At 40.8% G+C, this 56,228-nt stretch carries 63 protein-coding genes, 4 tRNA genes and 1 pseudogene (1 of these 68 running past the window's edge); 18 read left to right on the forward strand and 50 right to left on the reverse strand.

Annotated features, from left to right (window positions below):
- Window positions 1–331: 331 nt before the first annotated feature.
- Genes B9T23_RS14790 through B9T23_RS14800 form a run of 3 tightly spaced genes read right to left on the reverse strand, consistent with a single transcriptional unit; the run spans window position 332 to window position 3,175 of the window.
- The gene (locus tag B9T23_RS14790; RefSeq protein ID WP_086194634.1) at window positions 332–1,405 is read right to left on the reverse strand and encodes a DUF6670 family protein; all 1,074 of its coding nucleotides are present in this window, start codon (window positions 1,403–1,405) and stop codon (window positions 332–334) included.
- Between the two features lie 39 nt (window positions 1,406–1,444).
- Entirely contained in the window at window positions 1,445–2,272 is an 828-nt protein-coding gene (gene pssA, locus B9T23_RS14795; RefSeq protein ID WP_067723735.1) for a CDP-diacylglycerol--serine O-phosphatidyltransferase, read from the reverse strand.
- Between the two features lie 45 nt (window positions 2,273–2,317).
- Complete coding sequence (locus tag B9T23_RS14800; protein ID WP_067723736.1) at window positions 2,318–3,175, reverse strand: 23S rRNA (adenine(2030)-N(6))-methyltransferase RlmJ; 858 nt, start codon at window positions 3,173–3,175, stop codon at window positions 2,318–2,320.
- A gap of 116 nt (window positions 3,176–3,291) precedes the next feature.
- Here B9T23_RS14800 and B9T23_RS14805 point away from each other — a divergent pair, with 116 nt between their 5' ends.
- Both B9T23_RS14805 and B9T23_RS14810 read left to right on the forward strand, forming a co-directional pair.
- Complete coding sequence (locus B9T23_RS14805; RefSeq protein WP_086194635.1) at window positions 3,292–3,894, forward strand: 2OG-Fe(II) oxygenase; 603 nt, start codon at window positions 3,292–3,294, stop codon at window positions 3,892–3,894.
- Between the two features lie 91 nt (window positions 3,895–3,985).
- On the forward strand, window positions 3,986–4,513 hold the full coding sequence (locus B9T23_RS14810; RefSeq protein WP_086194636.1) for a hypothetical protein: 528 nt from the start codon (window positions 3,986–3,988) through the stop codon (window positions 4,511–4,513).
- A gap of 75 nt (window positions 4,514–4,588) precedes the next feature.
- On the opposite strand, the gene B9T23_RS14815 is transcribed toward B9T23_RS14810, so the two are convergent.
- From B9T23_RS14815 to B9T23_RS14835, 5 genes are all read right to left on the reverse strand, one after another.
- Window positions 4,589–4,843 carry a DUF2789 family protein gene (locus B9T23_RS14815; RefSeq protein ID WP_067723795.1) on the reverse strand — a complete coding sequence of 85 codons (255 nt, stop codon included), beginning with the start codon at window positions 4,841–4,843 and terminating at the stop codon, window positions 4,589–4,591.
- Between the two features lie 124 nt (window positions 4,844–4,967).
- Window positions 4,968–5,216: a DUF2789 family protein gene (locus B9T23_RS14820; RefSeq protein WP_086194637.1), complete on the reverse strand. Its 249-nt coding sequence runs from the start codon at window positions 5,214–5,216 to the stop codon at window positions 4,968–4,970.
- A 167-nt stretch (window positions 5,217–5,383) separates the two neighbouring features.
- Window positions 5,384–6,370 (reverse strand): malate dehydrogenase, encoded by a 987-nt coding sequence (locus B9T23_RS14825; RefSeq protein WP_067723740.1) that lies wholly within the window; start codon window positions 6,368–6,370, stop codon window positions 5,384–5,386.
- A 169-nt stretch (window positions 6,371–6,539) separates the two neighbouring features.
- Complete coding sequence (locus B9T23_RS14830; RefSeq protein ID WP_086194638.1) at window positions 6,540–7,196, reverse strand: ribonuclease T2 family protein; 657 nt, start codon at window positions 7,194–7,196, stop codon at window positions 6,540–6,542.
- 33 nt (window positions 7,197–7,229) lie between these two features.
- Entirely contained in the window at window positions 7,230–9,149 is a 1,920-nt protein-coding gene (locus B9T23_RS14835; protein WP_407640433.1) for a lytic transglycosylase domain-containing protein, read from the reverse strand.
- 407 nt (window positions 9,150–9,556) lie between these two features.
- Here B9T23_RS14835 and miaB point away from each other — a divergent pair, with 407 nt between their 5' ends.
- From miaB to B9T23_RS14855, 4 genes are all read left to right on the forward strand, one after another.
- The gene (gene miaB / locus B9T23_RS14840; RefSeq protein ID WP_086194640.1) at window positions 9,557–11,011 is read left to right on the forward strand and encodes a tRNA (N6-isopentenyl adenosine(37)-C2)-methylthiotransferase MiaB; all 1,455 of its coding nucleotides are present in this window, start codon (window positions 9,557–9,559) and stop codon (window positions 11,009–11,011) included.
- A 39-nt stretch (window positions 11,012–11,050) separates the two neighbouring features.
- Window positions 11,051–12,124, forward strand: a complete 1,074-nt coding sequence (locus B9T23_RS14845; RefSeq protein ID WP_086194641.1) for a PhoH family protein — start codon at window positions 11,051–11,053, stop codon at window positions 12,122–12,124.
- A gap of 19 nt (window positions 12,125–12,143) precedes the next feature.
- Window positions 12,144–12,626: an rRNA maturation RNase YbeY gene (gene ybeY, locus B9T23_RS14850; protein ID WP_067723745.1), complete on the forward strand. Its 483-nt coding sequence runs from the start codon at window positions 12,144–12,146 to the stop codon at window positions 12,624–12,626.
- A gap of 247 nt (window positions 12,627–12,873) precedes the next feature.
- Complete coding sequence (locus B9T23_RS14855) at window positions 12,874–13,176, forward strand: antibiotic biosynthesis monooxygenase family protein (RefSeq protein ID WP_067723746.1); 303 nt, start codon at window positions 12,874–12,876, stop codon at window positions 13,174–13,176.
- 144 nt (window positions 13,177–13,320) lie between these two features.
- Here the strand turns inward: B9T23_RS14855 and B9T23_RS14860 are convergent, their stop codons facing one another.
- On the reverse strand, window positions 13,321–14,199 hold the full coding sequence (locus tag B9T23_RS14860) for an energy transducer TonB (RefSeq protein ID WP_086194642.1): 879 nt from the start codon (window positions 14,197–14,199) through the stop codon (window positions 13,321–13,323).
- Between the two features lie 245 nt (window positions 14,200–14,444).
- Here B9T23_RS14860 and B9T23_RS14865 point away from each other — a divergent pair, with 245 nt between their 5' ends.
- The 3 genes from B9T23_RS14865 to B9T23_RS14875 all read left to right on the forward strand — a co-directional run bounded on the left by B9T23_RS14865 (window position 14,445) and on the right by B9T23_RS14875 (window position 16,668).
- Window positions 14,445–15,122 carry a hypothetical protein gene (locus tag B9T23_RS14865; RefSeq protein ID WP_067723748.1) on the forward strand — a complete coding sequence of 226 codons (678 nt, stop codon included), beginning with the start codon at window positions 14,445–14,447 and terminating at the stop codon, window positions 15,120–15,122.
- A 165-nt stretch (window positions 15,123–15,287) separates the two neighbouring features.
- Window positions 15,288–16,001: a DUF3108 domain-containing protein gene (locus B9T23_RS14870; protein WP_067723749.1), complete on the forward strand. Its 714-nt coding sequence runs from the start codon at window positions 15,288–15,290 to the stop codon at window positions 15,999–16,001.
- Window positions 16,002–16,092: 91 nt separating this feature from the next.
- On the forward strand, window positions 16,093–16,668 hold the full coding sequence (locus tag B9T23_RS14875) for a xanthine phosphoribosyltransferase (protein ID WP_067723750.1): 576 nt from the start codon (window positions 16,093–16,095) through the stop codon (window positions 16,666–16,668).
- A gap of 575 nt (window positions 16,669–17,243) precedes the next feature.
- On the opposite strand, the gene B9T23_RS14880 is transcribed toward B9T23_RS14875, so the two are convergent.
- The 3 genes from B9T23_RS14880 to B9T23_RS17080 form a co-directional block, all read right to left on the reverse strand.
- The gene (locus B9T23_RS14880) at window positions 17,244–17,858 is read right to left on the reverse strand and encodes a hypothetical protein (RefSeq protein ID WP_067723751.1); all 615 of its coding nucleotides are present in this window, start codon (window positions 17,856–17,858) and stop codon (window positions 17,244–17,246) included.
- A gap of 85 nt (window positions 17,859–17,943) precedes the next feature.
- Window positions 17,944–19,137 carry a CsgG/HfaB family protein gene (locus B9T23_RS14885; RefSeq protein ID WP_086194643.1) on the reverse strand — a complete coding sequence of 398 codons (1,194 nt, stop codon included), beginning with the start codon at window positions 19,135–19,137 and terminating at the stop codon, window positions 17,944–17,946.
- The gene (locus B9T23_RS17080) at window positions 19,131–19,511 is read right to left on the reverse strand and encodes a hypothetical protein (protein ID WP_067723753.1); all 381 of its coding nucleotides are present in this window, start codon (window positions 19,509–19,511) and stop codon (window positions 19,131–19,133) included. Before B9T23_RS17080 ends, B9T23_RS14885 begins: the two co-directional genes overlap by 7 nt.
- Window positions 19,512–20,357: 846 nt before the next feature.
- Here B9T23_RS17080 and B9T23_RS14895 point away from each other — a divergent pair.
- Window positions 20,358–20,717, forward strand: coding sequence for a hypothetical protein (locus tag B9T23_RS14895; RefSeq protein ID WP_086194644.1), 360 nt, complete (start codon window positions 20,358–20,360; stop codon window positions 20,715–20,717).
- A 134-nt stretch (window positions 20,718–20,851) separates the two neighbouring features.
- Here the strand turns inward: B9T23_RS14895 and wrbA are convergent, their stop codons facing one another.
- Window positions 20,852–21,451 carry an NAD(P)H:quinone oxidoreductase gene (gene wrbA / locus B9T23_RS14900; RefSeq protein WP_086194645.1) on the reverse strand — a complete coding sequence of 200 codons (600 nt, stop codon included), beginning with the start codon at window positions 21,449–21,451 and terminating at the stop codon, window positions 20,852–20,854.
- A gap of 115 nt (window positions 21,452–21,566) precedes the next feature.
- Here wrbA and B9T23_RS14905 point away from each other — a divergent pair, with 115 nt between their 5' ends.
- Complete coding sequence (locus B9T23_RS14905) at window positions 21,567–22,814, forward strand: YihY family inner membrane protein (protein WP_067723756.1); 1,248 nt, start codon at window positions 21,567–21,569, stop codon at window positions 22,812–22,814.
- 97 nt (window positions 22,815–22,911) lie between these two features.
- On the opposite strand, the gene yddG is transcribed toward B9T23_RS14905, so the two are convergent.
- The 4 genes from yddG to B9T23_RS14925 form a co-directional block, all read right to left on the reverse strand.
- Entirely contained in the window at window positions 22,912–23,793 is an 882-nt protein-coding gene (gene yddG, locus B9T23_RS14910; protein WP_067723757.1) for an aromatic amino acid DMT transporter YddG, read from the reverse strand.
- On the reverse strand, window positions 23,790–24,668 hold the full coding sequence (locus tag B9T23_RS14915) for a DMT family transporter (RefSeq protein WP_214645732.1): 879 nt from the start codon (window positions 24,666–24,668) through the stop codon (window positions 23,790–23,792). The genes yddG and B9T23_RS14915 overlap by 4 nt, the downstream gene beginning before the upstream one ends.
- A 197-nt stretch (window positions 24,669–24,865) precedes the next feature.
- A complete protein-coding gene (locus B9T23_RS14920) occupies window positions 24,866–25,507 on the reverse strand; it encodes a fumarylacetoacetate hydrolase family protein (RefSeq protein ID WP_086194646.1) in 642 nt (213 codons plus the stop codon).
- A gap of 41 nt (window positions 25,508–25,548) precedes the next feature.
- The gene (locus tag B9T23_RS14925) at window positions 25,549–26,046 is read right to left on the reverse strand and encodes a YcxB family protein (protein ID WP_067723760.1); all 498 of its coding nucleotides are present in this window, start codon (window positions 26,044–26,046) and stop codon (window positions 25,549–25,551) included.
- 219 nt (window positions 26,047–26,265) lie between these two features.
- Here B9T23_RS14925 and B9T23_RS14930 point away from each other — a divergent pair, with 219 nt between their 5' ends.
- On the forward strand, window positions 26,266–27,516 hold the full coding sequence (locus tag B9T23_RS14930) for an SRPBCC family protein (protein ID WP_407640434.1): 1,251 nt from the start codon (window positions 26,266–26,268) through the stop codon (window positions 27,514–27,516).
- A gap of 92 nt (window positions 27,517–27,608) precedes the next feature.
- Here the strand turns inward: B9T23_RS14930 and B9T23_RS14935 are convergent.
- From B9T23_RS14935 to B9T23_RS14960, 6 genes are all read right to left on the reverse strand, one after another.
- A tRNA-Arg gene (locus B9T23_RS14935) sits at window positions 27,609–27,685 on the reverse strand.
- A gap of 335 nt (window positions 27,686–28,020) precedes the next feature.
- The gene (locus B9T23_RS14940) at window positions 28,021–29,490 is read right to left on the reverse strand and encodes a patatin-like phospholipase family protein (RefSeq protein WP_086194648.1); all 1,470 of its coding nucleotides are present in this window, start codon (window positions 29,488–29,490) and stop codon (window positions 28,021–28,023) included.
- A 291-nt stretch (window positions 29,491–29,781) separates the two neighbouring features.
- Entirely contained in the window at window positions 29,782–30,381 is a 600-nt protein-coding gene (locus B9T23_RS14945) for a dihydrofolate reductase family protein (RefSeq protein ID WP_086194649.1), read from the reverse strand.
- A gap of 156 nt (window positions 30,382–30,537) precedes the next feature.
- Window positions 30,538–30,614 (reverse strand) — tRNA-Arg (locus B9T23_RS14950).
- Window positions 30,615–30,662: 48 nt separating this feature from the next.
- Window positions 30,663–30,739 (reverse strand) — tRNA-Arg (locus B9T23_RS14955).
- A 15-nt stretch (window positions 30,740–30,754) separates the two neighbouring features.
- Window positions 30,755–30,846, reverse strand: a tRNA-Ser gene (locus tag B9T23_RS14960).
- Window positions 30,847–31,113: 267 nt separating this feature from the next.
- On the opposite strand from B9T23_RS14960, the gene rnr reads away from it, so the two are divergent.
- The 5 genes from rnr to B9T23_RS14985 all read left to right on the forward strand — a co-directional run bounded on the left by rnr (window position 31,114) and on the right by B9T23_RS14985 (window position 37,950).
- Entirely contained in the window at window positions 31,114–33,540 is a 2,427-nt protein-coding gene (rnr, locus tag B9T23_RS14965) for a ribonuclease R (RefSeq protein WP_086194650.1), read from the forward strand.
- Between the two features lie 725 nt (window positions 33,541–34,265).
- Complete coding sequence (locus B9T23_RS14970; RefSeq protein WP_171263119.1) at window positions 34,266–36,320, forward strand: M3 family metallopeptidase; 2,055 nt, start codon at window positions 34,266–34,268, stop codon at window positions 36,318–36,320.
- Window positions 36,321–36,361: 41 nt separating this feature from the next.
- Window positions 36,362–36,571 (forward strand): YheV family putative zinc ribbon protein, encoded by a 210-nt coding sequence (locus B9T23_RS14975; protein WP_171255163.1) that lies wholly within the window; start codon window positions 36,362–36,364, stop codon window positions 36,569–36,571.
- Window positions 36,572–36,586: 15 nt separating this feature from the next.
- Window positions 36,587–37,018, forward strand: a complete 432-nt coding sequence (locus B9T23_RS14980; RefSeq protein WP_086194652.1) for a hypothetical protein — start codon at window positions 36,587–36,589, stop codon at window positions 37,016–37,018.
- Window positions 37,019–37,074: 56 nt separating this feature from the next.
- Window positions 37,075–37,950: a DMT family transporter gene (locus B9T23_RS14985; RefSeq protein ID WP_086194653.1), complete on the forward strand. Its 876-nt coding sequence runs from the start codon at window positions 37,075–37,077 to the stop codon at window positions 37,948–37,950.
- Window positions 37,951–38,010: 60 nt separating this feature from the next.
- On the opposite strand, the gene B9T23_RS14990 is transcribed toward B9T23_RS14985, so the two are convergent.
- The 5 genes from B9T23_RS14990 to B9T23_RS15010 form a co-directional block, all read right to left on the reverse strand.
- The gene (locus B9T23_RS14990) at window positions 38,011–40,209 is read right to left on the reverse strand and encodes a TRAP transporter large permease subunit (protein ID WP_086194654.1); all 2,199 of its coding nucleotides are present in this window, start codon (window positions 40,207–40,209) and stop codon (window positions 38,011–38,013) included.
- A gap of 186 nt (window positions 40,210–40,395) precedes the next feature.
- Window positions 40,396–40,965, reverse strand: a complete 570-nt coding sequence (gene rrtA / locus B9T23_RS14995; protein ID WP_086194655.1) for a rhombosortase — start codon at window positions 40,963–40,965, stop codon at window positions 40,396–40,398.
- Between the two features lie 86 nt (window positions 40,966–41,051).
- On the reverse strand, window positions 41,052–42,104 hold the full coding sequence (locus tag B9T23_RS15000; protein ID WP_086194656.1) for a hypothetical protein: 1,053 nt from the start codon (window positions 42,102–42,104) through the stop codon (window positions 41,052–41,054).
- Between the two features lie 517 nt (window positions 42,105–42,621).
- The gene (locus tag B9T23_RS15005; RefSeq protein ID WP_086194657.1) at window positions 42,622–43,008 is read right to left on the reverse strand and encodes a hypothetical protein; all 387 of its coding nucleotides are present in this window, start codon (window positions 43,006–43,008) and stop codon (window positions 42,622–42,624) included.
- Window positions 43,001–43,258 carry an FAD assembly factor SdhE gene (locus tag B9T23_RS15010; RefSeq protein ID WP_086194658.1) on the reverse strand — a complete coding sequence of 86 codons (258 nt, stop codon included), beginning with the start codon at window positions 43,256–43,258 and terminating at the stop codon, window positions 43,001–43,003. Before B9T23_RS15010 ends, B9T23_RS15005 begins: the two co-directional genes overlap by 8 nt.
- A gap of 186 nt (window positions 43,259–43,444) precedes the next feature.
- Here B9T23_RS15010 and B9T23_RS15015 point away from each other — a divergent pair, with 186 nt between their 5' ends.
- Window positions 43,445–44,617: an acyl-CoA dehydrogenase family protein gene (locus tag B9T23_RS15015; RefSeq protein ID WP_086194659.1), complete on the forward strand. Its 1,173-nt coding sequence runs from the start codon at window positions 43,445–43,447 to the stop codon at window positions 44,615–44,617.
- 47 nt (window positions 44,618–44,664) lie between these two features.
- On the opposite strand, the gene B9T23_RS15020 is transcribed toward B9T23_RS15015, so the two are convergent.
- The 22 genes and pseudogenes from B9T23_RS15020 to rpsC form a co-directional block, all read right to left on the reverse strand.
- On the reverse strand, window positions 44,665–46,155 hold the full coding sequence (locus B9T23_RS15020) for a flavin-containing monooxygenase (protein WP_086194660.1): 1,491 nt from the start codon (window positions 46,153–46,155) through the stop codon (window positions 44,665–44,667).
- A 203-nt stretch (window positions 46,156–46,358) separates the two neighbouring features.
- Entirely contained in the window at window positions 46,359–46,724 is a 366-nt protein-coding gene (gene rplQ / locus B9T23_RS15025) for a 50S ribosomal protein L17 (protein ID WP_067726622.1), read from the reverse strand.
- An 18-nt stretch (window positions 46,725–46,742) separates the two neighbouring features.
- Window positions 46,743–47,750 (reverse strand): DNA-directed RNA polymerase subunit alpha, encoded by a 1,008-nt coding sequence (locus tag B9T23_RS15030; RefSeq protein WP_004650465.1) that lies wholly within the window; start codon window positions 47,748–47,750, stop codon window positions 46,743–46,745.
- A gap of 18 nt (window positions 47,751–47,768) precedes the next feature.
- The gene (gene rpsD, locus B9T23_RS15035; RefSeq protein ID WP_067726624.1) at window positions 47,769–48,392 is read right to left on the reverse strand and encodes a 30S ribosomal protein S4; all 624 of its coding nucleotides are present in this window, start codon (window positions 48,390–48,392) and stop codon (window positions 47,769–47,771) included.
- Between the two features lie 12 nt (window positions 48,393–48,404).
- On the reverse strand, window positions 48,405–48,791 hold the full coding sequence (gene rpsK / locus B9T23_RS15040; RefSeq protein ID WP_001040166.1) for a 30S ribosomal protein S11: 387 nt from the start codon (window positions 48,789–48,791) through the stop codon (window positions 48,405–48,407).
- 19 nt (window positions 48,792–48,810) lie between these two features.
- Entirely contained in the window at window positions 48,811–49,167 is a 357-nt protein-coding gene (gene rpsM / locus B9T23_RS15045; protein WP_067726626.1) for a 30S ribosomal protein S13, read from the reverse strand.
- A 106-nt stretch (window positions 49,168–49,273) separates the two neighbouring features.
- Window positions 49,274–49,390: a 50S ribosomal protein L36 gene (gene rpmJ / locus B9T23_RS15050; protein ID WP_000867907.1), complete on the reverse strand. Its 117-nt coding sequence runs from the start codon at window positions 49,388–49,390 to the stop codon at window positions 49,274–49,276.
- A gap of 19 nt (window positions 49,391–49,409) precedes the next feature.
- Window positions 49,410–50,729: a preprotein translocase subunit SecY gene (secY, locus tag B9T23_RS15055; RefSeq protein ID WP_171255236.1), complete on the reverse strand. Its 1,320-nt coding sequence runs from the start codon at window positions 50,727–50,729 to the stop codon at window positions 49,410–49,412.
- Window positions 50,730–50,774: 45 nt separating this feature from the next.
- Window positions 50,775–51,215, reverse strand: coding sequence for a 50S ribosomal protein L15 (gene rplO, locus B9T23_RS15060; RefSeq protein ID WP_067726631.1), 441 nt, complete (start codon window positions 51,213–51,215; stop codon window positions 50,775–50,777).
- A 3-nt stretch (window positions 51,216–51,218) separates the two neighbouring features.
- Entirely contained in the window at window positions 51,219–51,395 is a 177-nt protein-coding gene (rpmD, locus tag B9T23_RS15065) for a 50S ribosomal protein L30 (protein ID WP_067726633.1), read from the reverse strand.
- Window positions 51,396–51,401: 6 nt separating this feature from the next.
- Window positions 51,402–51,899 (reverse strand): 30S ribosomal protein S5, encoded by a 498-nt coding sequence (rpsE, locus tag B9T23_RS15070; RefSeq protein ID WP_067726635.1) that lies wholly within the window; start codon window positions 51,897–51,899, stop codon window positions 51,402–51,404.
- Window positions 51,900–51,901: 2 nt separating this feature from the next.
- Window positions 51,902–52,252, reverse strand: coding sequence for a 50S ribosomal protein L18 (gene rplR, locus B9T23_RS15075; protein WP_004281497.1), 351 nt, complete (start codon window positions 52,250–52,252; stop codon window positions 51,902–51,904).
- A gap of 14 nt (window positions 52,253–52,266) precedes the next feature.
- Window positions 52,267–52,800 (reverse strand): 50S ribosomal protein L6, encoded by a 534-nt coding sequence (gene rplF, locus B9T23_RS15080; protein WP_067726637.1) that lies wholly within the window; start codon window positions 52,798–52,800, stop codon window positions 52,267–52,269.
- 13 nt (window positions 52,801–52,813) lie between these two features.
- On the reverse strand, window positions 52,814–53,209 hold the full coding sequence (rpsH, locus tag B9T23_RS15085; RefSeq protein ID WP_067726639.1) for a 30S ribosomal protein S8: 396 nt from the start codon (window positions 53,207–53,209) through the stop codon (window positions 52,814–52,816).
- A gap of 12 nt (window positions 53,210–53,221) precedes the next feature.
- Window positions 53,222–53,527 (reverse strand): 30S ribosomal protein S14, encoded by a 306-nt coding sequence (gene rpsN, locus B9T23_RS15090; RefSeq protein ID WP_067726641.1) that lies wholly within the window; start codon window positions 53,525–53,527, stop codon window positions 53,222–53,224.
- Window positions 53,528–53,536: 9 nt separating this feature from the next.
- On the reverse strand, window positions 53,537–54,073 hold the full coding sequence (gene rplE / locus B9T23_RS15095; protein ID WP_067726643.1) for a 50S ribosomal protein L5: 537 nt from the start codon (window positions 54,071–54,073) through the stop codon (window positions 53,537–53,539).
- Window positions 54,074–54,089: 16 nt separating this feature from the next.
- Window positions 54,090–54,410: a 50S ribosomal protein L24 gene (gene rplX, locus B9T23_RS15100; protein ID WP_067726645.1), complete on the reverse strand. Its 321-nt coding sequence runs from the start codon at window positions 54,408–54,410 to the stop codon at window positions 54,090–54,092.
- A gap of 9 nt (window positions 54,411–54,419) precedes the next feature.
- Complete coding sequence (gene rplN / locus B9T23_RS15105; protein ID WP_004650480.1) at window positions 54,420–54,788, reverse strand: 50S ribosomal protein L14; 369 nt, start codon at window positions 54,786–54,788, stop codon at window positions 54,420–54,422.
- 92 nt (window positions 54,789–54,880) lie between these two features.
- Entirely contained in the window at window positions 54,881–55,138 is a 258-nt protein-coding gene (rpsQ, locus tag B9T23_RS15110) for a 30S ribosomal protein S17 (protein ID WP_067726647.1), read from the reverse strand.
- Window positions 55,135–55,332 (reverse strand): 50S ribosomal protein L29, encoded by a 198-nt coding sequence (gene rpmC / locus B9T23_RS15115; RefSeq protein WP_005012982.1) that lies wholly within the window; start codon window positions 55,330–55,332, stop codon window positions 55,135–55,137. Before rpmC ends, rpsQ begins: the two co-directional genes overlap by 4 nt.
- Window positions 55,332–55,745: a 50S ribosomal protein L16 gene (rplP, locus tag B9T23_RS15120; protein WP_067726649.1), complete on the reverse strand. Its 414-nt coding sequence runs from the start codon at window positions 55,743–55,745 to the stop codon at window positions 55,332–55,334. Before rplP ends, rpmC begins: the two co-directional genes overlap by 1 nt.
- Window positions 55,685–56,228: pseudogene (rpsC, locus tag B9T23_RS15125) on the reverse strand (30S ribosomal protein S3); it runs 273 nt beyond the window's last position. Before rpsC ends, rplP begins: the two are co-directional and overlap by 61 nt.

A 56,228-nucleotide genomic window follows, 5' to 3' on the forward strand; every position in this document is an offset into this window, starting at 1 on the left:
CGATCGATCAACCGGTAAAAATCCACACAAGTTGTTCTTCATAATCTCTTAATGATCTTCTTGCTACTTCGTCAGCAGCAAGCTAGGTCGGCTATATTACTCTCTATTGAAAGAAAGTCAACAGGTTTTATTGATTAATTTTCAACTTCCTCAAGACTTTCAGATTCAAACCTTTTAGGCTAAATCCTTGTTTCTCAACAAGTTTTAATCAACATCACCGCCGATGGATGTGCATTCTACAGTATTTCAGGCCAGGCGCAACCCCTTTTCCGCTTTATTTTAGAAATAATGCTGCGACTGTTTATTTATTCTACAGAATAAAGGGTTTTTCTTATTTTTTGCACGCAAAAGGTACTGTATTGACCAATTCATCACGCATTTTTTCTTCTTTATCTTTTTCCTGCCAGTTCAATGAACGACAATCGATATATTCGCAGTAGCCACTTTCGCCCATTTCTTCATGATGATTAATTTTGATTTGATATTTAAAGCTACCTACATAGCCAGCAGCCAAACCAAATTTAAAATCTCCGCGACTTTGTGCCTGAACTGAAATACAGGTGCCATCTTTTCCTTCATAGCCCCATTCAAATTCACGCGGCAAATACATGTATTGTCCATTCGGCGTTTTTACCTTCGGATAAACACGATGGACTTTAAAACGCACATTATGGTCGAACATTTGTGCCACGCCCGTCTTGGCATCGCGTAAATACAAACGTGATTGCACAATGCTATTAAAAGGGTCACGAATTTGCGCTAACAACAGCTGACGATTATTTTCCAGATTAATAATTTGATAAGTAAAAAATGCGAGTGGCAAATAGGAAAAGTTAATCGAACGTGCATATTCGAAACAGCCCATTTGCTGAATTTCAAATTTCTGCCCTTTATAGATAATCTGACCTTCACATTGACATAATGCGGACCAGTGATCTGCCAAGCCCATACGTAACTTGGTAAAATAAGAAATAATATTACTGGTGGTCACCGATAAATCAAAACTTAGCTCTTTATCTTCACGCTGAATCCGAAAATGCGGAAAACTTCCTGAAATTAATTCCCGATCTGCAAATTTGAAATATTCTTTTTTAAACTGGCATTCTTTTTCAACAGAATAGGAATTTAATTGTCCCCTCATATGTGGACTGACACTGGCAATAGTAGTCGCTGTATCTAAAGCAGTGGAATGAATTGCACTTTCATTGCGAAGCATGGGGACATTGGGCTGACCAATCACACTCAGAAAGTTTAAGTAATGTAATGGCGCAGGCAAATTCGGAATCATCAAGCCTTGATGAATAATTTTATATCGCCCTTTTTGCGCATGATAAGCCAACTGCGCCTGAGATGGAGCCTGATTGAGTTGTTTAGACTGATCAAATAAATCTTGAAACAACTGCATATCATGCTCCTTTTTATTTTCAGTATAGATGTCTCATTTTTATATCGGGGTGTTTTTTCTGGCCATAAATGTCGTTACGAAACCAGAGAGTGCGTAGATAATAGAAATGACTAAAATACCTACTGGAATATTATAAGTAATCGCGGCAAAGATAAATACAGCGATAGGTAACACCGCAAAAGGCACGCGTTTACGATCAAATGTTTTAAATGAATAATATTTAATATTCGAGATCATCAACAAGCCGACTGCCACAATGAGTACGGCATTGATGATTTGAATACCGACTTCACGCAAATCAAAAATTGCAGGGAAATCACGTCCCACCCAGACCAGGGTGATAATCAAAATGGCGGCCAACGGACTTGCGACACCAATAAAGTAGCGTTTATCGACCACACCAATTTGTACATTAAAGCGGGCTAAGCGGAATGCGGCACATGCGGTATAAACAAAACAACATGCCAGACCGATACGACCTAAATCATGCAAGCTCCAGCTGTACATTAGAATAGCCGGTGCCACACCAAACGCTAACAAGTCGGACAAAGAGTCATATTGTTCACCAAAAGCACTTTGTGCGCCAATCGCGCGAGCAACCCGACCATCTAAACCATCTAACAACGCTGCAAGAAAAATAGCGTAAATCGCTTGGGTGAAATCACCATTCATACTGGCAATGATAGAGTAAAACCCCGACAGCAATGCTGCTGTCGTGATCAGATTCGGCCACAGATAGATGCCACGACGTTTCACCTTTTGTCCCTCATGGGTTTGCTCTTCTTCTTCCACTTCAAAAGTGATGCCATCAAAACCATGTTCATCACGTGTAGAAGATTCACTTTCAGGTTTATTTATACTTGTCATTCTTGTCGATCCTAACTGTAACCGTATCTCTCTTAAAGGTATATCTTATTCGCCAACTAACCAGCGTACAGCGGCATGCCCACCATTTTCACTCATGCGTAAATGCGGGAACAACCATTGTAGTGCTTCATCAGCATCCTGTGAGAATTTCCACGGTGGATTAATCACAAGCAAACCACAACCATTCAAGCCCACTGGGGTATCGTCTGGCCATACACAAATTTCACACACCAATTGACGGCGAATACCGGTTTTCATCATTTTCTTTTCAAAACGATCAATCATGGCGCGGTCTTTAATTGGATACCAAACTGCAAAACAACCTGTAGGCCATTTTTTATGTGCAGTCGCCAACAATTCTACCAATTGAGGGAAATCTTTACGTTCTAATTCGTAAGGAGGATCGATCATCACCAAACCGCGTTTTTCTTTCGGTGGGATAACCCCTAACAAACCTTCATAAGCATCACGTTGATGCAGACCTGCACGGCGATCACGAATATTGAAATACAATTCTTGAAAAACTTCTTTTTGCATTTCGAAAATTGTCGCTTTATCAATATCGCGCATCCCTTCTAGTGCAAACCAAGGTGAACCTGGATAAGCACCCTTGCCTGAACCGGCACGCATATCTTCAACGATTTTAAGATATTGCTTCACACCTTCAGGGGCATTACGGATAATTGAATCATCAAGCTTTACTAAACGATGAATACCGTTTAAAAACTCACCCGATTTTTGTGCAGCAGCTGTAGATAAATCATATTTACCTGCACCACCATGCGTATCGATATAACGATATGGTTTATCTTTGGCATTTAAACGTGTTAAAAGTTGGAGCAATAACACATGCTTCATAACATCGGCAAAGTTGCCTGCATGGAAATGGTGACGGTAATTCATGTTTCTTTAATTCCTATAATCAACGGACATTTTAGCATGAAAAAATGTTTCATTCCGAAGGATATCTTGCTCTAGAATACGCCACCTTTCTCCAGATTGTATTTGAGTATCTGTGTATGGATGCAATTCACCTCCCAAAGTCATGGAATGTTGATCAAATTGTTGAAGATTTAGATCAACAGGGTTTTACAATCATTGACAATACCTACCCTCAAGACTATGTACTTGCTTTAGCTGAAGAATGCACTTCCAATTTAAACCGTTTTCGCGATGCAGCCATTCAAAGTGGCGTGATCAGCAAAATCCGCAGTGATCATATTCTATGGATTAGCGACGAACTAGAAATTGCACAACATCACATTGAAACCCTTAAAGAAATCTCTCAATTATTAAATCAAATTTTTTATTTAGGCATAAAAGAAGTCGAAGCACATTTTGCCTGCTATAACGCGGGAGAATATTACGCTTTGCATCGCGACAATCCACAGGGGAAAAATGGTCGTATTATTTCTACGGTTTATTATTTACATGAAGATTGGCAAGATGGCTGGGGCGGAGAATTGCATCTAGAGGATAAAAATGGACAATGGCATACCATTCAACCCAAACCGAATCGTATTGCGATGTTCCAAAGCGATTTATTGCATGAAGTGATTAAAGCCAAGCATCAACGCTTGTCGATTACCGCATGGTTACGTAGTGGTAATGTCTTGTTCTAATTGTTTATTATAAAAGCAGGATGCTGCATTTGCCTTTAAATTCCTGGTTTTACCCCTATATACTGATTATTCATCAATGAGGTATTGGCTAATGTTTGAAAATACAAAAAAAATTATCGAGCGTATCGGTGAGACGGATCAATTGTATTTGGAAAACAATACGCCTGATCTCGCCTTAGAACGTGCTGATTTGCGTTTACAACTGGTGGTTATAAGCAATTTACGTCAAGAACAGATTCATTTTCTACAAGAAGCCGTGGTTCTGTTAGAACAGGCACGGATTGAATATGAAGAAATGCCGATGCGTACGTATTTGAATCTGTCTTTACATCTGGCTAAGGCCTATATGCTTTATTTCGAAATCACCAAGGAAGAGCGTTTTGCTTTAATTACCCAGCAGATTTTAAAACCCCTATCGCAACATGAACATAGTGATATCTATTTTTTCCTTGCCTATGCATCGGTTTCTAAAAATCAAATTGCTTTAACTCGACATTGGTTAACTAAATACAGTAAATCTGTAGACTTTGATTTAGAACTATTACAACAGCATCCTTCGTTTAAGGTAGTACGTAAAGAAATCTGGTTTGTGAAACTGCTGCAAAGCAAATTGCACTAATTGCAGAAAATAAAAAACTCTCCTAAATGGAGAGTTTTTTATATGTACATGCTCTTTAAAAAATTTATTCTAACTTTAAGCCATTTGTAATTTATTGGCATTCAGATGCAGTTGCTGATTAAGCTCATCAATCCAGATGACCCACTCATCCGCATCTTCGACCAAATAACGAATCAGAAATTCACGCTGAGACTTATTCCAGAAAGGTGCATCGTGCAAATTTTGATTTGCAGGTAATTGATGGGTACGTATAAAAAGCTCAATGGCTGCAGGGCTATTAGCCAATCCCAACTGCGAAAACAATAATTCTAAGGATGGTTTATTACTCATCATCTTTGCAAACTCCTTATTCGTTAAATTGTCATTTATTATTCAATTAACTTATAAGAAATATCAGAAAAATAATAGTCATCACTTTAATTATGTTGTTTCAATTTGTGATTAAAAATTTATCTTATTTATTTGGCTGATATTCAGTATGTAATTGCTCATTTAAGATATCCACCACCATTGCCCATTCATCATCTTTTTTCCAATGACTGATCAGAAAATCATGCTGTGCTGGCGTCCAGAATGGAGCGTGATGCAAAGCCACATCCATCGTCAATTGATGTGTTTCTATAAACTGATCGATTGCTTCTTGGCTCGCATCGAGACCCAATTGTTCAAACAAGAGTTCTAATGTGGGTTGCTGATCAAACATGTCATTCTCCTTAAGCCATTATTATTAGCCTTTAAATTAGACTGAAATGCCTAAAAATTCAGTTGTTACTGCATCACAGCTTGTTATTTTTTGTTCAACAGGAAATTTCAAGCATAAAAAAAGCACCCCAAATGGAGTGCTTTTTTAACTTAATCTAGAAGATTAAATTATTTAAGCATGTCAGCAATTGCTGCGCGCTCTTCTTCAAGTTCGTTCAACGTGAAGTTGATACGTTCACGGCTGAATTCGTCGATTTCAAGACCTTGAACGATTTTGTATTCGCCATTTTCAGTCGTTACAGGGAAACCGAACATCACGCCTTCAGGAATACCATAAGAACCGTCAGAAGGAATACCCATCGTTACCCATTCGCCGTTTGTGCCAAGAGCCCAATCGCGCATATGGTCGATTGCAGCGTTAGCAGCAGAAGCAGCAGAAGACAAACCACGTGCTTCGATGATCGCAGCACCACGTTTACCAACAGTAGGAAGGAATACGTTAGCATTCCATTCTTGGTCATTGATCATGTCTTTAACGCTTTCACCGTTGATTGTTGCAAAACGGTAGTCAGCATACATTGTTGGAGAGTGGTTACCCCAAACTGTAAGGTTTTTGATGTCTTTAACCGCTTTACCAGTTTTAGCAGCAATTTGAGATGCAGCACGGTTGTGGTCAAGACGTAACATTGCAGTGAAGTTTTTCGCTGGAAGATCTGGAGCAGATTTCATAGCGATGTAAGCATTCGTGTTTGCAGGGTTACCTACAACAAGTACTTTAACGTCACGGCTAGCAACTTCGTTTAGTGCTTGACCTTGACCGATGAAGATTTCACCGTTCACTTTCAACAAGTCAGCACGTTCCATACCAGGACCACGTGGACGTGAACCAACTAAAAGAGCGTAGTCAGCATCTTTGAATGCAACTTTTGGATCATCAGTACCGATCATGTCTTCTAAAAGAGGAAATGCGCAGTCTTGAAGTTCCATCATCACGCCTTTAAGCGCTTGTTGAGCTTTCTCAAAAGGAACTTCTAACAATTGTAAAATAACCGGTTGATCTTTACCTAGCATCTCGCCGCTTGCGATACGGAATAGTAAGCTATAACCAATTTGACCTGCAGCACCAGTAACGGCAACACGAACGGCTTGCTTCATCTAATTATCTCCAATTGAGGATAGTCAATGCGATTAAATAGTTAGTCCATTTAATCTAATAATCATAAACGCCCAAGATTGTACTCCAATCATTGGACTGATGCATGCAAAAGAGATAGAACTTCAACAAAAGTCTGATAGGAAATACAAATAAAATATGGCAAAAAACTTAGTAAGAACCTTTTATGGTGAAGGAATTCGGACAATTCGTTTCAACTGTTGTTGAACACTGTTTGTACTGCCCATTAGGTTTATAACAAAGTTTGACCTCTGTCAAAATGGGCGTTCCATTCACAGACGCACAATTAAACTTAATCGCACTCACGGGCATAGCTGGATTTAAACGTAAAAACTGTAAGCGAAGGTTGGTCACATGCATGGTCCGATTTTCGGGACTGGTGAGTTCAGTCGGTATTTTTAGACGTTCTGCATAATTAATTACAGTACGAAAATATTGACTTGCATTCATTGGCACACAACCACCAATCGCCTGCCAGAGTTGAACTCGCGCACCTTCATCCGGCATAACGCGTGCCACCACTTTCGCTTGTAAGGGTGATAAGGCTGCTGAAGCTGCCGTTTTACACTCGGGTTCTGAAGTTTCGGGCAATAAACCTGAAATATTAAGAGCATAGCCTTCTAAACATTTTCGTTTTTTTGATTTTTGATTATCCAACATACACACCGCAGGCGTCATTTGTACCACCATCACATACCCTTGCACTGGCGCTGCAAAAATATGAGATGAAGACAGCCCCAGTCCTGCACCGCTCATGACGAACAGTGCCAACCTGGCTAAAACTGGCGTGTAGTCAAAAAAAATCATTAATAACCCAAACCCCATCAACAAAATTAAAATTTAAGGATTTATTCTCAATGGAATGATATTCATTCTTTTTTCAATAGATTGTGCACCTTGTCCAAGCAACACCCCATAATGAGTCGCATTGGTCATCACATGTTTTACATAATCACGTGTTTCCGTGAGTGGAATGGTTTCGGTATATTGATCCGCGGCAATAGACTGCGAATCGGGTTGCCAACGACGTGCCCGGTTTGGCCCTGCGTTATAACCTGCTGTGGCCAGAACAGGACTACTGCTCAATTGGCTCTGAATCATGGATAAATAGAAAGTGCCATAACGAATATTGGTATTCATATCAGATAGTGCAGCCGGGTTGTAGGTTTCGCCCATCTGACGTGCCACCAGTTTTGCGGTATCCGGCATAATCTGCATCAGACCACCTGCGCCCACATGTGAACGCGCACTGGTATTAAAACGACTTTCTTGGCGCATCAGTCCATACGCCCATGCAGGATCGATACCTGCATTACGACTATGGCTCACCACATAATTCTGATGTGGCATGGCATAACGATATGAGTAATTATGTTTATTTTCAGTGCGATCGGCAGCATAGATTGCTCGGTCATACCAACCCATATCCGTAGCACGTTTCGCTGCGGCAAGCAGTAAGCCATCATCCTGTTTTAAATAGGCCTGACGTACCGCCCAGTTCCATTCGCGATTAATATAATTATCGGGTGCATTGACACGGCGTAACGCAAAAGCACGGCTAAAATGAATATCCTGGCTTAAGCGCTGCACATCACTATTGGAGGGTTGAACATTATTCGGAATATTGTTGTAACTTTGCCCCAGTTTATCTTTGGCCAATAAGTTATGATAATCATCACCTTGTGCCAATTTTTTAAAGATTTCCTGTGCAGTTCGTTTAGAGCTTGCATCTCCGCGCTGCTCTGATGCACGTGCCAGCCAATATTGCCAACGATCTTCTTGTTTTTGCGTCACGCTCATTGCATCAATGGCACGAATTAAACTTTCCCAACTACTAAAACGAATGGCTTGGCGAGCATAAATTTCCGCTTCTTCTGAACTGAATGGCAACCCATAACTGGCATCCAGATAATTCAGCACTTCACGATTGAAGTTGTTTTTCATCACCGTGGTGCCGCCAATATAACCCACAGCACGATATAACGCTTTTTGCACTTGTAGCGGTGTGCCTTGCGCAGCGTTTTGCACTGAAGATATTGCAGTATTCAAATCACTGTCTGCTAAACGCCCCATCGCAAAAACTAAATAGGCATGATCAGCAGTTGATGCCTTAGGCGCAGACCATAAGTAATTTAGAGGATTGGCTTGAATTTGATTGAGTTGCGCGAGCGACAAACTCATGCCTAAAGTCTGTGCTGTAGCCAAAGCCTGACCGGATTGACCTGCGCGAAGCTGTCCCCATAGACGTTGCTGTCTATCCTGCTCGGTCATGAGTGGACTGGAAAGCATCATGCGTCCCAAACCGGTACATGATTCAGGTTGTGAATTGGTGGTGAGCCAAACATCTTTATATTCAGCAAAAACCAGCGGATCGCCCGACTTTGCTCGAACTTGTGCCACTGCACAACTTTCGGCCTGATCCGGATTGGTGACATACTGCAAAACCGGTTGGGCGGTTGCAAAATCGGCTTGTTTTACTTTTTCTTCGACATAATCTGCTGCCAATTTTTCGGCCATAGCGGATTGCGGATAGCGCTGTGCGAAATTAACAATATTACTGGAAGGTTGTGCAGATAAATTCGCGTTCAGTGACCAATATTCAGGGTAATAACCCAGCACATCATTTTGCATAGAGGCTTGGTATTGTTGTAATAATCCAGTATTTCCTGCATTAGCAGCTTGTAAAGCAGCATTAAATTGTTCATCTGCTGCATGGGTAACAGAAACGAAACCCGTTGATGCCAAACTTAAAGCAAGCATTTTATAATATTTTTTATTGATTACCCGATTAAACATATGCTTACCTTCTGTCATTTAGTGTTGCCTTGGTCGCACCTAATCATTTTTAAGTAGTTTAATTATTATTAAACTACTCTACTGTTCTGTTATGTAACCTTATGATTAGACAATATTAATTTTCAATCATTTTTACTCCATAAATCAATCTTATTGTCGGTTTATTTATATCTATAAGTTTAGCCGCTATTCCTGCTAAAATATGCGCCTTTCTTCTATTCAAATCACAATTTCAAAAGATTAAGCCAGCAGACTCTTCTTGAATAATTTTCAATTAACGATTGAAATAAAAAGAGGAAAACTGCTAGCCCTACCCAAAATATGGGAAATCTAAAATTGTGATTTCTTCAATTTATCCTTTAGGAGCCTACATGACGGTTCAAACCTTCATTCCAAATAGTGCCCAAGCTGCTTCAGAAAACACTGTTACCCAGCCACAGCACACCCCAGCCGACGGATCAGTGAAAAAACTGTATATCGAAACGCAAGGGTGTCAGATGAATGAGTATGACAGTCATCGTATGGCAGACCTGTTGGGCGACTCACACGGTTATGTGTTAACGACTGATCCGAAAGAAGCCGATATTCTGCTAATGAATACCTGTTCGATTCGTGAAAAAGCCCAAGAAAAAGTGTTCTCTGAACTCGGTCGCTGGCGCAAACTGAAAGAAAAAAATCCTGACCTGGTGATTGGTGTTGGCGGTTGTGTAGCTTCGCAAGAAGGTGACAACATTCAAAAACGTGCACCCTATGTCGATATGGTTTTTGGTCCACAAACCTTGCACCGTTTGCCACAAATGCTGGATCAGCATAGCGATCAAATTGAAAAACCAAAGAAAGATAAAATCAAGCTGGTGGATATTTCTTTCCCAGACATCGAAAAATTTGACTTTTTACCTGAGCCGCGCGTTGAAGGTTACAAAGCTTTTGTTTCGATTATGGAAGGCTGTTCAAAATACTGTTCTTTCTGCGTGGTGCCTTATACCCGTGGTGAGGAAGTTTCACGTCCTTTAGATGACGTACTTGCTGAAATTGCAGGTTTGGCTGAAAAAGGCGTGCGTGAAATTTCGCTACTCGGTCAAAACGTCAATGGCTACCGTGGTGAAACGTTTGAAGGCAATATCTGTACTTTCGCCGATTTACTGCGTTTAGTCGCTGAAATCCCGGGGATTGGTCGTTTGCGTTATACCACTTCACATCCGCTTGAATTTAATGATGACTTGATTCAATGCTACCGTGATTTACCACAAATGGTTTCACATCTGCATTTGCCGGTACAAAGTGGTTCAAACGATGTATTGAAAGCGATGAAACGTAACCACACCATCGATGTCTATATCGAGAAGATTAAAAATTTACGTGCAGTCCGCCCTGATATGCATTTATCTTCAGACTTTATTATTGGCTTCCCGGGTGAAACTGATAAACATTTTGAAGAAACCTATCAATTCATCAAAGATTTGGATTTCGACCATTCATATAGCTTTATCTATTCAAAACGTCCGGGTACGCCAGCATCTGAATTGCCAGACAGTACTCCTGAAGATGTGAAAAAAGAACGTCTTGGCAAAGTACAAAAATGGATCAAGCGTTCAAGCATTGATAAAACAGATGCCATGCTTGGAACAATTCAACGTGTTCTTATTGAAAAAGTTTCCGACAAGGATCCAAACCTGTTGGTGGGTACTGCCGATAACACCCGTTATGTATCCTTCATTGGTGATCCGGCTTGGGTTGGGCGTTTTGCAGAGATTGAGATTACCGAAATTAAAACTTTGAATTTTGTTTACGGTGAGCTATTGAATCTTGAGCCTGACGTGGCGTAATGTAAGGTGATCAGTAAGATCATTTTATAAGGAATTCTCTTGACTGCAGCGATTCGACGTACAGTAAATTTTCCTGGTGTTTCAATGGAGCGTTTAAAAGGCATGCTTGGTGCTTATAACGGTCACTTGAAACAAATCGAACAACGTTTAGATGTCCAAATTTCCCATCGAGGTGATGTATTTTTCATCGATGGGGAACTCGATGCAGTAGAGAGAGCCGAAACCCTCTTGATGCGTCTGTATGAAGAAACTGAAATTACCCAGCAAATTAGTGCTGACACCTTGCATCTGATGATTCAAGGTAGTCAGACGGATCGTGAATTACAGATTGATCCAGATCAGGAACATACCGGTCTGGATGATGTCTGGTTACAAACCCGTAAAGGTCGCATTAATCCGCGTGGCGCGAATCAAAAACGCTATGTACAACGTATTTTACAAAGTGATATTTCATTTGGTATTGGTCCTGCCGGTACAGGTAAAACTTACCTTGCTGTGGCAGCGGCAGTCGACATGCTGGAACGCAATGAAATTCAGCGTATTCTGCTGGTTCGTCCTGCGGTAGAAGCCGGTGAAAAACTCGGCTTTTTACCGGGTGATTTAAGCCAGAAAATCGATCCATATTTGCGCCCGCTTTACGATGCCCTGTATGAAATGCTGGGCTTTGAAAAAGTTGCCAAACTGATTGAACGTCAAGTGATTGAAGTTGCGCCCCTCGCCTATATGCGTGGTCGTACCCTCAATCATTCTTTCGTGATTTTAGATGAAGCGCAAAACACCACACCTGAACAGATGAAAATGTTTCTGACCCGTTTAGGTTTTGGTTCACGCGCGGTGATTACCGGTGACATTACGCAGGTCGATTTACCGCGTGGTCACCAATCTGGTCTAGCGCATTGTTTACGTGTACTTGAGCCAATTGCTGAAATTCATATCACTCGTTTCCATTCTCGTGACGTGGTTCGTCATCAGCTGGTACAAAAAATTGTCGAAGCGTATGAAGGATGGGACAGTGAACAACACCGTCTTAGTGCTGAAGCACGTGCAGAACGCAAAGCGCGTCAGGAAGCCTTGATTGCTGAAAATAATGCGGCTGCCGATGCCCAAGACTAAGATCATTTAAGGATTCATTTTGAAACTTAGTCTCTCGCTCCAACAAGACTTTCAAGCTCCAGAGCTTGTGCTGAAACGTGCTTATATCAAGAAAGTGATTGAAACAGCACTTCGTTATATCGATGTCGATCAAGATTGCGAAATCGGGATTGCCTGTGTTGATAATGACGAAAGTCATAAATTGAATTTGGAATATCGCCAAAAAGACAAACCGACCAATGTGTTGTCTTTCCCCAGTGATATTCCAGAAGAAATTTTACCCATGCTTAATGCATGGCCGATGGGTGATTTGGTGATTTGCATTCCTGTGGTTTTGCAAGAAGCCATTGATCAAAGCAAAACTCCAATTGAGCATTTCACCCATATGCTGGTTCATGGTGTATTGCACTTAATGGGCTATGACCATGAAACTTCAGAAGCAGATGCTGAAGAAATGGAAGCTTTGGAAATTAAAATTTTGGCAAAGTTGGGATTTGATAATCCTTATACAGAGCAAGACTAAAACCCATTCAATAAAAAAGCGGGCTTAGGCTCGCTTTTTTAATGCCTTATATTCTCTCTCCTTTTTAAAGAAGAGGATTAGGGAGAGGATTTATTTCCATACGATTTCTACCAATATTCTTATAGAAACATAGAAAACCCCTATTTTTTCATACCTTTTTAAACCAGATTGACTATTCTTTGCTTGCAAAAGAAACATCGTCTCCCTTATAAAAGAGCAACCTCAATAAAATAAAAAATAATACAGAATGAAATACATTGTAATTTTTAAAGCAAAAATAAATGTTTTAGATGATGAATATTCTAGAACAGCCCAACTTTTACGTGAAAAAGCACTTACACAATTCAATTGCCAAAAATTTGAAGCGATCACCGAAAATGACTTTGAGATTGCACTGTCATATTGGAACTCTTTAGAAGATATTCAAACTTGGCATAAAGATGCAGAACATCAAGTTGCGCAGCGTTTAGGCAAAGAAAAATGGTATAAAAGTTTTAGTGTTGAAATTTGTGAAATTCAGAAAAGTTATACGGACTTAAATGCTAAATGACAATTAATTAGAACAAAATTCATTTATAAATTATTAATCTTCTCATTCCTCTTCAAAAGAGAACTCTATTTTACTTATTCTCCCTCACCCCCCTTGCGGAACAATATTCCTCATCCCATAGGGAGAGGGAGTCTTATTAGATGATTAACGCACTTCAAACTCTGCTTCAGCCGGATCAAAACGCCAGGTTCTGACAATACGCAGTTCTGAAATATCTTTCATGCTTTGATCAAAACCACCAAAGGGTGCCGCTTTACGCACCGAGGTTTTTGCGGCTTCATCCAATAAAGCATGACCGGAACTATCAATCAGGCGAATGGCACGAATCCCGCCATTTCTATTCAAAATCACCATTAAACGAACTTCTCCTGCCAAGCGTTGCACTTTTGCAGCATCGGGATAATAACGGTTACCGTAAAATTCAACTTTTTGACGGAATTTTTCTAAATAAGCGGCTGAAATATCCTGCTTGGCTTGAATACCATCTACAGTTTTAATCTTTTGCTGACGGCTAAAATTTTGCTGACGTTGTAAATATTGCGCTTCCAAACTTGCCACCATCGCGGCTTTAGCTTGGAACTGACTATTCAGCGCTTCCATGGCCTTTTTACGCTGATTCTGTTCAGCTTCCTTTTTCCAGCTTAAAGTCGTCATTAAGACTTTTTCTTCAAAGCTTAATTCACGCTTTTGCTGTAATCGGTCTAAACTTTCTTGTTGTTGCTCACCTGCACTTTGTTCAAGCATCGGTGCTGGCATATCACTCGACATGCGATGTGCTTCGCGGAAGGTTCCAGAGCCTTGCTGATCTGCCTGCGCAAGAAAATCGGCATTTTCAACTTTATCTTTACTCGGGCGTAAAGTCACCGCAATTTCTTTCACTGCTGCATCACTTTCTTCCGGCATTGCAAATTGCAGTGTCAAAATCATTAAATGTAGAATGGCAGCCAAAATAACTGCGCTTGTGAAAATAGGATCTTTCCACCATACATACATTAAAGGTGCAAAACTGATTTTCTTAAGCATCACATTAAACCGACAAAATGTCTGGTCCCCAAACTGCATAAAGCAGTATAAAATAAACACAGTCTTCATTTTTGAATAAAAAACGAGAATTCAATCAACAAGCGAACTGTAGACAATTAAAATCATGAAAATGGTGCAATTAATTTTGCTAAACTGCAAGATTGAATACTTGTATTTTTAATACTTTTCGACAAAATCCATCATCTCTCGAAGCCTAAGAAGATTCACTTGCTAGGATGCCCCATATGCAAACGCTAATATCCAATATCTCGAAACGTATACGTCAAGTGTACCAAAAAGCCGAGGGATTTATTGAAGATGAGCGTGAATTTCCATTATCTCAAGTTTTTCTGAATGCAACGTTCCAGCGTTTTGTGACTGACAATGTCTCTATGTTGAAAGATTTACATGCCGATCTGCATGATGACTGGCTACGCTTATATGCAACGATGGATGTCAAAGGTTTATACATCACCCTTTCAGTCGATTTAAAACTGGTGCAGATGGAGCTGAATAAAGACACCCAGCTTATTGTGTTTGAACAAATCAGTGACACCGAAGTGATTGAAGCAAAATACAAAAATATATTTCAAAAGCTTGCTGTAAAATTTGCTTTATTTTTCTACCAAAAAGTCTTAAATCAAGATCCTTTGGGCATGATTCTGGAAAAGCTCAATGTCATTAAGGTCAAAGATGATTTACTGCATTTAGACCTCAACCGCTGGCTGGGTAAAAAGCGTTCCATCATCGACACTTTAGCCAAAGTCCATGTCAACCATGCGGTTTTACGTGAAGCTGAACTGGTGGTTATGGGCAATGTGAATCTGACTGCGCTATTTAGAAAAATGTCCGAAGAACCGGTGGATGATTGGGATATAGCAGATCTTGCTGAAACTGAAGTCAGTCCGCTTAAACAAAAATAAGCTGAATTTTTTTTCATGATTAAAATCTGTATTTTTAACTGGAAAAAAACTACATAAAGATACAGATTAGACAAAATTTCGAATTTTATCTTCATAATCAAAGCGCATAATAGCAATCAAGCAAAAAAATGCACTTTATTCAAACTTCATAGGAACACTTTACTTATGGCTCACAATGTATTGAAAACAATCGCGTTAGCATCTGGTGTAAGCACTACACTGTTGTTTGCTGGTTTCTCAAGCCAAGCATTTGCCATGAGTCCATTCCAGGCAAGTTATCAATTTAGCTATAATGGCAAAAATATGGGCTCGGCAACGCGTACTTTAAGTAAGTCGGGGAATAACTGGACTTATGTTTTTGCTGCCAAAGCAGGTGCTATTGCTTCTGCAACGGAAACCAGTCATTTTAGCTTAAATGGTAACAATATCATTTCAAACAACTTTAGCCGAAGCAGCAAAATTTTGGTGCACAACAACACCATGAGCATTAAATTTAATCCAAATGCTAAAACCATTAACACCAAGAAAGATGACAAAGCACGTTCTTTTGCTTGGAAATCTGGTGTTCTGGATGAGCTAAATGCTGAATTGCAACTTCGTGAAGACTTAAAAGCTTCAGGCTTAAAATCAAGTTATGCAATTGCCGATGCCAAAGAAGTTGAATCACGTCGCTTTGTAAAACAAGGCACTGAAAAAGTTAAAACCTCTTACGGTACGTTTGACACCATTAAAGTGGTGATGAAACATGACAAACCAAACCGCGATACGATTTTCTGGTTAGCACCTAAACTTGACTATGTTCCAGTGAAAGTTTCTCACCAAGATGGCAAAACATCGTATGGTTTGTTGTTAACAGGCTATAAAGGCTCAATGAATTAATCGATTTGATCAATTTCGCTTGCATTTTTTGAGAGCCTTTTTAAAATACGCTTTTGCTTGAAAAAGCATCTGCCCTTAGAGGAATTCTCCCGTGCACGCACTAGAACAGAAAATCTTAAGTGAAGGTATCGTTCTATCTGATCAAGTTCTGAAAGTTGATGCTTTCTTGAATCATCAAATTGACCCTGTATTGATGCAGCAAATTGGTAAAGAATTTGCTGCTCGTTTTAAAGATGCAGGTATCACGAAGATTATCACCATCGAAGCTTCTGGTATTGCTCCAGCAGTAATGGCAGGTTTAGAACTTGGCGTGCCTGTGATCTTTGCACGTAAATATCAATCTTTAACTTTAAAAGATGATTTATATCGCTCTAAAGTTTTCTCTTTCACCAAACAAATTGAAAGTACCATTGCGATTTCAAACAAGCACATTAACTCTAGCGATAAGGCGTTAGTGATTGATGACTTCTTGGCAAATGGTCAAGCTGCTTTAGGTCTTGCTGATTTAATTCATCAGGCAAAAGCTGAAGTTGTGGGTATTGGTATTGTGATTGAAAAATCTTTCCAGCCTGGCCGCCAATTGTTACTTGATAAGGGTTACCGTGTTGAATCTTTAGCACGCGTTAAATCTTTAGAGAATGGTACTGTTGAATTTGTTCGTGACTGAGTTTCGAAATGAATTTAAAAAGAGCGCTTAGGCGCTCTTTTTTTATATTAATCTTTTAATTCATTAATTAAAATATCTATACGATTAACTATAGCCAAGTCTGACTACACGTTGTTTCCAACTTTCTCATGTACGAACAGATCCCCTCGTATCTTTAAATTGAAACTGACTTAATTCTGATTTTTGACGTGCTAAAGCTACATCTGTTTGAGTGATGATGTGTGTTCTCATAGACGTATGTGCAAATATTTCATTTACTTTTTTCAGAAGCTAGAGGGTTGTTATAAATTACTCCACCCTACTTTTTTACCAAATCCTCAATGGGTTTTATGTATTCCACTTGAGCCCATCTACATTACCCGCTTCAGGATGAGATGTAAGAAAATCTAAAATTCATTGTACTTTTTATCTAATGATCCGATTGAAATGAGCTTCCAGAATAAGTACTACTATGGAATAGATTAATGCCGCTATATGCGATCATTAAATCAACAATTTATATTCATATTATTGTAAGATAAAAAGGTCTAACTATCCGCAAATAGTTAGACCCTGAATCATATTGAAGGGTGGATTTATTTTACGGTCACTGTAATGCTGCCTGTATTCACAGCGCCGATTGCTGAAGTTTTGATGCCGTCAATATGATTCTCGAATCCTCTTGTATTTACAGATGCATCAATAGCGCCAGTATTAATGGCTAAATTCGCTGCGCTGTAATTACTCAGGGTTTCAGAGAATTGATCATAAACGTCGGTATTCAGTGATGCACTGATAGAGCTTTCGAGCTCTGACGACCGTTCAGAACGCCATTCTTCTAAAGTACGCGCCGCACTTCTTTCAGCATCAAGAGTTGCCTCTAATGTCCCCGTACTCACAGCACTCAGGTTACCTTGCTGTAAGCTGATACTTCCTGTGTTCACGGCACCCAGTGCTGAAGTTTCTATCGCAAGTTTATCTCCCACATTATTTAGTGAATTAAAACGCCCCTCTGTGTTGACGGTTGCATCAATATTATTGGTATTAATGGCTAGGTTAAGCGCACTACCATTTGCAGTCCTTTGAGATAAAAGGTTTAGGGTCGATTGCAAACCAGTATCTACAGTTACATTATTATCTTGAGCATTTGCCATAACTGCACTGGACAGGAAGGCGACGGATAAGGCGATTGTTTTGATAGTCTTATTCATAGTTATTTTCCTTTTCTAGTTTTGAAGTACTTCTCGCTAAGTACTTCTTTTTATAATGGGAGCGAGCCCATTTTTTATATATTTTTCAATCACGCTGAGTGGTTGACCAATAATTTTCTACAACCTCTGGGTTGACATCCCACAGCATCGAAGTCTTCTCATTTTCTTTTTCTTTATTGCCTTTCTCTTCATTCATTTTGCTTGAAGAAGATGAGCCTTGTTTCTTGCTGATGTATTTAATCAGGTCTTGTTTGCTCATTTCAGGCTCGCCTTCAGGATTTTGAATCACCTCAGATTCTTTATTTTTAGGCGGCTTGGTATCTTTACTGGGTGAGTTGGTCGATTTATTTTTTTCATTAGATGAACTTGTATTATCTGAGGATGACTCCAGAAGAGATCTACTTGAATCAGCAGTGTTTTGTTTCTGGCTTTCCTTATATTTATACAAGGCAACAGAACTTCTCGTTAAACTTAAGCGGCCAAATTCAGGCGGTATTTCAGTGCGGCAGCTTTCAAATGTTGCTGGCGGGATAACCTGACTGAGCAATTCAAAAGTTGCCAGATTCAACATTTGGCGTAAGGCAAAGTTTGTTGCCTCCCGCTCTCCTTTACCGACCTGAATGTTCAATAAAGTATGGCCAGCGAACCTGCCTGCACTTATGCCGTAATCTTGTGCGGCAATTTGCTTCTGCAGTGAAACATTGGCGACTACTTTACTGCTGCGTGTATCGGTCAGAGATAAATCTAAACCCACCATAATCCGGGTTTGGCTATAATTGGGACCGACACCGCCAATCTGCATGTCCAGACCGCCGCCAGGAATAAAATCCAAACTGTTAATACTGCCTGTCACATAATAATCAGAAGCCTTAATTTGCCTTGGGTCGCGAATTCCCCACTTGGCTTCGCTTTCTATAATACGAGGATCACGCCGGTTCAATAAGCTAACGCCAGCCTGAAATAACGCAGATTGCACCATATCTCCCGCACCTTGGGTCACCATTTTGCCACTGCCGCCATTCGTCACTACATCTTTGCCGGTTTGGTCTAAAATTGCTCCAACAGAGAAATTGACATCATTGCGCAGTTGTCCTTTCAGGCAAGATAAGGCCATATCAAAAGGGGTAAAAATATCGGTAATTGGTGGCCCTTGCACCAGACTGACAGGCTCCTTGTTTGAAAGCGCCATGCCCGTACACCCTGTCAGAAGATGGCTAAAAATGATCATGATGCTCACAGAAGATATTTGTCTTCTATTCAACCGAGGGAAATTCAGCATAGTGACTCTCCCCCTGGTTGGGTGCTTAAGTTAGGGCATTGCTGATTATTTTGAGTGGTATTTGAATTTACAGATCCGTCATTCGCAGTATCATTCGAAATGTCTACACCATTATTTGAACCATTTATATTCACATTACTAGTAGCTGAATTAACTGTACCTATAGAACTTGTCGATGTGCTATTTATTGTGGTTTTTCCTAGTCCAGAATAATAATCTGAATCCATGAGTTCAATCAGATTTGCTTGGACTAAATTCTCATTGGAACGATTACTTGATGCTTTCCAGCGCTGACTCCACTCATCAGATGTTGCATAAGTGTTACTCAGAAAACATAAGCAAAATAAACCCACATTGATCACTGATATTCTCATGATGTTTGCCATCCTTTGAGCTAAGATGTTTATTTATTTTTCGTTTAGTAATATTTAATTAGTAATGTTTAATTTCTATAACAAACATTAAATCACATAAAAAAAACAAAAGGCGAAACGTATCAGGATTTACATGTTTCTTGTTTGTAAAGATAAAACATCTTGTTGTTTTAATTAATAAATTGTTATTTGTTGTTTATTTTTGAATTGTAAGAAATCATAATGTAACAAATTTTAAAATCCATACTTCACATAAATAATCTAACTTAAGTAATATATTTTTCATATTAATAATGGTAAAAATTTTCGAAAATAAAGACTAAACTTGTCAAACCAATTCAGTTTTATGAAGCGGTTAACTTTGATTTTATTAGAGCTTCTATTTTAATGTGAACTAGATAGTGATTTATTAAAAATATAATAAAACAATCACACTTAAGATTATTTATAAGGGAATTCTGATATAAATATGGATTTTTGCGAGCATCGCTTCAGGCTCAGTATGCTTTAACCAAAGGCCCCCGTGTAATTAAGCGTAAAGAGATGACCAGTGAGCATATCTATGTTTTGAATTGTGAACATTCAGAGGGAAATTTTCATCGTTTTAGGGCTCATCATTACCCAAAAATGATTTAAGGAGGGCCAAAGTTAGATGAAGCGTCAAGGTATTTACAACTCAGATAAACTTCTATGACTTTCATTCAGCTAGAATCAAGTTGGTATGAAATGTTCCTAACATCATAAGATAGAGGATACATACCGTTCTTGTTTATTGTTAATGACCTATTATCTTGGAAAAGTACCCATACTCACTTTCTTGCAAGATAAATAAAAGATGAATATTTGATGGAAAAATCTATGCAATGTCCTAAATGCGGATCTTCTGAAGTTGAGAAACGAGATCACGAGAAAAACATCAAGACAATAAGCGGAATCCTTCTTACTTCTGCTGGGGCAACCGCAGGAACAGTCGGTGGTGCGGCAACTGGCGCATCAACTGGGGCAGCAATTGGCGCTGTCGCTGGGCCATTAGGTGTTATTTTCGGTGGAACCGTAGGGACTTTTGTAGGTGCAATTGCCGCTGGTGTCACTGGCGGTATGTTAGGTAATATCTTCGGGAAAAAAGCCGGTGTGATTATCGATAAAAATGTGTTCTTAGATTATAAATGTTTAAAGTGCAATCATCGTTTTAAAGAAAAAGTATAACGATTCAACGCTTAAATTTTATCCTGTAATTTAAAAAGACCATTCATTTTAGAATGGTCTTTTTATTTTTTATATATCGATAGAAATTCTATTTAGAAAGTCACCTATTTAAGCTCCCTTTCCACTTTAGAAAATTATGAATTTGCTTGTAATTTTTTAACCACATCACCCAAGCGTTTGCCCTGCTCTTCACACAGGACTTTTTCATCTTGGCTTAAACCCAAATCATGACGTGGACCACTGACATGACTTGCACCATACGGCGTACCACCCGATTTAGTATTGGATAACGCTGGATTGGCATTCGGTAGCCCCATAATCATCATGCCATGATGGAACAATGGTGGAAGCATGGTCAGCAAGGTACTTTCCTGTCCGCCATGCATAGAACCCGATGAGGTAAATACACAGGCAGGTTTTTGATGTAAAGCTCCATTTAACCAAAGACTTGTGGTCTGGTCCCAAAAATACTTCATCTCAGATGCCATATTGCCAAAACGTGTTGGCGAACCTAAAGCCAAACCTGAACAATTCGCCAAATCATCTAAAGTACAATAAATATCCCCTTCAGCAGGAATACTTGGTTCAGCTTCTTTGACCACTGTCGATAAATTTGGAACAGTACGAATTTTGACCACCATATCTGCAGATTCAATCCCATTGGCAATTAAATGCGCCATTTCTTTAGTCGAACCATATTTGCTGTAATATAAAACAAGGACATAAGACTGCATAATTTTTATAAACGAAGCTAAAAAAGAAAACTATACGGTATTTTTCCCATTTTTTGGTTAAGCTTGGTCATGAAAATTCATAAAGATGATTAAAAAAAATTGAGACTTGATACCTATGTTAGAAAAGTATTTAAAAAAACTTCCTTTTTATAATGAGACTTGGTTTCAGTTTGTTTTATTTGTCATAAGACGTTTTGAAGCAGATCGTTGTCGTGAACAGGCAGGTTCATTAACCTATACCACGTTATTTGCAGTTGTGCCCATGTTGACAGTTTTCTTGGTCATCATTTCTTCCATTAAAGCGCTTGAGCCGGCAAGGCAACAATTACAACAACTGATTTATAGTAATTTCTTACCCAGATCTACGATTGCTTTTGACAAAGCCTTCAATGCCTTTACCGATAAATCCAGCAATCTAACCGTTATTGGGATTTTATTTCTATTTATCACCACGGTGATGATGCTGACCAGTATCGAAACGGTTTTTAATCGCATTTGGCGAGTCCGGGAAACGCGTGGCGGCATTATTGGCTTTATGCGTTATTGGACCATTATTTCACTCGGTCCAATTTTATTAGGTAGTGCATTCGCTATTTCATCTACCGTAGCATCGTTAAATGTGCTGAGCAATAATTTTGCCGGCTACGAGTTAAATGGCGAGTTTATCTTTTGGTGTATTTCCTTTGTCCTGACCATTCTGGGTTTTTTCATTTTAAATTGGACTATTCCTAATCGGACTGTTCCGATCAAGGCGGCTTTGATTGCAGGTACATTTAGTGCGGTGGTATTTGAATTATTAAAGAATCTGTTTGGCGTAATCATGTCCAATTTCACCAGTTATGAAATTGTTTATGGTGCTTTTGCTGCCGTGCCAATTTTCCTGCTATGGATTTTCTTGTCCTGGAACATTGTCTTGTTAGGCGTTGAAATCAGTTATGCGCTGACGGCATTTCATTCAGGCAAAGAACAGAAGCGACATCCTGTGATTATGCTGCTGGATTTATTGGAACTGTTTTATAAAAAACAACTTAAAGGCGAAAGTATCTCTGATGAAGAAGCTTTGGGCATTTTGGGCCGTGGAGAAATTGGACGCTGGCCTTCTTATGTACTGATGCTCGAAAAACAGAACTTAGTTAAACGTACTGACAATGACGAGTTTGTTTTAGCACGCAATTTGGATCAAGTCGATTTCTGGAGTTTCTATACCCAGTTACCCTACCCACTTCCACGCCGTCAAGATATGGGCAATATTCATCCTGACGATGTATGGATGCAAAAACTGGGTCCTGCACTGATTGAAACAGATGACTATCTTTCAGCCAAACTGGCGATTCCCTTATCCAAAATTCTGGAAGAGAAATAGAACGCTCTTTCTCTCACACCACCGAGTGTTGAGGAAATTTATCCAAGATAAAATATCTCTCCTTCCTTCTTAAAAGAGGAAGGGATATGGATAAGGCTTAAATTTCCGCAGTGTTCTTCCAGCAAATCATGGCCCCGAAAGTCACCAAGCATGTCCCGATCCAAAAGGTAAGACTGGGTGTTGCATCCAAAATCAGCATCGACATAAAGGAAGATAAAACAGGCATAAAATAGGTAGCGAGAATCAGCAGCTTGATATTGCCGAACTGTAAACTCTGATTCCAATTGCTATAAGCAATCCCTACCAAACCACCTGTCACTGCAATCAATAGCCACATATTCAGCTGTGGAAAAATAAAAGCCTGATCCATCATAAAATGAATGCACCATAAGGCGATCGCCGTCACCAGAAAAAATAACGGCACCGCATTTTGCCCTTGGGCATATTTTTTGGTCAGTACGCTATAACACGGCCAAAGCAAAGCCCCTAAAAATGCAAAACAATAGGCCATTGGATTTTGTTGCAGTATTTGTAGAAATTGCTCCAGATTCAAAATGTCGGGATTAACCACCAGCAATAACCCAAGGACAGAAACAATAAATCCGACAATCACCGGCCAACGATAATTCAGCTGCTTGGCCAATATTGAAAAGACAATGGTGAGAGGCGGCCACAAATAATTGATCATCGCGATAATCAGCACCTGATCATGATTTTGTGACAAGGCAATCGAAACTAAAAATAGAATTTCATAAGCCACAAATAAAGCGCCACAGCCCCACAAATAAGCTTTCGATATGTGCTGAAAACGCGGCAGCCCATTCAACACTAAAATAGCCATCGCACTAAAACTATAAATCAGCGCAATGGCTGAAACAGGACTTAATGATTCAGTAATCAGTTTAACCACTGCAACCAGACTTGCCCAAATCAAGATGGATGACAAGCCGATCAAGGTGGCTTTATTGAATGCTTTCATGCTTTGCTATTTTTCGGCTTTAACCAGCCCTGTAAACTTACGACCAACACACCCATCATCACCATGACTGTACCGATAATAAAATTCATTTCGATGCTTTCATTCAACAACCACACACCAAACAACATGCCAAACAATGGCGTTAAAAATGAAAATACGCCTAAACGTGAAGCCAAATAGCTTTTCAGCAGCCAGAACCAGATCAGATAACTGGCAAATGAAATAACGATACTATGAAAGATCAAACTGCTAATGGCAAGGCTTGTCCAATGAATGCTGGCTTGTCCCAACACGAAAGTTAAAGGGAACAGGAACACAAAACCACCTGCCAATTGATAGAACAAAGTCTGAGTTGCTGGTGCATCGGAAAGCTTGGTTAAACGGACAGAAATTGTGGTGGCTGCCCAAAGTATGCCTGCCAATAAAGCGAGCAAATCCCCAAATAGCATTTGCGATAGGTCTTGCCCTGAACTGCCATCGCGTCCAACAAATGTCACCACGATGCCTAAAAATGCGATAAAAATACCGCTCCACTGCAAAATGGATAAGCGTTCTGAAGGCAATTTCCAATGCAGACCTAAAGCCACAAAAATAGGTGCGGTATAAAGTAGAACAACGGCATGCGAAGCAGAAGTAAATCGAATGGCTTGAGCAAGCATAAAGAACTCAGCTGCAAATAATAAAGCTACAACTAAACCCGGATACAAATAATCTTTGCTCCATAGTGAGTTCCCTTCCCCAAGCTTGATCAGTGGATAGACCATTAAGGCGGAAAGCCCTGATCGCAAGGCGACTTGCATTAAAGAAGAAATATCGGGAGCTGCCATTTTCAAGACGACTTGTTGCAAGCCCCAAAGAATACACAAGCCAAACATGATGGTAGATGCTCGTACATCCAGTGCCTTGCGTTCTATCACTATTATTCCTTGAAACTTACCGTATTTTTTACGCGTCCAAAGATACGCTAAACCGCTCAACTTTGAAATTGCAGAGAATCTAAAAAAGTATTCAGCGTCATATATATTTTTAAAAAAAAGGACTGCCAAAGCAGTCCTTTTTATTCATTCAAAGCTTAAGCCTGAACAAAGGTTTTCCAGACAAACTCTTGGGTTTGACCTTGTAACGTCATGGTCAGTTGATCGCCTGCTTTTAATGCTGCCACACCTGCAGGTGTACCGGTCATCACCACATCACCTTCTTCTAAAGTGAAGACTTGGCTGATGTCGGCAAGCAAAGTGGCAATATCAAAAATCAGTAAAGAGGTATCACCTTTTTGACGCAGCTCATCATTGACATGCAAGGTGTAATGCACATCTTTCCAGTCTTTGACTTCTGACAGTTCCACCCAGTCTGCCAAGACACATGAATCATCAAATGCTTTGGCACGTTCCCAAGGCTGACCTTTCTTTTTCAGGTCGTCTTGTAAATCACGTAGCGTCAAGTCTAAACCCAAAGTCACTGCGCCCACGGCTTTTAAGGCTTTGGCTAGATCAGTTTCTGCCTTTAAAGTACGGTCTATACGCAAACTCAATTCACACTCATAGTGACAATTGCCCCACGCTGGGTTCCATGAAATGCCTTGTTCTAAACTCGCCAAACTGCTTGGCGGCTTAATGAATAAAACTGGACGATCAGGAATAGCATTTCCTAATTCTTTGGCATGGTCTGCATAGCTACGACCGACACAGACAATTTTAGATGGACGTGTACTCATGATCTTCCCTTTTTTATTTCACTTTTACTGTATTTTAAAGCTTACTTTTTAAATGTATTTTCAAATACGGTCTGATCCGCAGATTGCTCAAAAGCGCGTTTCGGCACAATAATGACGGTACGATTTTTCAATTCAATCATATAGGTCAGCTTACCTGTGGCAAAGTTTTGTACTTCGCTATAGTTGAAAATTTGCTTACGACCATTGGCATAAATTTCTACATAATCTTGAAATAATTCGATGCCCTGTTCACTTTTACCAAACTGGTATTTCACAAATTGACGTTTAAACATCATCGGTAAAAACCAGTAACGCATAATCAATTGTAAAATTAGAAAGAAAGCACCCAGCGCAACATAATAGCGCCCCACGCCATTAAAGCCGAGGTAAAAACCCCAAACAATGATCCCGATACTCACCAACGGGGTAATAAAGCGTGTGAGTTGCTTTTTACCAAAAGTAGCAAGGGCAAAACCATCTTGTGATTCTTCCAGGTTTAAGGAATAACGTAGCGATACAGCGGGCTTGGTCTCTGACATAAGTGATCATCAAATTATTACAACAATTGCGCTAGATATTACACCAGATTCAGCCTTTTCCTTATTGTTTTTGCCAGCCTAAATTACATAAGTTCGCTTCACAATTACTGGGGAATTGATTAAAACATCAGCATATACTCATAAAAAGCATAAACAGGATGTAATATGCAAAACAATAACTACAGATACAGCCTATTGATTCTGTGCTGCCTGTGCGCTATGCCAGTTTCGGCAAAAATCATTCCATGGAAAGAACAAATTCCCAGCAGCTTAAATGTATTTCAAGGCAAGGCTCAACCACTGGCGGACTTAACTGCAAACCGTATTTTAATTTATGCCCATCCTGCGCAATCCATTACTTTACCGACCTTTAAAAATCCACAAAGTATGACAGGCAAGTTTTATACCGGTGCAGTGGTTGTTCCTGCAAATAGCCAAAATGTGGCGCGGCTTTTAAGTAACTATAGCGGGTACAATGGACTATTTCCGGTATTAAAATCTTCAAAGGTCTTGGAACAACAAGGCAGCATTACCCAGATGAAGTATCAGGTGCATATTCCCACCCCTATTCCAATATTAAACTTTAAAGAAAATGTGGTGATGCAGCATCATTTAACAGCCAATAGCATTTCCACCATTGTTCTGGATGCGCCCATTCCTTACGGCGCGGGCAAAATTGAATGGTTTGATTTAGGCAGTAATAAAACTTTAATTACCCTTACCCAATGGGGTGATTTGAACCAGCCTAAAGGCTTTTTATTCAGTACCATTCTGAAGGCCATTCCAGAGGCCAAACTCGGCATTCCCTCGGGCACCAACGCTTTTTTATTAGAAGCCTTGCAACAACACTTTAAAACACCCACATATCAAACCTTAAAAGCTGGAAAGTTACCCGAACCCCACTTAAGCTCGAGCCAAGTTCAAAAAATTGCAGCGCTGAGTCAACAATCACAAGAGCCGGTTTCTTTTATCCTGCCATCTAATAAAGTACCTTATCAGCATGGTTTGGAAAGTTTGCGTTTTAGTAGTAGCTATCAGTATTTTGCCAAAAGCCCGCAACAGTTACAGCATTGGCTCAGTGCTCCTGCGTATCAGGAACTTTTTCCACGTCAGATTAAAGACATCGAAATTAAAAAAATTGATCCCAATACCTTTGATGCCGACTATAAAATTTCAGTCGGCTTAGGCGTGATCAATATTCCATTTGATTTTAAGCTGCGTTTTGACTATCCAAATAGTTTGGAAAATGAGTTTCATGCGGTCGGTGGAGATTTACAATTTGTCAAAGGTGGAATGCAACTGATTCCTCAAGGTAACGGTACGCTATTAAATGTCACCAGCGCCATGAAAATCCACGACAAAGCACCATTTCTGCTTCGGGCGATGCGAAGCATGCCTTATCACGACATGTTGCCGGCACTTGGTAGCAATACCGTCTTGGCATTAAAGATTAAGCAGAAGATGAAATAATTCTTTAACAGATTTAATTTATTCTAGGCACAAAAAAACCACTTTAAAAAAAGTGGTTTCTTCCAGTTTTACATCTGTCGATGTAATCAAGTTGGTGCGCTCAGAGAGATTCGAACTCCCGACCCCTTAGTTCGTAGCCAAGTGCTCTATCCAGCTGAGCTATGAGCGCGACGTCTTGATGTGGTGCATTATACGCGTTTTTAATGCTCTGTTAAGTGCTTTTTAACAAATACGCAATCAAGTGGACAGTTATTGGGCAAAATTGAATTTCTCATCTATTTTTTAAACAAAAATAGCCAATTTAGTGATTTCTCACGACCTCTTTCCCAAAAGCTGATCTTGAGATCAGCAACAAGCACTGAAAATACATCAATGCTCTAGATTATGACACTCAGGAAACTTATCTGATTGGTAGAGACCGATGTGAAGCCGTTTAAATACTACCTGTGGTTCTAGAATATTAAGTAACCACAGGAAAATATGCATGTAATTTCATAAATATATTTATGGCAATAAAGAGAATTTTTTAATTTTCTCCTTTTTTTCTTGATAGGCTTGGGTATCAGCCACAATTAATTGTTCTCTTAAATCTTTATACTCTTCCCAATGAAATGGTGGAATTGTATTTGGGGGATAAGGTTTTTGTTTATTACTTGATGCATATACTTTATTTCCACAAATAAATTCACATGCAGCTTTTGCACCTAATGCAAATAGTGCAGCTTTCTTTTCATCCGACATATTGAAGTCAAGAATACCAAATGTATCTGATTCACTATGCTTAATTTTTCCTAATATTCTTCTCACAAGATTATTCGATTTATTTTTATTATTGGGTACATACTTTTGTGAAGTGTCTATATATGTAATCAATTGTTTGTAATCATCATTATTAAGCAAAAAAGTATAGTCATTGGTATGAATGGTCGTTTTGACGAGTGCTGTTAAATAGTCAGATATACTGTCTACTGTTGAAGCTTTTTTCCTACTAATATCAAGTTTGACTCCAAATGTGGGACATAATGGAATGCTGTCCCGAGAATGAAAAACATCAATTGGAAAGTTAGAGATCACACCACCATCAACAAGATAAGCGACTTCAGGAGGATTCCCCTCAAAACCAGTCAATACCTGCCAAAATTCTTCACGATTTTCAGGCATCTTGTTTATTCGAACAGGTTCAAAAAACAACGGAATGGACATAGAAGCCCTAACATAGTATTTAGGATGAGTTTCTAGGGGATTCTTCCAATATAAATACCCCATTTGAGGAAAAATAATTTTACTTTCAGTGGTAATATCCGACGCAATAATAGCCAACCTATTGGTTTTGAAAGAATTTTCAAAGCATATCTGATCAAGAACAGGGTATTTTCTTTTGCTAATTTCTCTGATTTTTAAATTTTTGTTCTCTAGTTTTTTAAAAAGTTTAGCCGTTGTTGAGACATTATGCTGATTTAAAATGCTTTCTAACCAGTTTTCAAAGTACCGCCCCGGGTTGATACCCAGTTTATTTTTACTAAATTTTCCGAGAGTTAAAAGACCTATCAGTTTTGGAAACATTGCAAAAAAGGGAGGATCTTTTTGCTCAATATCACTCGTTAATTCTTGAGCTAGAACACCGCCATCAACAAAACTTTTTAAATCCATTTTATTAAAAATAGCCAGAAGCTCTTCACTTTTTTTGTCAGATGACTGTCCTAAAGCTGCAAGAACGATTGCGTTTATTGCCCCTGCTGAAGTTCCAGCCAAGTTTAGAAAACGAATCCCCGCTTGTTCTAGCGTGTATGTATAACCGATTAATGCAAGTCCCCACACCACACCTCCTTCTAATACTAAATCAATATATTGGTTGCCTTGGTGATCGGTAATATCAGAGATTGGCTGTGCCGTAATTTTATTTCGAATTGAATTGATATAGCCATTTTGACCATGAATGTCTTCATCATCTTTGATTAACGCAAGTAGAGCCATATTCAAACCCTCACTATTATAATTTCTCGGACGTAAAACCTTTTTATTGAATTAATAAACTAAACCTAAATATAAAAAATTTCTATGTTTGAAACTCTTTCTGACAAATGCAGTGAGACATATTTTAAAAATATTTAAGCAGTTTTAAGGGGGAAGCTATAACTAAATTTCAGACACAAAAAAACCGCAATTAAGTGGTCTCTTTCAGTATTACATCTTCTATAAGTCATAGGGTCTTATTTCAACAAATCAAAACTCATCCCATCCAGACAATGATTTTATCATTTAGCATTATCCCACCCTACCCGTTTTCACTTCTCCTACCCGCTTGTAATAAGTGAACACCACACCACTTGATGTGACCAAGCTATCCGTTAATTCAAAAGCAGTGGGAGTTGAACCCTCAGCAAATAAACATTTACCTGTACCCAGGATAATAGGGAAAGTCATCAAACAAAGTTCGTCAACCAGATCATGTTTGAAAAGTGTCTGGGTCATATTGGCACTGCCATGAACTTTGATATCACCACCTTCTGACGCTTTGAGCTTTTTCACATCATCAACATTTTTCAAAAAGACAGAATTTTGCCAGTCCGAGTGCTCCAAGCTACTGGACATCACATACTTAGTGACATCATTGATTCCTGCCCACATCTCCTCATGCTTTGGCCAGTAAACTTCCCAAATATTAAAAGTATTTTTTCCCAAAAGAATATCTGTGGACTGCATCCATTTTTGCATGATCGTATTGACTACTTCGTCTGCATCAGCCAAATAAGGGGCAACCCAGCCACCATATTTAAAGTTGCCTGATTGATCTTCCTCTGGTCCACCTGGTGCTTGAATAACGCCATCTAAAGTTATAAATTCCTGCACAATTATTTTTCTCATCTTAATTTTTCTCGTATCAACCCTTCATTTTGTTTATTTTATAGCCCAGTATTTGTTTTTATTATTCAGCTTATTTCAATTCTATAAAATTCAGACACAAAAAAACCGCAACATGTGCGGTTTTTTCCAGTTTTACATCTGTCGATGTGTTCAAGTTGGTGCGCTCAGAGAGATTCGAACTCCCGACCCCTTAGTTCGTAGCCAAGTGCTCTATCCAGCTGAGCTATGAGCGCGTACTTGAGTTGCTTTTCAGCATTCGTTACATTTACGTTTAACTTGATTGGTGCGCTCAGAGAGATTCGAACTCCCGACCCCTTAGTTCGTAGCCAAGTGCTCTATCCAGCTGAGCTATGAGCGCATTTCAAGTTATTCGTGGCGGTGAGAGAGGGATTCGAACCCTCGGTGGGCTTTAAGACCCACGCTCCCTTAGCAGGGGAGTACCTTCAGCCACTCGGCCACCTCACCGTAACGAGCCGCCATAATACAAACTAAACTCTACTTCTTCAAGTCACATTTCAAAAAATTCTGATATTTTTAATCAATCATCTATTTTTTATACGATTTCCGGCTATATCGCCCCCTTTCCCCGCTTTTTTCGACAGTTGCTCGTGTGAAATGTGCCGCTTCCCTGTAAAATTGAAATTGAAAACACAATATTGCAATCATTTTCGTGCAGTATCATGCTGCATGACTTATGCTAATCCTATCTTCTGACATGAAGCCAAAGACATTATGAAAAATTGGGTCGACCCTGAAGCTAAGGCTGAAGCCGAACGTTATGACAATCCTATTCCAAGCCGTATTCTCATTTCAGAAACGATTGAAAAATTACAAGCACCACAATCTCATGCAGATTTAGTGGAATACTTCAATATTGCAGATGAAAGAAGTATAGAAGCACTCAGCCATCGTTTAAGTGCCATGGTACGCGATGGTCAATTGATGAAAGATGGATTTAAGTTCCTACTCGCAACCAGCCAACCGACTCATGAAGCAACTGTATACATCAACTCGAAAGGTTTAGGTACAGCAAAAATTTCCGATCATGATGATATTTTATTGCCAGAACGTGAACTGCGTTTAGTCTTTAATGGTGACCGCGTTAAAGTGCGTCAGACTTCTATCGACCGTAAGGGCAAAGCTTGGGGTTTTATTACTGAAGTTGTACAGCACCGGGTAAAACAGATTATTGGTAAAGTTGCGGTTTATGACGGCGAATACTTTATTCAGCCTGCAAGTCCAAATGCACATCAACCAATTACCTTAGAAAAAGAACTGATTGAACATGCCCACGTCAAGGTCGGTGATTCTGTTCGTGTAGCCATTGATGATTACCCGACCCGTGAAGAATTGCCTACAGGACACATCGTGCAATCGATGGCGGACAAGGCAGACACTGAAATCATTATTCCACAAACCATTTTAGAATTTGGTTTGCCGTATGAATTTCCGGAAGAAGTGGTACGCGAAGCAGAAAGCTTTAAAGAACCAAATGAACAGGATCGCCAAGGTCGTATCGATTTACGTGATTTAGCATTAGTTACTATTGATGGTGAAGATGCACGCGACTTTGACGATGCTGTGTATGCTGAAAAACGTCCAGGTGGCGGTTACCGTGTGGTGGTTGCGATTGCGGATGTCAGTCATTATGTCCGTAATGATCACCCGCTGGATGAGGAAGCAAAAGAACGTGGTACTTCAGTGTATTTCCCGCACTACGTTTTGCCAATGTTGCCTGAAGCACTTTCAAATGGTCTGTGCTCACTGAATCCACACGTAGACCGTCTATGTATGGTGTGTGATTTGACTTTATCACGTACGGGTAAAGTGACAGGCTTCCAGTTCTATCCATCAGTCATGCATTCAAAAGCACGCTTAACCTATACTCAGGTTGCGCAATATTTTGATGGCGAAAGCGATGCGATTCCTGACGACCGTAGTGTGCACAAGTCATTGAATACCCTGTTCCAGCTCTATCAGACCCTCAAAGGTTTACGTGCCGAACGTCATGCGATGGAATTCGAAACTGTCGAAACTTATATGACTTTTGATGAGTTAGGCGGGATTAAAGAAATTCTGCCTCGTTCACGTAACGAAGCGCATAAACTGATTGAAGAATGTATGTTGCTTGCCAATGTGGCAGCAGCAGAATATGCATTGGAAAATGACATTCCAATGTTGTACCGTGTGCATGAGCCACCTGAATTTTCACGTATCCAAAAAGTTCGTGAATATGTGAAGTTGCTTGGCTTGCCATTCCCGGAACAGCCAACACAAAAAGATTACCAAGCGGTGATTGATGCGACTAAAGACCGTATTGATGCGCCAAGTATCCATGCCGTGTTGTTACGCTCAATGATGCAGGCCTATTACGGCGCAAACAATGCTGGGCATTTTGGTTTGGCTTATGATGCGTATACGCACTTCACTTCACCAATTCGTCGTTACCCTGACTTGTTGTTGCACCGTGCCATCAAAGCCCATTTAAAACAAAAGCCTTTTGCGCTTTCAGGTGCTGCTTTAGATGATGCGGGCGAGCATTTCTCTCAAACTGAACGCCGTGCTGATGAAGCATCTCGCTCTGTGACCACATGGTTGAAATGTCACTATATGCAGCAGCATTTAGGTGAAGAATTTGTGGGCATCATCAGTGCAGTCGCTGAATTTGGTTTATTCGTCACCCTCAAAGACCTCTATGTCGATGGCATGATTCACGTCAGCCAATTGGGTGATGACTTCTTTGTTTATGATCAAGCCAGTCAAAGCTTGGTCGGTCAAAGTCGTGGTCAAACCTTTAGTCTGGGTGATGAAGTCAAAATTAAAGTTGCAGCCGTGAATCTGGAAGATCGTAAGATTGACTTTCAACTGTTGCAACAAATGACCCATGTCGGTCGTGCGATTCGTAGCCGAGCACCGCGTGTTGCCAAAACTACAGCGAAAGAAGAGGTTTACACCCCTCGTGCTAAAGCCGTAGTCAGTGAAGATGGTGAACAGCCGATTCGCAAGAAAAAGCCAAAAACCAAGTCAGATGCTTTTGCTAAAAAGTCAGATAAAAAGCCTGCAGCTAAACCGGACCTAAAAGCCAAAGATAAAGACAAAGTGAAGAAAAAGTCTAAGCCGAAAAAGAAAAAGGCCAATGCGAAACCTAAAATAGAGTAAATTCAAAAAAGAGAGCTTCGGCTCTCTTTTTTTATTTATAATCAGCACACTATAAAAAATTAAAAAGATCTATGCCAATTCTTCAAATCACAAAATTTTACTACCATTACTATGTATGTCTTCTTATGTTCTGTTTGATGATCAGTGGAACTATTTATCTCTTATGCAGTAACTTCTCCCCAACTCCGACGATCCAAATCATCACCCTAACCATTTCAGTCATTCTCTATATTTGACTGCTATTATATTTTATTTACTTAAATAAACGCCAAGAGTGGTTTATTCCTCATCACTGGAAAAATGTTCGCAAAAGACCTAGATTCTACTGCTTGCTAATTTTTCCACTCGTTATTATTTTTCTATTTTGGCTCAATCTTTCTGGCACACTTCCCATGTTTTATACAGCGATGGCCGGAAAACAACAGGTGATCCATACGCAAGCCCAAGCTACTAAAAGTTCGTTTAAAGGTAAAATCTCTTATTACTTGAAAACACCTTATAGATCCTCTCCAATTTTTAAAATCAGCCCTGAGTAATATCAACACTACCAGAATCAGCAAGTCCGCCTACAACTGACCATTCGCCAAAGTTCAGTTGGAACATCCGTCAAATCTATTAATCATATTCAGGTTAAGCCGAAAACTACCAATAAGGAACAATAAATCCTGATCGAGTCTTGATTTCCCCTGCCATAAGCCCTACATCTACTATTAAGTTTATAAATGATATGGCGTATAGAAATGACTTTAGAAAAGGCGACTTTGCCTGTTCCACAATTTGATCAAATTCAACTTGCAGATTTAAAACAACAGATTGAACAAGCCATTCAACAAGGACAAAACTTTTTAAATAATTTAACCGAAGTTCCTGACAGTATTCAGGCACAACAGGCCGTATTAGACCAAGTCGATACCCTCGAAAATAATATGAGTGAATCTTGGGGTGTGCTGTCACATCTCAATGCAGTGATGAACAACGCAGAAACTCGCGAACTCTATCGATCCCTGCTCCCAGCTTTAAGCGAATACTATACCCAACTGGGTCAGCACACAGTGTTGTATCAAACCTATCAACATGTACATGATGCGCCCCAGTTTAATACCTTGCCTGCAGCACACAAAAGTGCGATTAAACTGGCACTCCGTGACTTTAAACTTTCAGGTGTGGCTTTAGAAGGCGAAGCCAAAACACGTTATGCGGAAATTTCTGCACGTTTATCTCAGCTTTCATCTGACTTCTCCAATCATGTGCTGGATGCAACCCAAGCCTACTTCAAACCACTGACTGAAGAACAACTCAAAGGCTTACCGCAAAGCAGCATTGATCTACTCAAACAATATGGTCAGCAACGTGAACTTGAACAGGCGGTTGCCACTTTAGATATTCCCTCTTATCTTGCCATCATGACCTATGCAGATGATCGTGCCTTGCGTGAGGAGCTGTATAAAGCCTACACCACACGTGCCTCGGATCAGTCTGAACATACAGAATTTGATAACACCAAAATCATCGAAGAAATTTTAGGCCTGCGTCACGAAATGGCACAGCTGTTAGGTTTTAACAACTATGCCGAGCTTTCGCTGGCCAGCAAAATGGCACCAGACGTCGAAACTGTAGATAAATTTCTAGTCGACTTGGCTGAACATGCACGCGCACCGGCAACTCAAGAAATTACCGAACTTAAAGCCATCGCATCTCAAGACGGCATTCAGGATTTACAGCCTTGGGATACTGGCTACTATTCTGAAAAGCTTAAAGTTCAGCAATTCAATTTATCTCAAGAATCATTAAAACCTTACTTCCCTGCACCGAAAATTCTGCAAGGCTTGTTCAGTATTGTGAACCGTCTTTACGGCATCAATATTGTGGAACGTGAAGCGCCAGTTTGGCATCCCGATGCACGCTATTTTGAACTGGAAGATCAAGGCACTGTGGTTGGCGGTTTTTACTTTGATCTGTACGCTCGCAGTGGAAAACGCGGTGGTGCATGGATGAGCGGCTTCCGTTCACGCATGCAAACTAAAAATGGCTTACAAAAACCGATCTGCTACATGGTGTGTAACTTCACTCCTGCGGTCGGTGATCAACCGGCACTGCTCACCCATGATGAAGTGAATACCTTATTCCATGAATTTGGTCATGGCTTGCATCACATGTTGACCGAAGTCGACCATATTGCCGTAGCAGGAACGCACGGCGTCGATTGGGATGCTGTCGAACTGCCAAGTCAATTTATGGAATTCTGGACCTGGGATACCGACAGCCTGGATCTGCTCAGCGAACACATCGAAACCAAACAGCATCTTCCACAAGATTTACTCAAATCTTTACTCGATGCACGTTTTTTCCAGTCCGGCATGCAAACCTTGCGTCAGATCGAATTTGCCTTGTTTGACCTGTCTATTCATAAACACAGTTCCGCTTTAAATGCAGAACAAGTCCAAGCCACCTTGGATGATATTCGTCAAAAATATGCAGTAGCACCAACGGCAAGTTATAACCGTTTCCAGCATAGTTTTAGCCATATTTTTGCCGGTGGCTATGCTGCAGGTTATTACTCGTATAAATGGGCGGAAGTTTTGGCCAGTGATGCCTTTGATCGTTTCGAACAGGAAGGAATTTTTAATGTTCAGACCGGAAAAGAATTTCGTCAATTTATTCTAGCAGTTGGCGGAAAAGATACAGCACTTGATGCGTTTATCAATTTCCGCGGACGCGAGCCAAAAATAGATGCGTTATTACGTCATCAAGGTTGGACGAACCCCTCTAAAAACGCTTAAACTAGGCGCCTTAGATTGATCAGAAGGTAAGTAAGATGGCTATTAAACGTCGTTTCATTGCAGGTGCAAAATGTCCTAAATGTGAAGCGCTAGATAGAGTAGTCATGCTTACCTCTGGCGAAGATGAATGGATTGAATGTGTTGAATGCGATTATACAGAAAACCGCCCAACGCATATTGATGAACCACAAATGCCGGAAGTACCGGATGAAGTGGGCGTTATTCAATTCAAACCTCGTCAGCCAAAATAAAAACAGGTTCAATACATGACGTTAGATCAAAGAAATAGCCCAAAACTTTTGTTGGGCATTACTGGGGGCTTGGTTGCAATCATTGTGCTTTTTTTGGCATATCAATGGTTTTTTGCAACATCAAACGAAGTACTTCCTGAACATGAAGGAACCAGCTTAAATACACCGGCAAAGCCTGCGGCTTCTGCTGAAGCTAAACCGACTGAACCCGAAGTTGCGACAGATGAAAAAACCATTCAATTGGTCGATGAAAAAATTCTGAAAACAGCTGTTCCAGAGAATGAATCATTAGCCAAAGAAGAAGTCGCTAAACTGGATGATATTCAAATGCAACTGAAGGATCAGGAAGCCATATTGAAAGCACAACATGCCGATGCCGATGACTTAGTTGCACTAAAAGAAGAGCAAATTAAATTACTTGAAGCTCAACTGGCTCAGAAACAATAATTTTATAATGGAAGATTCAGCTAAAATCTCAGCAAACATTCTAGCTAATTTTTTTCATGCCTATAGCTACAAGCAATCGCAACTTATTTAAAGCGCTTGCTTTACTCACCTGCTCTGCTTTTCTCTTTTCCCTGATGGGTGTCTGTATTCGTTATGCATCGCATACGGTCGACAATCCCACGATTGTCTTTTTCCGAAATTTTGTCGGCTTATTCATTTTCCTTCCACTCATTTTGAAGCAAGGAACCGGATTTTTTAAGACTGAAAAAATCTGGATGCATACCTGGCGTGCAGTCATTGGGCTGATTGCAATGTATGGCTTCTTCTATGCCATTGCACATTTAAAACTGTCCAATGCCATGGTATTTACCTACTCGTCCCCGATTTTTATTCCATTGATTGCCTGGCTATTCCTCAAAGAAAAAATCACCAACGCCATGTTTCTTGCTGCAGCAATTGGTTTAATCGGTGTGATATTTGTCGCCAAGCCTGATGCAGGTATGTTTAATCAAATGTCGGTGATTGGACTGGGCGCAAGCTTCTTGGCCGCCATGGCATTTGTCACTGTTCGAGCACTGACCAGTACCGAGTCGCCTGAAAAAATCGTGTTCTATTTCTGCTTTATCGGCACCCTTATTTCGATGGTTCCGATGTTTTGGCTATGGCGTCCATATACTTGGACTGAACTGGTTTTTCTGATGTGTGCAGGATTACTGGCGAATATCAGTCAAATTTTTATGTCGAACGCCTATAAACTTGCACCCGCAGGACAGATTGGACCGGTAAATTATATTGCGATTATCTTTGCCGGCATCTGGGGTTTTATGTTTTGGCGAGAAATGCCTGATCAATATAGTTTGATGGGTTTTGCACTGATTCTTAGTGCGATTGTGCTATGTAGTCCTTTAGTACAAAAGCGTTCAGCACAATAAGCAAAAATAACATGCCATCAAAAAAAGCACCCGAAGGTGCTTTTTTTTATCGCTTAAAAACTATTGATACCAATCAAACAATCTAAAAATATACGGCGCATAGGTCACAATCAGCAACGATGGGAACAGCACCATAATTGGCAATAACCAACGCTCATAGCGGTAATAGAACTTGGTATATTTCACTTTGGCTTCTGCATCGGCAGCCCGAACTTCATCATCTCCGACCGACATTCGCGTCAGCAGATGATTCAGGGCAACCGGCGGCGTGACATAACCCAATTCAAATGCAACCAGTACAATCATCCAGAAATGAATTGGATGAATACCATTTTCATAGGCTACCGGCGCAATGGTTGCAGCAACCAGAATTACCGCACCAAATGGGTCTGTAGTCATACCAATAATGGCAAGTAACAATGCGATAAATGCCAGTGAAATATAAATATTGCCCAAATGCGTTGGCAATAATTCAACCACTTCACTACGCTCGATCAAACCGCCTACACTTGCAGACAGGGCCATCAAGATGATTAGTGCACCAATATGACCAACCGTTTCTGCCGAAGCAAACCAGAGTGAATGGCCAAAGCCTCGCGCTTTCTCTCCCGCATGCGGCGTATGTTCGCGCATAAAGGTCGATTGCTTTTCATGTTCCAAGGCCAAAGCGGCATGTCGATCTGGTGGAGTTGCAAAACGATCACCCCACCACTTATCAAACATAATATAAGCAATCAAAATGATCGGTAAAATCACAGGTGCTGTGAATTCATCCATTTTGGTGTCTAGACCATATTTATATAAAGCAATCACAATAATCGTAATCACAATATAAGGAATCACCGGAACAATGGCTTTCAACATTCCGGGAACCGCAACTTTCGGTGAATTCACACGGAAACGTGTTTCGGCCAGATATAACGATACCCCAAGGAAGATAAATGCGGTCAGCCAGAAGACATAGATACCATGATTAAACAGTTCATCAGAAGTCACATGACGACTATCCAGCATCGAAATCAAAATCACCAATAGACATGGACGAATCACCACACCCAGCGAACCTGACATTGCAGATACTGCCAAGGCGTATTGACGACGAGAACCCGAGTTCCACACTTCCTTATAAATGATCGCACCTGCGGCAACAACGAAAATTCCTGAAGCGCCGGTATAAGCGGTTGGAATCGCAGCAGCAATCAAAATTAACCAGGTTAGCGTTTCTGGTGCAAGGTTCCACGGACGTAAAATCCCTAGGAATAAATCCATGACACGGGTTTGGGTCAGCAACATCCCTGCCCAGATAAACAGTGCAAGGTTTAAGAAGATGCCTGAGAATTCAACCAGAATCCCGAGGTAAATCCCTTGCCCCATTGGATAATCCATGACAAAGGTAAAGACAATCCCGGTCAGTAATGCCATGTAGGCATATAAAGGCACACTCAGTAAAGCTAAGCCGAAATTACCTTTGCCTTCCTGTTTGGCTGCAGGTGGCTTAATAAGCTGGAGTAAACTGATCAAGGTCAGGGTAATAAACAGGAAAATCCACAGCCAGTAAACCACCAGCGTTTCATAGCTCGAGGTCACACCTGAATTGATGATTGAATGATATTGACTGAGCACAGATGACGCCAGCAAACCATTACCGAGCATCATAAATAGCGCATAGACTCGATAATCCAGTTTGGTAGTTGGAGCACGCAAACCAATATGATGAAACTTCACTGATGCAGTAATCGCAGCAACCACCACCATCAATAATAAAATAATGACTCGATTTTCAGTCCCAAACTTAAAAACACCAAAGAACGATGTTTCAAGCGTACGATAGGCTCTGATTGTTGAATGCTCATCCATATATTGCATGGCTTTATCATAGAACTGATACTTTTCTTCGCACTGTTGTTGCCCCGCCAATACTGAAGCACGCACATCTGCTTCCGATGTGGTACCAAAAATATCGGCAAATTCATCATTGGCATTGGCTTTCATTTGCTTCTGAACTTGCGCATCTACATCGGGATGACGGTCACAAGTGGGCGTTGTTGGCTCTGCACGTAAAAAAGAATATTGCATGCCAATGTCTTCATTGCCATACAAACGCTCTCCCACACGTAACAACTGACCATGAATCATCTCACCGGTACCGATGATGAGCGTTAGCAAAAGTAGTAATAGAATGACAAAAGTCGAAATCCACTCTGTCCATATATAACGTAACAGACCTAATCCTGATCTGTTATTTTCATCATTTTGCATGTGCATTCCTATTTTTTATCTTGGTCATTGCAACGGGTTCAGCAATACCAACTTTTCCTTTTTCGAATAGAAAATATCCTTTCTCTATTCAATCTCTTTATTGTTATGAACAAATTTGCATCAATTCGGTATGGATAAAAATGACAATATGCATTTTCTTTTATGTTTTAAATGTCAATCTCATCACTATTCAAAGAAATAATCCCATAAAATATAAAACATTGCGATAATTACTCCCCCAATTACCCCTAATAAATGTGACTCAACCAATACCGGACTACCAATCAGTTCAGCCGTTCCTACACTGCCGATGGTATTTTCCCAAATCAATTTGGCCAGAATAAGAAACAGGACAAACGCAGCGAAGTTACGCTCTTTCTTATATAGCAAATGTACGCATGCAACCGTGACATAAGCGCCGTGCAAGACCCCAGACAACCCTGCATAGGCTTCAATATCAGGAAAAAAATAGTAGAAACACAGACTAATAAACAATGGAAGTAAAATAAGCAAAGCAACAAAATGCCAAACTTTTACCCGGGGAAAAATGAAAGGTAAACAGGCAAAAGCCAGCATGTTCAGCGCAAAATGGATCCATCCCACATGTACCCAATGCCCGGTCCATATCCGCCAAAATTCTTTAAAAAAGCCTGCCTGCCAATAAATAAATGAATCTGCGAAAACTTGAAGGCATGCCGAAAATGACACCACAATTGCAATAAAAACAATTTTCCGTGTGAGAAATTGGTCTTTCATTGACATGCCCTCTGTTTAAAATGACTTATCAAAGATTAAAATCATCCATTCAGGCCAATTAAAATCCTCTTTTAATTGAACTCAACTTAGGATTGAGCCGTTACCTCTTCACTAAATAAGTCATCCAATTCTGCGGTGTCCTCTTTATCATCCCAGAAGCGCTGCATACCATCATCGCTGGTACGGATACCAGTATGTTCAGTCCAATAACGGTCTGAAATACTCTGTACCATATTCTTCGCCATGCTATCGACCAGCTTAAACTGTGGATTCACAGGTTTTTCCTCTGTACGAGAAGCGGCAAATGTTTTTAGTGCCTCACGAATTTTGGCATCATCACCACTGGCTTGTGCAGCAACGGCATATAAGGCATGTGACAGGCGCACGCCTTTTTGTTCACCCAATTGCACTGATTCTTTTAAGGTTTGATAAGGATCAGGTTTGCCATCTCCCGCACCCGGCAATAGTGTCCAAATTACGGCACGGGCTGCATTGGGTGCACCCCAGAATTTGGCATTGTCTAAACAGCTCATACCACGTTCAACCACTGCTGCAATATCTTTTGGCACATTGATTGCACCGCCAGAATTAATGTCATTGGTCATGGCTTGCAAACCACTAATCATCCCCATCAAATAAACGGTTTGATCCAGATCACTCTTCATTTTCGGGCAGCCTTCGCCCAGTTTCTTGTTATATTTTGCGGCCCAACGATTTTCAAGGAGCTGGTAACCTGCATATTGACGCTGTGCAGCAATCGCCGCCCATCGTTTTTGTTCTATACGGGCATCTTGAGCTTCTGAAACTTGACCCGCTTTAGAGGCGCGTAAATAACGTAACTCTGATTCGAGCGCCTGATTTTCAGCACAAATTCCAGACGAAGCATATAAAAGAACCGCAATACGGGTTGGATCTGCACCCATATCCTTGGTTGACATAATGGCTGGAGTTAACGCATTCCCCGAATTACACGCCATATCAGCATCATCCATCGCTAAAATAGGCGGTACAATGTGTTTCTCACTAAAACCCAGTGCAACATTGGCCCCTGTTTTAACCACTTGAGAACAACCTGATAATAAAGAACTTGCAACTGCAACAACTGCCATACCCTGGCATATTTTTTGGACTCTCGACATTTTCCTGTCCTCTATAATTGTGTTTATGTCCATAGCAACTAAACATATCAGATGCGAAATCTGAATAAAAGAGTATTTACTCTAATCAGATCAGCTACTTTGCCATGAAATAAAGTTTGGAAGATTGACTGGATTGAATGAAGTTATAATTTTTGGGCAAAAAAAAGTAGCATTGCGACGGTTCGGCACATGCTACTTATCAAGGGGTCGAAGCCTAAGGGCTTTCATGTTGTGCAAATCGATCCTTCAGCACAGTTCCTAGTCGTCCAATAACAATTGCCAAAACAATCGCTACCACCAGAAACATCCAAGTTGGAATCACCATCATGATGTCCTCATTTGCTGTTGGTAAATTTAATGTACATTTAGCGTAAATAATTCAGCAGGAAAATTGTCTAACAATTGGGATATTTCGTAACTTTATATTAAAGCTGTCTTACAAAGATGAGCTTAAAACATCTATATTATTGATTATTAAAATTTTTATAATATTTTAAAATATACAATTGTCTAACAATTAGATCAATTTCGCCAATTTCTTTAATGCTTTCCACTGTTTTAGCGGCAGTTGATCGATCCAAATCAGTAATGGTTTTTCCTGAAAATGCTGGAAATAAACCACAATATAAAGTTGATGATCAATAATATGACTAATCGAAACGCGTTTAATCTGTTCAGATTTAACATTTGAAAGTGACCATTCTCGCGCTTCTAAATATTCAAAGTAAATGGGTTGCGGTACTTTTAAACCATAGGCATAAGCCATCACACCCAGCAGAACACACAACAGCCATAGCCATGGCACTAAGAGTTGCTGCAAAAGGACAATCACCAGTGTAAAAATGATCAACTGAAACACAAAGGCCAAGCGACTGCGTTTCAGTTGAAAAGACCGATTAACCATGTACGTAGTGTTTCAACTTAACAATCAGATCTTTCATTTCAGGACGTGGTGGTTCAGACACTTCCATAAACCAGTCTAATAAGTCTGGATCTTCTTGTGCCACTAACTCTGCAAACACTTCTTTTTCCGCAGTATCAGCTTTTAGATAATGATTTTTTACATAGGGATCAAAGTACACATCAATTTCTTTTAGACCACGACGGGCACGATAAATTACTTTGCGTTCTTCTAAGCTCATTTCTTCACTCACAGCATTCCCCAATAGTGTCAAATTTTTGCTAGTTTACCCTATCAGTGCTGCATGTTTCGACTCATTTCCTGCAATTGACCAAATTCATCATTAACTCCAAATATTTGAGCATTCAGCACATTGTCGCTTGCTGATGGATCTTTTACTTTCTATACAACAATGACTCTGAAAATGGACACAATAAAAATGCAATCAGCTGCGATCCGCCCCATAGCCAATATGTTACCGCGCAATCTATGCACAGCAGAGCATGATGCATTTCGTGAAACCGTGCGTAAGTTTTATGAAAAAGAAGTGATTCCCAATATTGAAAAATATGAACAGCAACAACATGTCGACCGTAATTTATGGAATAAAGCCGGTGCAATGGGACTGCTCTGCGCCACCATGCCAGAAGAATATGGGGGTTCAGGAGTTGACCGCCTTTACAGCATGATTCTGATTGAGGAACAAGCCTATGCCATGGATTCATCTACTGGCTTCTCGCTACACTCGGATATTGTTGCGAACTACCTCAATAATTTCGGTAATGAAAAGCAGAAATTAACATGGTTACCGAAAATGGCTACAGGTGAAGTCGTTACAGCCATTGCCATGACCGAACCCGGCACTGGTTCAGACCTACAAGCAGTACGCACCAGTGCAGTTTTAGATGGCGATGACTATGTGATTAATGGTTCCAAAATTTTTATCACCAATGGCTATCTGTGCGACATGGTCATTGTGGTCTGTAAAACTGGCAGTGCAGATAAAGGTTCTGCCAATTTATCCTTACTCATTATTGAAGCCGATCGAGCAGGTTTTAGCAAAGGAAAACCACTCAACAAGATTGGCATGAAAGGACAAGATACCTGTGAATTGTTCTTCGATAATGTCCGCGTGCCTAAAGAAAACTTGCTCGGCATAGAAGGCATGGGTTTTATGATGCTGATGAAAGAATTGGCTTGGGAACGTATGCTGGTTGGCATCATCTGCCAAGCAGGTGCAGAAGCTGCATTCGCTCATACAGTAAAATATACCAAACAGCGTCAAGCCTTTGGTAAACCGATCAGCGCTTTTCAAAATACACGTTTTAAGCTTGCCGAATTGCGTACCGAAATAGATTTCTGTCGTGCTTATTTAGACCGCTGCATGGAATTACAGCTTGAAGAAAAACTTGGAATTGATGCCGCCGCTGCTGCCAAGTACAAAATTTCCGAGATGTTCTCTAAAGTGGTGGATGAATGCCTTCAATTGCATGGTGGCTATGGCTACATGATGGAATACCCTATTGCACGGGCCTATATCGATAACCGTGCCAACCGGATCTATGCAGGAACCAATGAGATTATGAAAGAGTTAATCTCTCGTTCACTTTAAATAAAACATAAAAGGAGCTTAAGCTCCTTTTATGTTTGCTGTTTGAATTAAGACACTAATTTAGGTTTACGCGAATCTACGCCTGTGTGCTTTTGAAATTTAAGGACGCTATCCTCAAACTTGGCATTTTTTAATACTTTGCGATCAGCCAGATAATTATTGGTCACATTCCAAGGCGCATGTTTACCTTGCTTCGGCATGACATCCGCTGCACGTGCAATATAACCTGAAGATAAACTCCCCATCACGGTATCTTCCATCAATTCAGTCTGATCACCTTGAGCAATCACTTGGTCATAGCCATTCTTGTCCATATAATTAATTAGGCGACAAATATAATCAGCCGCAATATCAACTTTAAGCGTCCAGGATGCGTTGATATAACCAATAATCATCGCCATATTCGGTACATCACTGACCATAATCCCTTGATACAACATATGTTTAGAGGTATCTATAGGCTTCCCATCAATGCTGGCTTTAATACCGCCTAGAATTTGAATCTGCAAACCTGTCGCAGAGACAATAATATCGGCATCCAAATGTTGACCGGATTTCAGCTGAATACCTGTTTCAGTAAACTTCTCAATTTGATCCGTTTCTACACTCGCCTTGCCTGAGCGTAAAATCTTGAATAAATCACCATCAGGTACCACACAAAGACGTTGATCCCATGGATTATAAGATGGCGTAAAGTGTTTCATATCCACTTTACCCTTGAGTTGCATCTCAATGGATTTCAACAAGAATTTACGCAGCAATTTCGGCTGCTTTTGGGCAAGCGCATAAATAGCACGTTGCATCCCGATATTCCGTGCCCGCGTCAGTTTATAAGCAAGATCTTCCGGCAAGACTTTACGCATTTTGTCATAGACAAAATCAACCGATGGAATAGAAGCAATATAGGTCGGTGAGCGTTGCAGCATGGTAACATGCGCTGCCCCGCCTTTCGCCATTGCAGGCACCAGTGTGATTGCAGTTGCACCACTGCCGATAATCACGACTTTCTTACCGGTATAGTCGAAATTTTCTGGCCAATGTTGCGGGTGAATAAACTGCCCTTTAAATGCGGCTTGATTTGGAAAATCCGGCTGGAAGCCTTGGTCATAGTTGTAATAACCCGTGCAGCCTAGTACAAAATTGGCAATCCAGGTCTGTTGTTTTTGATTTTCATCTTCAATTTGTACCACCCACTTACTAATTGAAGAATCATAATTCGCGGATAGCACACGATGCTTAAAATGAATTTTACTTTTTAATTGGTATTCATCAACAACTTCAGATAAATAGCCTTTGATGGATGCCCCGTCTGCGAGGACATTGGCCTTTTGCCAAGGTTTAAAATTAAAACCAAAAGTTGACATATCCGAGTCTGAACGAATCCCGGGGTATTTAAATAAATCCCAAGTCCCACCAAAGCTTTCACGACGTTCAATAATATCAAATTGACGTTGCGGACAATTCTTCGAAAGATGTGCAGCAAGGCCAATACCTGAAATACCTGCGCCAACAATCAAAATATCAATGTGCTTTTCCATGTTCTTTTTATAACCTTGTTGAACTTTATTTTATTAAACCATAAATTTGACAATACACAATGTCAAGTTTAAATAAATCTGACAAAAAATATATCAGTTCAGGACAAAATCTAAAATTTTCTGCTAATGAAAAATCATCAGGCATAAAAAAAGACCGGTGAAACACCGGTCTTTTTCGAACAACTGAAGTTCTTTTTGCGAAATTATTTAACTTCGCGATCTACTAGCTCAACGTAAGCCATCGGTGCAGCATCACCTGCACGGAAGCCCGCTTTAAGAACACGTAGATAGCCGCCGTTACGTTCTTTGTAACGAGGGCCAAGAACTGTAAATAATTTACCTACAGTTGCAGCTGAACGAGTACGAGCAAACGCCAAACGACGGTTTGCTACAGAATCGACTTTAGCTAAAGTGATTAAAGGCTCAGCAACACGACGTAATTCTTTTGCTTTAGGAACAGTAGTTTTAATTAACTCGTGTTCGAACAAAGAATTAGCCATGTTTTGGAACATCGCTTTACGATGACTGCTTGTACGGCCTAATTTCACACCACTATTACGATGACGCATGGTGATAGTCCTACTTAATTAACGGCTACGATAAGCAAAGCGATCGTCCATGCGGAGGCTAGCCGGTGGCCAGTTCTCTAAACGCATGCCCAATTGCAAGCCTTTCGATGCCAGAACATCTTTGATTTCAGTTAACGATTTTTTACCCAAGTTAGGAGTTTTTAACAACTCAACTTCAGTACGTTGAACCAAATCACCGATGTAGTAAATATTTTCTGCTTTCAAACAGTTAGCAGAACGAACAGTAAGCTCTAGATCATCTACTGGACGAAGCAAGATTGGATCCACTTCTTCGCGAGGCTCTTGAGCAACAGGAGCTTGATCTTTCTGAAGATCAACAAAAATTGCAATTTGTTGTTGCAAGATTGTTGCCGCTTTGCGGATTGCTTCTTCTGGATCAACTGTACCGTTGGTTTCAAGGTCAATGATCAATTTATCAAGGTCAGTACGTTGTTCTACACGAGCATTTTCAACTGTGTAAGACACGCGCTTGATTGGGCTATAAGAAGCATCTAACTGTAAACGACCCACTGGGCGAGTTTCGCCTTCTGGGAAACGTGAGTCAGAAGTCTCATAACCGCGACCTTGAGAAACTTTCAGGCGCATTTTTAATGAGCCTGAAGCACTTAAAGTGCCAATCAAATGCTCAGGGTTTACCACTTCAACATTATGAGGTAAACGAAGATCAGCGGCTGTTACGTCGCCAGGACCTTGTTTTTCTAATGTCAAATATGCTTCGTTTTGATCGAACAGCTTAATCGACAATCCTTTTAGGTTCAGCAAGAGCTCGACGATGTCCTGCTGCAAGCCTTCCAAGGTACTGTACTCGTGCTCAACCCCTTCTATTTCAACTTCAACCACAGCAGCGCCAGGTAAAGAAGAAAGAAGGATACGACGTAAAGCATTACCCAGAGTATGACCAAAGCCACGCTCTAATGGTTCTAGAATCACTTTTGCCGAGGTCCCGCTAGCCGCTTCGACCTTGATCGCTTGCGGAGTTAGAAACTCATTTGCAGTACGCGTCATTATTGCTACCTCAAGGGATTATTTAGAATACAATTCTACAATCAAGCTTTCGTTGATTTCAGCAGGTAAATCAGAACGATCCGGTGCAGCTTTAAACGTACCTTCCAATTTAGAATGGTCAACTTCCATCCAAGAAGGAATACCACGTTGAGTAGCTAACTCGATTGCGCCTTTAATACGCAATTGTTGTTTAGCACCTTCGTGAACTGCAACCACGTCACCCGCTTTAACTTGGATTGAAGCGATGTTAACGCGACGACCATTTAAAGTGATTGAACGGTGAGATACAAGCTGACGAGCTTCTGCACGTGTAGAACCAAAACCCATGCGATAAACAACGTTATCAAGACGGCTTTCAAGCAATTTCAACAAGTTTTCACCTGTTGCGCCTTTAACACGAGCAGCTTCTTTATAGTAATTACTAAATTGACGTTCTAACACACCATACGTACGACGTACTTTTTGTTTTTCACGTAATTGTAGTGAGTACTCAGATTGTTTTGCGCGGCTTTGACCATGTTGGCCAGGAGCTTTCGCATGTTTTTTTGTCTTAACGTCAAACGGTTTAACGCCTGATTTAAGTTGCAGGTCTGTCCCTTCGCGGCGAGAGAGTTTGCATTTTGGACCAATATAACGAGCCATGAATGTTTCTCCTTACACGCGACGTTTTTTAGGTGGACGACAACCGTTGTGCGGGATTGGCGTCACATCGGTAATGCTGTTAATTTTATAACCCACTGCACCTAAAGCACGAACCGCAGATTCACGACCAGGACCAGGACCTTTTACAAGGACGTCCAAGTTTTTCAAACCGTAGTCTAAAGCAGCTTTACCAGCAACTTCAGCAGCTACCTGAGCAGCGAACGGAGTTGATTTACGTGATCCACGGAAGCCTTGTCCACCTGAAGTGGCCCAAGCCAGTGCATTACCTTGACGATCGGTAATAGTCACAATGGTGTTATTAAAAGAAGCGTGAATGTGTGCAACACCTTCAGAGACGGTACGGGTGACCTTCTTGCGTGTGCGAGTATCTTTAGCCATCTTTTAGCTTCCAGAAATCTTATTTCTTAATAGGTTTGCGCGGACCTTTACGGGTACGTGCGTTAGTTTTGGTGCGTTGTCCACGGACAGGCAAGCTGCGACGATGACGAAGACCACGGTAGCAGCCTAAATCCATTAAACGTTTAATGTTCATGGAAATTTCGCGACGTAAATCACCTTCGGTCGGAACCTTAGTAATTTCTGCACGAATCGCATCAAGCTGAGCATCATCCAATTCACGGATCTTAGTAGTAGTTGGAATACCTACAGCAGCTAAGATGCTCTTAGCAGTGTGGCGACCGATACCAAAGATATACGTGAGGGAGATAACAGCATGCTTGTTATCCGGAATGTTTACACCGGCAATACGAGCCATTCACTTTCTCCAAAAAGGCAGTAGAGATAATCAACCGCCCGACAAAAACCTTGAGGGGCGGATATTAACCCAATTCACCTACTGAAATCAACAGGTCTTGATTAGATTAACCTTGACGCTGTTTATGACGAGGTTCTGCGCTACAAATCACGCGGATAACCCCATTACGACGGATAACTTTACAGCTACCACAAATTTTTTTAACAGAAGCTTGTACTTTCATGATGAAACCTCAAGTGCGCTTATCCCTTAGGATGAGCAGTCGTTTTTCTCATTAACGTTTGATTATCGTATTGATGCGAGGTGAGATGTGCTTGCAGCTGAGCCATAAAGTCCATCACGACTACCACAACGATCAGCAAAGAGGTACCACCCAAAGAGAATGGAATACCAAATGAGCTCTGTAATACCATCGGCATTAAACAAATCACTGTGATATAAATCGCGCCAATAAAGGTCAAACGATTGAGAATATGATCTAAGTAACGAGCAGTTTGCTCACCTGGACGAATACCAGGCACATAAGCTCCGCTGCGTTTCAAGTTCTCTGACACTTCTTTAGGGCTAAATACTAGCGCAGTATAGAAGTAACAGAAAAAGATAATTAACGCACCAAAGAGCACCAAATACAACGGCTGTCCAGGCGACAACACGAGCGCCAAATCTTGCAGGCCACGTTTGATAAATCCTGCACTAGGATCAGCACTACCCACCCATTGCCCTAAGCTCGCAGGGAACAAAAGCAATGAACTGGCAAAAATTGCTGGAATCACACCCGCCATATTAATTTTTAATGGCAAATGTGTCTGCTGTGCAGTAAATACACGACGACCTTGTTGTTTTTGAGCGTAATTGACTGGTATACGACGTTGTGCTTTTTCAATAAACACAATCGCTGCTAACACACCGATAGATAACAAGCCAAAAATTACCAAGCCAATAAGACTTGTTTGACCATTATCTACTGATGATAAAGATTGCATAATTAAATTCGGCAATCCAGCAACAATACCCGCAAAGATGATCATGGATATACCATTCCCTACTCCGCGTTCAGTAATTTGCTCACCCAACCACATCAAGAACATGGTACCCGCAACCAGTGAAGTCACAGCAGGAATGTAAAAAGCCAGGCCTCCAGTCAAAGTAATCCCTTGACTAATAAGTCCTGCACACATCCCAACAGACTGCACAAGTGCAAGCAATAATGTACCTTGTCGCGTATATTGATTTATCTTACGCTTACCTTGTTCGCCTTCTTTCTTTAAAGCTTCCAGCGAAGGAACTACCGTAGACATTAACTGCACAATAATTGAAGCAGAAATGTAAGGCATGATCCCTAAAGCAAGAATTGACATCCGCTCTAATGCACCACCTGAAAACATGTTAAACAAACCCAGGATAGTACCTGAGTTTGCATTAAAAAGATTTTCGAGTGCAGCATTATTAATGCCTGGTACTGGAATATGTGCTCCTAGTCGAAAGACCATTAATGCACCAATAAGGAACATCATTCGGCGAATAATTTCACGATATTTCACATGAAACGGCTGCCCTTTCATCATGTTAACATGACCCGAAGAACTAGGAGACATAGACACTAGCGATTACTCCTCGACTTTGCCGCCAGCAGCTTCAACAGCAGCTTTAGCGCCTTTAGTCAATGCAACACCTTGAATAGTGAATGCACGAGTAATATCACCAGAAAGTACGATACGAGCACGAGTCATATCTCTACGTACAACATTCGCTGCTTTTAAGGTTTCAAGTGAAACGATGTCACCTTCAACTTTAGCAAGCTCAGATAAACGTACTTCAGCAGTTTTCAAAGCCAATTGGCTAGTGAAGCCGAATTTAGGCAAACGACGATATAACGCAGTTTGACCGCCTTCGAAACCTGGACGTGTACCACCGCTCTTACGCGAGTTTTGACCTTTGACACCACGGCCACCGGTCTTACCAACGCCAGAACCGATACCACGGCCTAGACGAAGGTTATCACGCTTAGCACCTTCTGCAGGTGCAATAGTATTTAAACGCAGAGTCATGGCTTATTCCTCTACACTAACCATATAGTAAACTTGGTTGATCATACCGCGGTTAGAAGGAGTATCAACAACTTCTACAGTATGACCAATACGACGCAGACCTAAACCTTGAAGGCTAAGCTTGTGATTTTTCAAGCGATGCGATGAAGATTTAGTCTGGGTAACTTTAATCGTTTTCATGATTGATTACCCTTGAATTTGTGCTACAGAAAGACCACGTTTCGCAGCGACTTTCTCAGGAGAAGTCATATCACGCAAACCTTTAAAAGTTGCGTTTACTACGTTAGCAGCGTTTGTAGAACCATAGCATTTTGTCAATACGTTATGCACGCCAACAGCTTCTAAAACTGCACGCATAGCACCACCAGCAATTACACCAGTACCTTCAGAAGCAGGTTGCATGTAAACGCGGCTTGCACCGTGACGAGCATTAATAGGGTGTTGTACAGTACCGTTAACAAGATCAACAGTAATCATGTTGCGACGTGCAGCTTCAAGTGCTTTAGAAATAGCAGCTGGAACTTCACGTGCTTTACCACGACCAAAACCTACGCGACCATTACCATCACCCACAACAGTTAATGCTGTGAAAGAGAAGATACGACCACCCTTAACAACTTTGGCTACACGATCAACGGCAACCAGCTTTTCAACAAGACCTTCGTTTTGTTCAACTTTAGCCATGATTAGAACTCCAAGCCGTTTTCACGAGCAGCATCAGCCAAGGCTTTGATACGACCATGATATTTAAAACCAGAACGGTCAAATGCAACTTTAGTTACACCAGCTGCTTTAGCACGTTCTGCGATTAAAGCACCTACTTTTTGAGCTGCTTCAACATTACCAGTTGTGCCAGCACGTAAAGTAGCATCTAAAGTTGAAGCTTGCGCTAAAACTTTGCCACCATCTGCTGAAATAACTTGAGCATAGATGTGACGCGGAGTGCGGTTTACACACAAGCGAGTCGCACCCAATGCACGGATGTGCAAGCGTGTGCTTTTCGCACGACGCAAACGGGATTGTTTCTTTTCGTTCATAAGAACCTCGCGCCTTATTTCTTCTTAGCTTCTTTACGAAGAACAACTTCATCCGAATAACGAACACCTTTACCTTTATAAGGCTCTGGTTCACGATATGAACGGATATCTGCAGCTACTTGACCCAACATATGTTTGCTTGCTGATTTCAAAATGATTTCAGTAGCAGTTGGAGTTTCAGCAGTTACACCTTCAGGAAGTTTATAATCGATAGGGTGTGAATAACCTAGGTTAAGATGAACAACATCACCTTTAACCGCAGCTTTATAACCAACACCGATTAGTTGTAACTTACGTTCGAAGCCTTCACTAACACCTTTAACAAGGTTGTTAAGAACAGCGCGAGCAGTACCAGCTTGCATCCAAGAATCTTTAGATTCTTTAACTGGAGCAATATGAAGCTGACCTTCTTCCTGTTTTAGCTCGACCAGCGCATGCAGGTTGAAAGACAATGTACCTTTACTGCCTTTCACTTCGACCTGCCGGCCGTTCTGAGTAACTGTAACGCCATTAGGCACAGTTACTGGGGCTTTAGCCACACGAGACATGAGGATTCACCTATTAAGAAACAAAAGCAATAACTTCACCACCGATACCAGCAGAACGTGCTGCGCGATCAGTCATGATGCCTTTGCTTGTAGAAACAATTGCAATACCTAAACCTTGCTTAACGCTAGGAAGTGCATCTTTACCGCGATACTGACGTAGACCTGGACGGCTTACGCGTTTCACAGTTTCGATAACTGGTTTGCCTTCAAAATATTTTAACGTAATTGTTAAAGTTGCTTTACCTTCAGCATCAGCAACTTCTACGTTAGAAATGTAACCCTCTTGTTGAAGAACGTTAGCAATAGCAACCTTCAACTTAGAGTTAGGCATAGAAACAGTTTGTTTCTTAGCCATTTGTGCGTTACGAACACGGGTTAGCATGTCGGCAACGGTATCTTGCATACTCATTATAGTCGCTCCTTACCAGCTTGCCTTAACCATGCCCGGTACATCACCTTGCATGACAGTTTCACGTAATTTGTTACGGCTTAAGCCGAACTTACGGAAGTAACCATGAGGACGACCAGTTAAACCACAACGGTTACGAAGACGTACTGGAGACGCATTACGTGGTAATGCCTGAAATTTCATCATCGCTTCGAAACGTTCTTCTTCTGTTGCATTTACATTTGCAATCGTAGCTTTTAATTCAGCACGTTTTGCAGCAAATTTAGCAACAGTTTTTTCGCGTTTCAATTCGCGATTAATCATACCTTTCTTAGCCATATCGACCTCTTATTTAAACGGGAAGCCGAATGCACGCAATAGCGCACGGCCTTCGTCATCGGTGCGAGCAGTCGTAGTAACGGTAATATCCATACCACGAATACGATCAATCTTATCAAAATCGATTTCAGGGAACATGATCTGTTCCTTCAAACCCATTGAGTAGTTCCCACGACCGTCAAATGATTTCGCAGAAAAACCACGGAAGTCACGGATACGAGGGATCGCAATAGAGATCAAACGGTCTAAGAATTCGTACATACGTTCGCCGCGTAAAGTAACTTTACAACCAATCGGCCAACCATCACGGATTTTAAAACCAGCGATAGATTTGCGAGCTAAAGTAAGTACTGGTTTTTGACCAGCAATTGCTTGCATATCAGAAAGAGCGCCGTCTAACAATTTCTTGTCAGCTGATGCAGCACCAACACCCATGTTGATGGTGATTTTTGTAATGCGAGGAATTTCCATCACATTCTTAACGCCCAATGTTTCTAACAATTGAGCTTTAAGTTCTTCGTTGTAACGTGTTTTAAGTCTGGCCATGGCCTATATCAACCTATTACTTCGCTACCGCCACTGATTCACCATTTGATTTGAATACGCGAGTTTTCACGCCTTCAGCATCAAATTGGTAACCAACACGGTCAGCCTTTTGGGTTGTAGCATTAAAAACTGCCACGTTTGAGATATGAAGCGTAGCTTCCTGAGTTACGATGCTGCCTTCAGCGCCAGTAGCTCGGTTCGGCTTTTGATGCTTCGTCACCAAGTTAAGGCCTTCAACCTTAACACGGTCATTTGAAACAGACAGAACAGTTCCCTGTTTGCCTTTTTCTTTACCTGCGATCACAATAATTTGATCGCCTTTTTTAATCTTAGCCATGAGTGCCTCTTATAGAACTTCAGGAGCCAATGAAATGATTTTCATGAACTGTTCAGTACGAAGTTCACGAGTCACTGGTCCGAAAATACGAGTTGCAATCGGCGCTTTGTTGTTGTTCAAAATCACAGCAGCATTGTCATCAAAACGGATGATAGAACCATCCGGACGACGTACACCGAATTTCGTACGTACAACTACAGCATTCATCACGTCGCCTTTTTTAACACGACCGCGAGGAATAGCTTCTTTTACAGTAACTTTAATAATATCGCCAACAGAAGCATAACGACGGTGTGAACCACCAAGTACTTTAATACATTGTACGCGGCGAGCACCACTGTTGTCTGCTACGTCGAGCATACTTTCGGTTTGAATCATTGCCCTACTCCAAAACCGAGCATCACCGGTCACAATTTCGAAAGGCTCAAAGAGTACTCGAAATCAACCGATGATGCAACAAGAACGTCTAATTACTCAGCAGCAGCTTCAATAACTTCCACTAAAGCCCAAGCTTTAGTTTTAGAAATTGGGCGGCTTTCTTTAATGGTTACCAAGTCGCCGGTTTTAGCAACATTGTTCTCATCATGAGCGTGTAATTTAGTTGAACGGCGGATTGATTTGCCATACAACGGGTGTTGAACGCGGCGTTCAATAAGCACAACAATAGACTTGTCCATTTTGTCGCTTACGACCTTGCCGGTTAACGTGCGAACTGTTTGTTCACTCATTGTCCGTTCCCCTGTTTTTCGGTAAGGAGTGTCTTGATACGAGCAATAGTCTTACGAGTAAGCGCAACTTCATGCGATTTACCCAATTGACCAGTTGCCTTAGCCATACGAAGACGGAATTGGTTAAGCTGTTGCTCATCAAGCAAAGCTGTCAACTCTTCTACCGATTTTTCACGTAGATCATTAGTTTTCATTACATCACCGTCTTAGTAACGATAGTGGTTTTAAACGGAAGCTTAGCAGCTGCAAGCGTAAACGCTTCACGTGCCAATTCTTCGCTAACACCATCCATTTCGTACAAGATCTTACCTGGTTTGATTTGGCAAACCCAGTATTCCACAGAACCTTTACCTTTACCCATACGAACTTCTAATGGCTTTTCAGTAATTGGTTTGTCTGGGAAAACACGGATAAAGATCTTACCACCACGTTTTACACGACGGCTGATTGTACGACGCGCAGCTTCAATTTGACGAGCGGTCATTTGACCACGCTCGAGAGATTTAAGTGCAATAGTACCGAAAGATACAGTGCTACCACGATGCGCTAGACCAGTGTTACGGCCCTTTTGTACCTTACGGAACTTAGTACGTTTAGGTTGCAACATGGATTATTCTCCTTTTTCAGCAGAACGATCATTGCGACGACCACGACGCTCCTGACCTTCACCACGACCGCGACCGCGTTTAGCTGGACGTTCTTCAGCAGGAGCAGGGTTCATGACTTGTTTCATGCCACCTAAGATCTCGCCACGGAATACCCAAACTTTAACACCAATCGTACCGTATGTAGTTTCAGCACGTACAGATGAGTAGTCGATGTCAGCACGAAGTGTATGCAAAGGTACACGACCTTCACGATACCATTCAGTACGGGCAATCTCTGCACCACCTAAACGACCAGAAACTTCAACTTTGATACCTTTAGCACCAGCACGCATAGAGTTCTGAACCGCACGCTTCATAGCACGACGGAACATTACACGTTTTTCTAGTTGAGAAGCGATTGCTTCAGCAACCAAACGAGCGTCTAAATCTGGGCGATCGATTTCGTTGATGCTTACTTGCGCAGGAACACCCATGATAGATGT

This window comes from Acinetobacter terrae (assembly GCF_002135195.1).
GTDB lineage: Bacteria > Pseudomonadota > Gammaproteobacteria > Pseudomonadales > Moraxellaceae > Acinetobacter > Acinetobacter terrae.

What these genes read in the sequence shown, in the direction of transcription:
- B9T23_RS14790 (WP_086194634.1), bottom strand. Translation starts at nt 1,405, where the DNA reads ATGCAGTTGTTTCAAGATTTATTTGATCAGTCTAAACAACTCAATCAG.
- pssA (WP_067723735.1), bottom strand. Translation starts at nt 2,272, where the DNA reads ATGACAAGTATAAATAAACCTGAAAGTGAATCTTCTACACGTGATGAA.
- B9T23_RS14800 (WP_067723736.1), bottom strand. Translation starts at nt 3,175, where the DNA reads ATGAATTACCGTCACCATTTCCATGCAGGCAACTTTGCCGATGTTATG.
- B9T23_RS14805 (WP_086194635.1), top strand. Translation starts at nt 3,292, where the DNA reads ATGGATGCAATTCACCTCCCAAAGTCATGGAATGTTGATCAAATTGTT.
- B9T23_RS14810 (WP_086194636.1), top strand. Translation starts at nt 3,986, where the DNA reads ATGTTTGAAAATACAAAAAAAATTATCGAGCGTATCGGTGAGACGGAT.
- B9T23_RS14815 (WP_067723795.1), bottom strand. Translation starts at nt 4,843, where the DNA reads ATGAGTAATAAACCATCCTTAGAATTATTGTTTTCGCAGTTGGGATTG.
- B9T23_RS14820 (WP_086194637.1), bottom strand. Translation starts at nt 5,216, where the DNA reads ATGTTTGATCAGCAACCCACATTAGAACTCTTGTTTGAACAATTGGGT.
- B9T23_RS14825 (WP_067723740.1), bottom strand. Translation starts at nt 6,370, where the DNA reads ATGAAGCAAGCCGTTCGTGTTGCCGTTACTGGTGCTGCAGGTCAAATT.
- B9T23_RS14830 (WP_086194638.1), bottom strand. Translation starts at nt 7,196, where the DNA reads ATGATTTTTTTTGACTACACGCCAGTTTTAGCCAGGTTGGCACTGTTC.
- B9T23_RS14835 (WP_407640433.1), bottom strand. Translation starts at nt 9,149, where the DNA reads ATGCTTGCTTTAAGTTTGGCATCAACGGGTTTCGTTTCTGTTACCCAT.
- miaB (WP_086194640.1), top strand. Translation starts at nt 9,557, where the DNA reads ATGACGGTTCAAACCTTCATTCCAAATAGTGCCCAAGCTGCTTCAGAA.
- B9T23_RS14855 (WP_067723746.1), top strand. Translation starts at nt 12,874, where the DNA reads ATGAAATACATTGTAATTTTTAAAGCAAAAATAAATGTTTTAGATGAT.
- B9T23_RS14860 (WP_086194642.1), bottom strand. Translation starts at nt 14,199, where the DNA reads ATGCTTAAGAAAATCAGTTTTGCACCTTTAATGTATGTATGGTGGAAA.
- B9T23_RS14865 (WP_067723748.1), top strand. Translation starts at nt 14,445, where the DNA reads ATGCAAACGCTAATATCCAATATCTCGAAACGTATACGTCAAGTGTAC.
- B9T23_RS14870 (WP_067723749.1), top strand. Translation starts at nt 15,288, where the DNA reads ATGGCTCACAATGTATTGAAAACAATCGCGTTAGCATCTGGTGTAAGC.
- B9T23_RS14880 (WP_067723751.1), bottom strand. Translation starts at nt 17,858, where the DNA reads ATGAATAAGACTATCAAAACAATCGCCTTATCCGTCGCCTTCCTGTCC.
- B9T23_RS14885 (WP_086194643.1), bottom strand. Translation starts at nt 19,137, where the DNA reads ATGCTGAATTTCCCTCGGTTGAATAGAAGACAAATATCTTCTGTGAGC.
- B9T23_RS17080 (WP_067723753.1), bottom strand. Translation starts at nt 19,511, where the DNA reads ATGAGAATATCAGTGATCAATGTGGGTTTATTTTGCTTATGTTTTCTG.
- B9T23_RS14895 (WP_086194644.1), top strand. Translation starts at nt 20,358, where the DNA reads ATGGAAAAATCTATGCAATGTCCTAAATGCGGATCTTCTGAAGTTGAG.
- wrbA (WP_086194645.1), bottom strand. Translation starts at nt 21,451, where the DNA reads ATGCAGTCTTATGTCCTTGTTTTATATTACAGCAAATATGGTTCGACT.
- B9T23_RS14905 (WP_067723756.1), top strand. Translation starts at nt 21,567, where the DNA reads ATGTTAGAAAAGTATTTAAAAAAACTTCCTTTTTATAATGAGACTTGG.
- yddG (WP_067723757.1), bottom strand. Translation starts at nt 23,793, where the DNA reads ATGAAAGCATTCAATAAAGCCACCTTGATCGGCTTGTCATCCATCTTG.
- B9T23_RS14915 (WP_214645732.1), bottom strand. Translation starts at nt 24,668, where the DNA reads ATGTTTGGCTTGTGTATTCTTTGGGGCTTGCAACAAGTCGTCTTGAAA.
- B9T23_RS14920 (WP_086194646.1), bottom strand. Translation starts at nt 25,507, where the DNA reads ATGAGTACACGTCCATCTAAAATTGTCTGTGTCGGTCGTAGCTATGCA.
- B9T23_RS14925 (WP_067723760.1), bottom strand. Translation starts at nt 26,046, where the DNA reads ATGTCAGAGACCAAGCCCGCTGTATCGCTACGTTATTCCTTAAACCTG.
- B9T23_RS14930 (WP_407640434.1), top strand. Translation starts at nt 26,266, where the DNA reads ATGCCAGTTTCGGCAAAAATCATTCCATGGAAAGAACAAATTCCCAGC.
- B9T23_RS14940 (WP_086194648.1), bottom strand. Translation starts at nt 29,490, where the DNA reads ATGGCTCTACTTGCGTTAATCAAAGATGATGAAGACATTCATGGTCAA.
- B9T23_RS14945 (WP_086194649.1), bottom strand. Translation starts at nt 30,381, where the DNA reads ATGAGAAAAATAATTGTGCAGGAATTTATAACTTTAGATGGCGTTATT.
- rnr (WP_086194650.1), top strand. Translation starts at nt 31,114, where the DNA reads ATGAAAAATTGGGTCGACCCTGAAGCTAAGGCTGAAGCCGAACGTTAT.
- B9T23_RS14980 (WP_086194652.1), top strand. Translation starts at nt 36,587, where the DNA reads ATGACGTTAGATCAAAGAAATAGCCCAAAACTTTTGTTGGGCATTACT.
- B9T23_RS14985 (WP_086194653.1), top strand. Translation starts at nt 37,075, where the DNA reads ATGCCTATAGCTACAAGCAATCGCAACTTATTTAAAGCGCTTGCTTTA.
- B9T23_RS14990 (WP_086194654.1), bottom strand. Translation starts at nt 40,209, where the DNA reads ATGCAAAATGATGAAAATAACAGATCAGGATTAGGTCTGTTACGTTAT.
- rrtA (WP_086194655.1), bottom strand. Translation starts at nt 40,965, where the DNA reads ATGAAAGACCAATTTCTCACACGGAAAATTGTTTTTATTGCAATTGTG.
- B9T23_RS15000 (WP_086194656.1), bottom strand. Translation starts at nt 42,104, where the DNA reads ATGTCGAGAGTCCAAAAAATATGCCAGGGTATGGCAGTTGTTGCAGTT.
- B9T23_RS15005 (WP_086194657.1), bottom strand. Translation starts at nt 43,008, where the DNA reads ATGGTTAATCGGTCTTTTCAACTGAAACGCAGTCGCTTGGCCTTTGTG.
- B9T23_RS15015 (WP_086194659.1), top strand. Translation starts at nt 43,445, where the DNA reads ATGCAATCAGCTGCGATCCGCCCCATAGCCAATATGTTACCGCGCAAT.
- B9T23_RS15020 (WP_086194660.1), bottom strand. Translation starts at nt 46,155, where the DNA reads ATGGAAAAGCACATTGATATTTTGATTGTTGGCGCAGGTATTTCAGGT.
- rplQ (WP_067726622.1), bottom strand. Translation starts at nt 46,724, where the DNA reads ATGCGTCATCGTAATAGTGGTGTGAAATTAGGCCGTACAAGCAGTCAT.
- B9T23_RS15030 (WP_004650465.1), bottom strand. Translation starts at nt 47,750, where the DNA reads ATGACGCGTACTGCAAATGAGTTTCTAACTCCGCAAGCGATCAAGGTC.
- rpsD (WP_067726624.1), bottom strand. Translation starts at nt 48,392, where the DNA reads ATGGCTCGTTATATTGGTCCAAAATGCAAACTCTCTCGCCGCGAAGGG.
- rpsK (WP_001040166.1), bottom strand. Translation starts at nt 48,791, where the DNA reads ATGGCTAAAGATACTCGCACACGCAAGAAGGTCACCCGTACCGTCTCT.
- rpsM (WP_067726626.1), bottom strand. Translation starts at nt 49,167, where the DNA reads ATGGCTCGTATTGCCGGTGTAAACATTCCGGATAACAAGCATGCTGTT.
- rpmJ (WP_000867907.1), bottom strand. Translation starts at nt 49,390, where the DNA reads ATGAAAGTACAAGCTTCTGTTAAAAAAATTTGTGGTAGCTGTAAAGTT.
- secY (WP_171255236.1), bottom strand. Translation starts at nt 50,729, where the DNA reads ATGAAAGGGCAGCCGTTTCATGTGAAATATCGTGAAATTATTCGCCGA.
- rplO (WP_067726631.1), bottom strand. Translation starts at nt 51,215, where the DNA reads ATGACTCTGCGTTTAAATACTATTGCACCTGCAGAAGGTGCTAAGCGT.
- rpmD (WP_067726633.1), bottom strand. Translation starts at nt 51,395, where the DNA reads ATGAAAACGATTAAAGTTACCCAGACTAAATCTTCATCGCATCGCTTG.
- rpsE (WP_067726635.1), bottom strand. Translation starts at nt 51,899, where the DNA reads ATGGCTAAAGTTGAACAAAACGAAGGTCTTGTTGAAAAGCTGGTTGCC.
- rplR (WP_004281497.1), bottom strand. Translation starts at nt 52,252, where the DNA reads ATGAACGAAAAGAAACAATCCCGTTTGCGTCGTGCGAAAAGCACACGC.
- rplF (WP_067726637.1), bottom strand. Translation starts at nt 52,800, where the DNA reads ATGTCTCGTGTGGCTAAAGCCCCAGTAACTGTGCCTAATGGCGTTACA.
- rpsH (WP_067726639.1), bottom strand. Translation starts at nt 53,209, where the DNA reads ATGAGTATGCAAGATACCGTTGCCGACATGCTAACCCGTGTTCGTAAC.
- rpsN (WP_067726641.1), bottom strand. Translation starts at nt 53,527, where the DNA reads ATGGCTAAGAAAGGTATGATTAATCGCGAATTGAAACGCGAAAAAACT.
- rplE (WP_067726643.1), bottom strand. Translation starts at nt 54,073, where the DNA reads ATGGCCAGACTTAAAACACGTTACAACGAAGAACTTAAAGCTCAATTG.
- rplX (WP_067726645.1), bottom strand. Translation starts at nt 54,410, where the DNA reads ATGGCTAAGATTAAAAAAGGCGATCAAATTATTGTGATCGCAGGTAAA.
- rplN (WP_004650480.1), bottom strand. Translation starts at nt 54,788, where the DNA reads ATGATTCAAACCGAAAGTATGCTCGACGTAGCAGACAACAGTGGTGCT.
- rpsQ (WP_067726647.1), bottom strand. Translation starts at nt 55,138, where the DNA reads ATGAGTGAACAAACAGTTCGCACGTTAACCGGCAAGGTCGTAAGCGAC.
- rpmC (WP_005012982.1), bottom strand. Translation starts at nt 55,332, where the DNA reads ATGAAAACTAATGATCTACGTGAAAAATCGGTAGAAGAGTTGACAGCT.
- rplP (WP_067726649.1), bottom strand. Translation starts at nt 55,745, where the DNA reads ATGTTGCAACCTAAACGTACTAAGTTCCGTAAGGTACAAAAGGGCCGT.